General features: G+C 56.9%; 52 protein-coding genes, 1 tRNA gene and 3 pseudogenes (1 of these 56 running past the window's edge). 22 read left to right on the top strand and 34 right to left on the bottom strand.

The window, feature by feature from the left end; all coding sequences use genetic code 11:
• The 11 genes from FJD38_RS20080 to FJD38_RS20020 form a co-directional block, all read right to left on the bottom strand.
• Positions 1–736, bottom strand: partial view of an aldo/keto reductase gene (locus FJD38_RS20080; RefSeq protein WP_146387112.1) — the 5' portion only. 275 nt of this gene lie to the left of the window's left edge; the window shows 736 of its 1,011 coding nt (coding positions 1–736); its start codon is at positions 734–736; the stop codon falls past the left edge of the window.
• Between the two features lie 225 nt (positions 737–961).
• Positions 962–2,170: an acyl-CoA dehydrogenase family protein gene (locus FJD38_RS20075; RefSeq protein WP_146387109.1), complete on the bottom strand. Its 1,209-nt coding sequence runs from the start codon at positions 2,168–2,170 to the stop codon at positions 962–964.
• A 23-nt stretch (positions 2,171–2,193) separates the two neighbouring features.
• Positions 2,194–3,906, bottom strand: coding sequence for a dipeptide ABC transporter ATP-binding protein (locus FJD38_RS20070; protein ID WP_146387107.1), 1,713 nt, complete (start codon positions 3,904–3,906; stop codon positions 2,194–2,196).
• A complete protein-coding gene (locus tag FJD38_RS20065; RefSeq protein WP_146387105.1) occupies positions 3,903–4,766 on the bottom strand; it encodes an ABC transporter permease in 864 nt (287 codons plus the stop codon). Before FJD38_RS20065 ends, FJD38_RS20070 begins: the two co-directional genes overlap by 4 nt.
• Positions 4,763–5,743 (bottom strand): ABC transporter permease, encoded by a 981-nt coding sequence (locus FJD38_RS20060; RefSeq protein WP_146387103.1) that lies wholly within the window; start codon positions 5,741–5,743, stop codon positions 4,763–4,765. The genes FJD38_RS20065 and FJD38_RS20060 overlap by 4 nt, the downstream gene beginning before the upstream one ends.
• Positions 5,744–5,756: 13 nt before the next feature.
• On the bottom strand, positions 5,757–7,391 hold the full coding sequence (locus FJD38_RS20055; RefSeq protein ID WP_146387101.1) for an ABC transporter substrate-binding protein: 1,635 nt from the start codon (positions 7,389–7,391) through the stop codon (positions 5,757–5,759).
• A gap of 270 nt (positions 7,392–7,661) precedes the next feature.
• Positions 7,662–9,059, bottom strand: coding sequence for an LLM class flavin-dependent oxidoreductase (locus FJD38_RS20050; RefSeq protein WP_146387099.1), 1,398 nt, complete (start codon positions 9,057–9,059; stop codon positions 7,662–7,664).
• A gap of 15 nt (positions 9,060–9,074) precedes the next feature.
• On the bottom strand, positions 9,075–10,127 hold the full coding sequence (locus FJD38_RS20045; RefSeq protein ID WP_146387097.1) for an NADP(H)-dependent aldo-keto reductase: 1,053 nt from the start codon (positions 10,125–10,127) through the stop codon (positions 9,075–9,077).
• A 903-nt stretch (positions 10,128–11,030) separates the two neighbouring features.
• Positions 11,031–11,297, bottom strand: a complete 267-nt coding sequence (locus FJD38_RS20035; protein WP_146387096.1) for a short-chain dehydrogenase — start codon at positions 11,295–11,297, stop codon at positions 11,031–11,033.
• A 1,078-nt stretch (positions 11,298–12,375) separates the two neighbouring features.
• Positions 12,376–12,645, bottom strand: a complete 270-nt coding sequence (locus FJD38_RS20025) for a short-chain dehydrogenase (RefSeq protein ID WP_122784901.1) — start codon at positions 12,643–12,645, stop codon at positions 12,376–12,378.
• A gap of 817 nt (positions 12,646–13,462) precedes the next feature.
• Entirely contained in the window at positions 13,463–14,392 is a 930-nt protein-coding gene (locus FJD38_RS20020; protein WP_146387094.1) for a LysR family transcriptional regulator, read from the bottom strand.
• Between the two features lie 127 nt (positions 14,393–14,519).
• Between FJD38_RS20020 and araD1 the strand changes: the two genes are divergently transcribed.
• The 4 genes from araD1 (at position 14,520) to FJD38_RS20000 (ending at position 20,104) form a co-directional block, all read left to right on the top strand.
• The gene (gene araD1 / locus FJD38_RS20015) at positions 14,520–15,518 is read left to right on the top strand and encodes an AraD1 family protein (protein ID WP_122786107.1); all 999 of its coding nucleotides are present in this window, start codon (positions 14,520–14,522) and stop codon (positions 15,516–15,518) included.
• A gap of 67 nt (positions 15,519–15,585) precedes the next feature.
• Positions 15,586–16,905, top strand: a complete 1,320-nt coding sequence (locus tag FJD38_RS20010) for an MFS transporter (RefSeq protein WP_146387092.1) — start codon at positions 15,586–15,588, stop codon at positions 16,903–16,905.
• Positions 16,906–16,933: 28 nt separating this feature from the next.
• On the top strand, positions 16,934–18,490 hold the full coding sequence (locus FJD38_RS20005; RefSeq protein WP_146387090.1) for a UxaA family hydrolase: 1,557 nt from the start codon (positions 16,934–16,936) through the stop codon (positions 18,488–18,490).
• 42 nt (positions 18,491–18,532) lie between these two features.
• Positions 18,533–20,104 carry an aldehyde dehydrogenase (NADP(+)) gene (locus tag FJD38_RS20000; protein ID WP_146387089.1) on the top strand — a complete coding sequence of 524 codons (1,572 nt, stop codon included), beginning with the start codon at positions 18,533–18,535 and terminating at the stop codon, positions 20,102–20,104.
• On the opposite strand, the gene FJD38_RS19995 is transcribed toward FJD38_RS20000, so the two are convergent.
• The 3 genes from FJD38_RS19995 to FJD38_RS19985 all read right to left on the bottom strand — a co-directional run bounded on the left by FJD38_RS19995 (position 20,098) and on the right by FJD38_RS19985 (position 22,642).
• Positions 20,098–20,535, bottom strand: a complete 438-nt coding sequence (locus tag FJD38_RS19995) for a hypothetical protein (protein ID WP_122786111.1) — start codon at positions 20,533–20,535, stop codon at positions 20,098–20,100. The genes FJD38_RS20000 and FJD38_RS19995 overlap by 7 nt on opposite strands.
• Positions 20,536–20,693: 158 nt before the next feature.
• A complete protein-coding gene (locus FJD38_RS19990) occupies positions 20,694–21,962 on the bottom strand; it encodes a HAMP domain-containing sensor histidine kinase (protein ID WP_146387087.1) in 1,269 nt (422 codons plus the stop codon).
• Positions 21,959–22,642, bottom strand: a complete 684-nt coding sequence (locus FJD38_RS19985; RefSeq protein WP_122786113.1) for a response regulator transcription factor — start codon at positions 22,640–22,642, stop codon at positions 21,959–21,961. The genes FJD38_RS19990 and FJD38_RS19985 overlap by 4 nt, the downstream gene beginning before the upstream one ends.
• A 226-nt stretch (positions 22,643–22,868) precedes the next feature.
• On the opposite strand from FJD38_RS19985, the gene bamA reads away from it, so the two are divergent.
• From bamA to FJD38_RS19925, 12 genes and pseudogenes are all read left to right on the top strand, one after another.
• Positions 22,869–25,235: an outer membrane protein assembly factor BamA gene (gene bamA, locus FJD38_RS19980; protein WP_146387085.1), complete on the top strand. Its 2,367-nt coding sequence runs from the start codon at positions 22,869–22,871 to the stop codon at positions 25,233–25,235.
• Between the two features lie 464 nt (positions 25,236–25,699).
• Complete coding sequence (gene wecB, locus FJD38_RS19975; protein WP_122786115.1) at positions 25,700–26,839, top strand: non-hydrolyzing UDP-N-acetylglucosamine 2-epimerase; 1,140 nt, start codon at positions 25,700–25,702, stop codon at positions 26,837–26,839.
• A 467-nt stretch (positions 26,840–27,306) separates the two neighbouring features.
• Complete coding sequence (locus tag FJD38_RS19970) at positions 27,307–29,505, top strand: hypothetical protein (RefSeq protein WP_146387083.1); 2,199 nt, start codon at positions 27,307–27,309, stop codon at positions 29,503–29,505.
• 31 nt (positions 29,506–29,536) lie between these two features.
• Positions 29,537–31,183: pseudogene (locus FJD38_RS19965) on the top strand (glycosyl transferase family protein); the annotation flags it as partial.
• 56 nt (positions 31,184–31,239) lie between these two features.
• Positions 31,240–34,038: an NfrA family protein gene (locus tag FJD38_RS19960; RefSeq protein WP_146387079.1), complete on the top strand. Its 2,799-nt coding sequence runs from the start codon at positions 31,240–31,242 to the stop codon at positions 34,036–34,038.
• Between the two features lie 25 nt (positions 34,039–34,063).
• Positions 34,064–35,059 carry an alginate O-acetyltransferase AlgX-related protein gene (locus tag FJD38_RS19955; protein ID WP_122786119.1) on the top strand — a complete coding sequence of 332 codons (996 nt, stop codon included), beginning with the start codon at positions 34,064–34,066 and terminating at the stop codon, positions 35,057–35,059.
• 3 nt (positions 35,060–35,062) lie between these two features.
• Positions 35,063–36,178 carry an alginate O-acetyltransferase AlgX-related protein gene (locus FJD38_RS19950; RefSeq protein ID WP_199751021.1) on the top strand — a complete coding sequence of 372 codons (1,116 nt, stop codon included), beginning with the start codon at positions 35,063–35,065 and terminating at the stop codon, positions 36,176–36,178.
• A complete protein-coding gene (locus FJD38_RS19945) occupies positions 36,168–37,748 on the top strand; it encodes an MBOAT family O-acyltransferase (protein WP_122786120.1) in 1,581 nt (526 codons plus the stop codon). Before FJD38_RS19950 ends, FJD38_RS19945 begins: the two co-directional genes overlap by 11 nt.
• A 25-nt stretch (positions 37,749–37,773) precedes the next feature.
• A complete protein-coding gene (locus FJD38_RS24685; protein WP_208727532.1) occupies positions 37,774–38,196 on the top strand; it encodes an acyl carrier protein in 423 nt (140 codons plus the stop codon).
• A 36-nt stretch (positions 38,197–38,232) separates the two neighbouring features.
• Positions 38,233–39,705, top strand: a complete 1,473-nt coding sequence (locus FJD38_RS19935) for an AMP-binding protein (RefSeq protein WP_146387077.1) — start codon at positions 38,233–38,235, stop codon at positions 39,703–39,705.
• Positions 39,702–40,364 (top strand): alginate O-acetyltransferase AlgF, encoded by a 663-nt coding sequence (locus FJD38_RS19930; protein WP_146387075.1) that lies wholly within the window; start codon positions 39,702–39,704, stop codon positions 40,362–40,364. The genes FJD38_RS19935 and FJD38_RS19930 overlap by 4 nt, the downstream gene beginning before the upstream one ends.
• 8 nt (positions 40,365–40,372) lie before the next feature.
• On the top strand, positions 40,373–41,500 hold the full coding sequence (locus FJD38_RS19925) for an acyl-CoA dehydrogenase family protein (RefSeq protein WP_146387073.1): 1,128 nt from the start codon (positions 40,373–40,375) through the stop codon (positions 41,498–41,500).
• Between the two features lie 42 nt (positions 41,501–41,542).
• Here FJD38_RS19925 and FJD38_RS19920 read toward each other — a convergent pair whose 3' ends face one another.
• The 3 genes from FJD38_RS19920 to FJD38_RS19910 all read right to left on the bottom strand — a co-directional run bounded on the left by FJD38_RS19920 (position 41,543) and on the right by FJD38_RS19910 (position 44,592).
• Complete coding sequence (locus FJD38_RS19920) at positions 41,543–42,553, bottom strand: DUF4434 domain-containing protein (RefSeq protein ID WP_122786124.1); 1,011 nt, start codon at positions 42,551–42,553, stop codon at positions 41,543–41,545.
• A 119-nt stretch (positions 42,554–42,672) separates the two neighbouring features.
• Positions 42,673–44,019, bottom strand: a complete 1,347-nt coding sequence (locus FJD38_RS19915; RefSeq protein WP_146387189.1) for a glutamine synthetase family protein — start codon at positions 44,017–44,019, stop codon at positions 42,673–42,675.
• 18 nt (positions 44,020–44,037) lie between these two features.
• The gene (locus FJD38_RS19910; protein WP_146387071.1) at positions 44,038–44,592 is read right to left on the bottom strand and encodes a helix-turn-helix domain-containing protein; all 555 of its coding nucleotides are present in this window, start codon (positions 44,590–44,592) and stop codon (positions 44,038–44,040) included.
• Positions 44,593–44,897: 305 nt separating this feature from the next.
• On the opposite strand from FJD38_RS19910, the gene FJD38_RS19905 reads away from it, so the two are divergent.
• Positions 44,898–44,972: transfer RNA gene (locus tag FJD38_RS19905), tRNA-Gln, on the top strand.
• 229 nt (positions 44,973–45,201) lie between these two features.
• Positions 45,202–46,842: a GMC family oxidoreductase gene (locus FJD38_RS19900; RefSeq protein ID WP_146387069.1), complete on the top strand. Its 1,641-nt coding sequence runs from the start codon at positions 45,202–45,204 to the stop codon at positions 46,840–46,842.
• Between the two features lie 101 nt (positions 46,843–46,943).
• Here the strand turns inward: FJD38_RS19900 and FJD38_RS19895 are convergent, their stop codons facing one another.
• Positions 46,944–47,054, bottom strand: coding sequence for a bacteriocin immunity protein (locus tag FJD38_RS19895; protein WP_240891907.1), 111 nt, complete (start codon positions 47,052–47,054; stop codon positions 46,944–46,946).
• A 410-nt stretch (positions 47,055–47,464) separates the two neighbouring features.
• Positions 47,465–48,172 carry a DsbA family oxidoreductase gene (locus FJD38_RS19890; protein WP_146387068.1) on the bottom strand — a complete coding sequence of 236 codons (708 nt, stop codon included), beginning with the start codon at positions 48,170–48,172 and terminating at the stop codon, positions 47,465–47,467.
• Between the two features lie 102 nt (positions 48,173–48,274).
• On the opposite strand from FJD38_RS19890, the gene FJD38_RS19885 reads away from it, so the two are divergent.
• The gene (locus FJD38_RS19885; protein ID WP_146387066.1) at positions 48,275–48,952 is read left to right on the top strand and encodes an alpha/beta hydrolase; all 678 of its coding nucleotides are present in this window, start codon (positions 48,275–48,277) and stop codon (positions 48,950–48,952) included.
• Positions 48,953–49,054: 102 nt separating this feature from the next.
• On the opposite strand, the gene FJD38_RS19880 is transcribed toward FJD38_RS19885, so the two are convergent.
• Positions 49,055–49,483 (bottom strand): LexA family protein, encoded by a 429-nt coding sequence (locus FJD38_RS19880; protein ID WP_146387064.1) that lies wholly within the window; start codon positions 49,481–49,483, stop codon positions 49,055–49,057.
• A gap of 145 nt (positions 49,484–49,628) precedes the next feature.
• Between FJD38_RS19880 and FJD38_RS19875 the strand changes: the two genes are divergently transcribed.
• Positions 49,629–50,318, top strand: coding sequence for an SOS response-associated peptidase family protein (locus FJD38_RS19875; protein WP_146387062.1), 690 nt, complete (start codon positions 49,629–49,631; stop codon positions 50,316–50,318).
• 67 nt (positions 50,319–50,385) lie between these two features.
• On the opposite strand, the gene FJD38_RS19870 is transcribed toward FJD38_RS19875, so the two are convergent.
• The 4 genes and pseudogenes from FJD38_RS19870 to FJD38_RS25185 form a co-directional block, all read right to left on the bottom strand.
• Complete coding sequence (locus tag FJD38_RS19870) at positions 50,386–50,646, bottom strand: hypothetical protein (protein ID WP_167654291.1); 261 nt, start codon at positions 50,644–50,646, stop codon at positions 50,386–50,388.
• A gap of 58 nt (positions 50,647–50,704) precedes the next feature.
• The gene (locus FJD38_RS25070; protein WP_208727531.1) at positions 50,705–51,388 is read right to left on the bottom strand and encodes a tail assembly protein; all 684 of its coding nucleotides are present in this window, start codon (positions 51,386–51,388) and stop codon (positions 50,705–50,707) included.
• 150 nt (positions 51,389–51,538) lie between these two features.
• Positions 51,539–51,799 carry a bacteriocin immunity protein gene (locus FJD38_RS19860; RefSeq protein WP_146387058.1) on the bottom strand — a complete coding sequence of 87 codons (261 nt, stop codon included), beginning with the start codon at positions 51,797–51,799 and terminating at the stop codon, positions 51,539–51,541.
• Positions 51,800–51,801: 2 nt separating this feature from the next.
• A pseudogene (locus tag FJD38_RS25185) lies at positions 51,802–52,179 on the bottom strand (hypothetical protein).
• Positions 52,180–52,715: 536 nt separating this feature from the next.
• Here FJD38_RS25185 and FJD38_RS19845 point away from each other — a divergent pair.
• Positions 52,716–52,958, top strand: coding sequence for a DUF2798 domain-containing protein (locus FJD38_RS19845; protein WP_122786134.1), 243 nt, complete (start codon positions 52,716–52,718; stop codon positions 52,956–52,958).
• Positions 52,959–53,262: 304 nt separating this feature from the next.
• On the opposite strand, the gene FJD38_RS19840 is transcribed toward FJD38_RS19845, so the two are convergent.
• From FJD38_RS19840 to FJD38_RS25030, 9 genes are all read right to left on the bottom strand, one after another.
• Entirely contained in the window at positions 53,263–53,742 is a 480-nt protein-coding gene (locus tag FJD38_RS19840) for a tail assembly protein (protein ID WP_146387054.1), read from the bottom strand.
• 150 nt (positions 53,743–53,892) lie between these two features.
• Entirely contained in the window at positions 53,893–54,153 is a 261-nt protein-coding gene (locus FJD38_RS19835) for a bacteriocin immunity protein (protein ID WP_146387052.1), read from the bottom strand.
• A gap of 2 nt (positions 54,154–54,155) precedes the next feature.
• Positions 54,156–54,545: a hypothetical protein gene (locus FJD38_RS25180; RefSeq protein WP_122786137.1), complete on the bottom strand. Its 390-nt coding sequence runs from the start codon at positions 54,543–54,545 to the stop codon at positions 54,156–54,158.
• Positions 54,490–54,645, bottom strand: a complete 156-nt coding sequence (locus tag FJD38_RS24850) for a hypothetical protein (RefSeq protein ID WP_341874143.1) — start codon at positions 54,643–54,645, stop codon at positions 54,490–54,492. The genes FJD38_RS25180 and FJD38_RS24850 overlap by 56 nt, the downstream gene beginning before the upstream one ends.
• Positions 54,646–54,652: 7 nt before the next feature.
• Positions 54,653–55,024, bottom strand: coding sequence for a tail assembly protein (locus FJD38_RS19825; protein WP_146387050.1), 372 nt, complete (start codon positions 55,022–55,024; stop codon positions 54,653–54,655).
• Between the two features lie 149 nt (positions 55,025–55,173).
• Positions 55,174–55,434 carry a bacteriocin immunity protein gene (locus tag FJD38_RS19820; RefSeq protein WP_146387048.1) on the bottom strand — a complete coding sequence of 87 codons (261 nt, stop codon included), beginning with the start codon at positions 55,432–55,434 and terminating at the stop codon, positions 55,174–55,176.
• 2 nt (positions 55,435–55,436) lie between these two features.
• Positions 55,437–56,270, bottom strand: a complete 834-nt coding sequence (locus tag FJD38_RS24845) for an S-type pyocin domain-containing protein (protein ID WP_244302772.1) — start codon at positions 56,268–56,270, stop codon at positions 55,437–55,439.
• Positions 56,176–56,724, bottom strand: coding sequence for a hypothetical protein (locus FJD38_RS24840; protein WP_244302771.1), 549 nt, complete (start codon positions 56,722–56,724; stop codon positions 56,176–56,178). Before FJD38_RS24840 ends, FJD38_RS24845 begins: the two co-directional genes overlap by 95 nt.
• A gap of 136 nt (positions 56,725–56,860) precedes the next feature.
• Complete coding sequence (locus tag FJD38_RS25030) at positions 56,861–56,992, bottom strand: hypothetical protein (RefSeq protein WP_280116035.1); 132 nt, start codon at positions 56,990–56,992, stop codon at positions 56,861–56,863.
• Between the two features lie 56 nt (positions 56,993–57,048).
• Between FJD38_RS25030 and FJD38_RS19805 the strand changes: the two genes are divergently transcribed.
• Positions 57,049–57,417, top strand: coding sequence for a site-specific integrase (locus FJD38_RS19805; protein ID WP_244302770.1), 369 nt, complete (start codon positions 57,049–57,051; stop codon positions 57,415–57,417).
• Positions 57,418–57,547: 130 nt separating this feature from the next.
• Here the strand turns inward: FJD38_RS19805 and FJD38_RS19800 are convergent.
• Positions 57,548–57,671, bottom strand: a pseudogene (locus FJD38_RS19800) (integrase core domain-containing protein); the annotation flags it as partial.

Here is a 57,671-nt window from a genome sequence, read left to right as displayed (position 1 = left end):
CGCCACCCGCGGTTACGCCAGAGCTGTAAGGGCCACCGACAACGATGCCTACTCCCTGCTCCAGCGCTTGCGGCATGACGCGTTGCAGTGCGCGGTCGTGATCCAGCAGCGAATAACGGCCAGCGAGCAGGAAGCCATCGGGCTGTGGCTCGTCCAGGTCGAGGGTCAGCTCGATCGGTTCGACACGGTTCACACCCAGGCCCCACGCTTTGATCACACCTTCTTCACGAAGGCGGGTAAGGACACGGAAGGCGCCTTTGCGCGCAGTCTCGAAGCGCTCCAGCCACTCGTCACCGTAGAAGTCCTGGGCGATGTCGTGGATCCAGACGATGTCCAGGCGATCGGTCTTCAGCCGGCGCAGGCTGTCTTCGATGGAACGCAGGGTGGCGTCGGCGCTGTAGTCGTTGACGATGCGGTTGCGGTTGCCGTGCTCGAACAAGCCGCTCTTCTCGCCGAACTCACGGCTGGCAGGATCTTCCAGCTCATCGAGGATGACCCGACCGACCTTGGAGCTGAGCACGTATTCGTCACGGGGACGACCGATCAGGGCGTTGCCCAGGCGTGATTCGGAGAGGCCAGCACCATAGAACAGTGCGCTGTCGAAGTAGCGCACGCCGTTGTTCCAGGCGGCGTCGACTGTGGCTTGTACCTCGGCCTCTGGCACGTTGCGGAACATGTTGCCCAGTGGGGCCGAGCCGAAGCCCAGTGGATTGGCGATAAGGGATTTAAGGTTCATCTAATGTTTTCCTGGTAAGGGGAGTCAGTCATGAACTCCGATGGGTGCAATCCTATGCGTCCCCTACCAAGACCGTCCAAGTCATAATTCGACCGACTTGAGACCTTTTAAGCGATGACCTCAAAAGAAGAGTGTCGCTTCTCGATCACCCCAAACCCGTAGCAATTGCCGAGGGCGACGTTCGGCGACACAGTCGTCGCAAAACCTGAGCTTGCGATTAACCTGTTAAAACAATCCCGACGTGGGCGGCGGTGTGCCTTTCAACTGCCAACTGCCCACCGCTGCGGCTTTCCAGTGACGGGGGTTGTGATTGGCCACCGTGCGCGCGTTGCGCCAGTGACGATCCAGGTTGTGCGCCCGCCCGGTCGTCGAAGCACCGCCCACATCAAATACCAGCTCTGCGGCCTTGAGTGCCGACTCGGCGGCAATGTATTGCGCCTGCGCAACGTCCACCGCGGCTTGATCCACGAGCACGGGATCGAGCCCGCCTGCCCAGGCCCGGTCAATCGAGTCGGCGGCATGCAGCACCACCGCTTCAGCGGTAAAAGCACGCGCCGATATATCACCCACACTCAGTTCCACGTAGGGGTCGTCCACCGAGCGTGTGGCAGTACTGTGCTTGATGGGCCGTGCGTGTTCGTTGGCAAAAGCCACTGCATCGTTCAGGGCGTTGCGTGCAATCCCCGCCTGCACTGCCGCCAGAAACAACTGCAAAAAAGGCGTGACGATGGTGCGCTTGCCCTCCTCTACCGTGCGGGTACGAATTTCTTCAGCCAGCACCTGTACGTTGTTCAGGCGGGTCGTGCCGCTGGCCGTGAGGCGCTGGCCCATTGAATCGAAGTCGTCGAGCAACTCCAGGCCCTGGCGCTGGCGCGGCAGAATGAACGACACCGGCTGGTCGTCTTCGTCCAGCGCCACCGCGCTGACCCAATCGGCGTATAAAGAGCCAGTGCTGTAATACTTGTTACCCGTCACCCGATAGTGCTCACCGTCGCGCACAATCCGCGCACTGATCGAACCATTGGCGCCGCCAACTTCCCATCCGGCATTGCCGATGACCGCGCCTTGCAGGTATCGCTCAAACCAGCGGGCGCGCTCGTCTTCGGCGTCGTCAGCTTGCGATGCCAACAACCCCTCGACGAAACCAAAACCGGGACGCAACGCCTGAGCGACGTTGGAATCCACAGACGCGATACGGATCAGTAAGGCGATCACGTCTCTGACCGAGCCACCGCTGCCGCCATGACGCACAGGAATGCGCGTGGTAAACAATCCAGCCTTGGCTATCTGGGCCACCGCCTCGAAGGGCAGCAGGCGATCCCGCTCACGTTGCGCGGCACCCCGGCCAATGTCCGGCAGGAGCCGGTCGGCACGGGCATTCAGTTCGGCCACCGAAGTGACGGGATGTTCAGTGACAGCAAATAATCTGTTCATGGCTGTTCCTTGCGGGTTAGCGCTTAAATGGCGATTTTCCAGAGTTGCGATTCGTCAAACAGCCAGGCGCTGTTTTCCGCTTCCAGCGGCGGCACAATCAAGGGTGTTCCCGCGCCCGGCAGGCGCGGCACAGCTCCCAGCAAGCGGCGTGTGTAGTCATGCTGCGGATGCTCGAACAAGGCTTCGACGGGAGCGCTTTCCACCACCTTGCCGTGACGCATCACCAGCACGTCATCGCTGACGTGGCGGATAACCCCCAGATCGTGGGAGATAAACAGGTAGGCCAGCCCCAGGCTGGCTTGCAGATCCGCCAGCAGATCGAGCACTTGCGCCTGCACCGACACGTCCAGTGCCGACACCGGCTCGTCACAAATAATCACTTTTGGGTTGCTGGCAATGGCCCGAGCGATGGCCACGCGCTGACGCTGACCGCCAGATAGTTGCAAAGGCCGACGCGTGGCCAGCTCAGCCGGCAGGCGCACCTGCTCCAGCAATTGCTGGATGCGTGCCGTCTGTTGCTGGGCCGTCACGCCCGCCACATCCAGCGCATCAGCCAGAATCTGGCCCACGCTCCAGCGCGGATCGAACGAACTCAGCGGGTCCTGATAAATCACACTGATGTCGCGCCGGCGCGCACGTCGCTGCTGTTCATCCACGTGCTGGCTGCCCGCGCCAGACCAATCCTGTCCAAGAAACTCAACGCGACCGGCGTCCGGCTCAAGCAGTCCGAGCACGATACGAGCGACGGTGGTTTTGCCCGAACCGGACTCACCGACGATGCCCAGTGTGCGCCCTGCCCGCAGCTCAAAACTGACACCATCGACCACTTGCCGTGGTTGTTGATCAGGGCCGATATAGCGCTTGCCCAAATCAGTCCCCTTGAGCAAAACGGGCGCGTCAACCGATGGCCGCGGGCGTACTACGGGCGTCCCCTGCTGTGGCGACAAACGCGTGCCCCGGGCATGTTCGGCGGGCACCGCATCGAGCAAGGCGCGGGTATAGGCGTGACGCGGGTTGCGCAGTACCTGTTGCATCGAGCCTTGTTCCACCGCTACCCCGTGACGCAGCACCAGCACCTCATCGGCCAATTGCGCCACCACCGCCAAGTCATGGCTGATGATCAGCAGCGAATCGCCACGGGCCTTGATGGCTTGCAACACCTGAAGAATCTGCGCCTGCACAGTGGCATCCAGCGCGGTGGTAGGTTCATCGGCGATCACCAGACCGGGATCAAGTGCCAGCGCACTGGCAATCAGCGCACGTTGGCGCAGGCCGCCGGACAATTGATCGGGACGTTGCCGGGCACGCAGTTCAGGGTCGGGTACGCCCACTGTGTCGAGCAGCTCGATCACCCGTTCAGCACGGCGGCGACGATCACCCCAGCCATGGGTCTTGAGCACTTCGAGGATTTCCTTGCCGACCGGGCGTAGAGGGTCCAGCGACACCAGCGCATCCTGCAATACAAAGCCGATGCCTTTACCGCGCAGTCCGCGCCAGCCACGCTCGGACAAGCCGAGTAAATCCTGCCCGCCATAACTCAAGGTGCGCGCAGTGACCCGTGCCCCGGCTCCGGCCAGCCCGATCAAGCTGCGGGCAGTCACGCTTTTGCCGGAACCGGACTCCCCCACCAGCGCCAGCGTCTTGCCCGGCGCCAGAGTAAACGACAGGTTATGCACCACGGTCTGGCCGCCAAACTCGATGGACAGGCCTTCAACGATCAAGTGTTTATCGCTCATGAAAGACGACCCTCCAGGTGTTGTTGCAAGTAACGGCCAGCCACGGTGGTCGACAGCGTGGTCAGCACGATGAACAGCCCAGGGAAAAAGGTCAGCCACCAGGCATTGGCGATAAAGTCACGGCCCATCGACAGCATGGTGCCCCACTCGGGCGCGGGCGGACGGGCGCCCAGCCCCAGAAAGCTCAGGGCCGAGGCCCAGACGATGGCCTGACCGACACCCATGGTCAGGGTCACGATCAGCGGGCGCATGGCGTTGGGTAGCAATTGACGCAGGATGATCCGCCGCCGCGAGTGGCCCAGCGCCACTGCCGCTTCGATATAACCAGCATTGCGCACCGCCAGTACCTGACCGCGCACCATGCGCGCATAACCGGGTGCGCCGCCCAGGCCAGTGGCGATGATCAACGGCCCGACGCCGCTGCCAAACACCGCCACAAACAGCAGCGCCAGTACCAGACTCGGGAACGCAAAGAGCACTTCCAGCAACCAGCCGACGCCTCGATCCAGACGCGCGCCGCCCAACCCGCCCAGCAGACCCAGCACAATGGCGATGCTCATGGCCAATGCCGTCGCGGCCAGACCGATAAACAGCGACTGGCGCGTGCCATAGATCACCCGCGAAAAAATATCCCGGCCCGATTGATCAGTGCCGAACCAGTGCGCCCAGCCCGGCGGGTGAAAGGCATCCTGCGGCACAATGGCCAGCGGATCGCTGTGAGCAAATACATTCGGCAGCAGTGCCGCAACGATCAGAAAGCCCAGAAACCCCACGGCCAACCATGGCCCAAGGCGGATCGGGCGCGCAGCACGCTGAACCCGGATCGCGGGCAGCGTCGTTTCAAACGTCAGTGCGCTCATGCGGTTTTCCCCTGTTGGCGAGGGTCGACCCACAGGTACAGCAGGTCGATCAGAATGTTGGCCAGTACGTACACCGCAGCAACCACCAGGCTGATGCCGATGGTCAACGGCAAGTCTTGCGCCTGCACCGCCTGATACAGCTGGCGACCCAGGCCCCTGCGCGAAAAGATCACTTCAATCACCACGGCGCCGCTGATCAATGCGCCGATGGCCCAGCCCGACAATGAAATACCGGGTAACACGGCATGGCGCAGGGCGTGTTTAAAGCGCACTGCCGTGTCACTCAAGCCTCGCGTGCGGGCGGTCAGCACAAAGGGTTGCTCCAGCGTCAGCTCCAGGGATTCACGGGTAACTTGAGCGATAAAGCCCGCCAGCGGAATTGCCAGCGCTACGGCCGGTAACACCAGCGTGCGCCAGCCATCGCTGCCCGCAGGCGGGAACCAGCGCAGGCCGAAAGCGAACACCGACAGCAGCAAAATCCCCAGCCAGAAATGCGGCAAGGCAGCGGCGAAGGTTTCGGCCAGCGAGGCCAGATTGGCCACCCAGCGACGTCGACCTGCCGTCAACACGGTCAGCACCATGACCAGCAGCCAGGCCAGCAGCAGTGAGGTGAAGGTCAGTTGCAAGGTGGCCCACGATTGATCAGCGAGCACGCCAGTCACCGGCATGTGCTGGGAATAAGAAACCCCCAGATCACCCTGCACCAGCCGTCCCAGATACAGCGCGTACTGAACCGCCAGCGGCTTGTCCAGTCCGTATTCACGGGTCGCCTCGGCAATGGTTTCGGCGGTCGGGTTAGCGCTCGGCCCGCCGAGAATCGCCAATACCGGATCACCCGGCATCAGGCGCAAGGCAAAGAACGTCAAGGTCGCCACCGCCCACAGCACCAGCACCCCACCCGCCAGTCGCCAGACCGCGCGCCGCCCCAATTGCGTGAATCGTTCACGTCGTAGATGTGTGACTGTTAATTGGCTCATGCCTTCACCCTTCTCATTTATTAACCCAGGCGTCATACAGGTACGTCACCGCCAGAGACGGCTCCAGTCGCACTCCTTGAGTGGTTTTGTAAATGCCCAGCCGCGAGCTTTGCGGGTAGGTGGTCAGTTGCAGGTATTGGCGCGAAGCGATCTGTTGCGCCTGGTAATACAGAGCGCGGCGCTGATCGGCATTCTGGGTCGCCAGCGCCTGCTGGTTGAGGGCATCAAAGCCCGGATTGGCGAAACCTGCGGTGTTCTGGTGATAGCCGCCGACGCCAGCGGGTTGAACAAACTCGGCACCGAAAATGATCCGCAACACGTCAGCGGTGTTGGTGTTCCAGTAGCCCAGGCGAATGTCGTAATCCCAATCCGCTTGACGTTGGGTGGCCTGAACATCGCTCATCTGCTCTACGATCAATTCAAAACCGGCTTTGCGGGTGGTGGCCTGAACCTGCTCCCACAGGGTGTATTCGGAGGGCGGCGTGCGGTTGCCCATGACCACATGCACTTGCAGCCGCTTGCCGTCACGGGTGCGATAACCCTCGGCATCGCGCCCGGTCCAGCCGCTGTCGTCGAGCAATTGCGCGGCCCGCGTCGGGTCATAGTCCTGTGCATGCTGAAAGTCCGGGCTGTAAAAGCGTGTGGCCGAACTCAGCGGCCCGCCCGCACGGGGGAACTCGTTGAAGTACACGCTTTTCAACGCGCCTTCGACATCTGCGCTGCGCACGAAGGCTTCACGCACCTTGACGTCATCGAACGGCGCGCGGGTGATATTCAGCGTGCCGTTGTTGGGGTTACCCGGTCGCAGGGCGACGATCACATTCAAGTCGGGGTTGCGCCGTGCGGCCTCATGGGACTCGGGCGGCAGCGCCTCGATCACATCCACCTCACCGGCTTGCAGCGAAGCGAAACGCACGGAAGGCTCCTGAATGAACTTCCAAACGATGCGCTCAAGCCAGGCCGGGCCTTGGTGTTTGGCCGTGGGTGGCGCCCAGTTGTAATCCGGGTTGCGCACCAGCTCTACCTGACTTTGGCGGTCCCACTTGACGATTTTGAACGGGCCGCTGCCCACCGGGCTTTCGCAGTTTTCATCACGTGAACGGAGCAAGGCGGTGGGCGATTCGATACCCAGAAAACCCTGCGCCAACACCTCCAGAAAAGCCGCATAAGGTGTGGCCAGATGCACCACGGCCGTCGAGTCATCCAGCACGTCGGTGCTGCGGTATTGGCGGATATAACCGCCCGCCGTACTCGACTGGGTTTTCGGATTGGCCATGTGATCGAGATTGGCTTTGACTGCCGCCGCATTGAAAGGCGTGCCGTCTGTGAAGTGCACGTCCTTGCGCAAATGGAAGGTGTACGCAAGCCCGTCCGGCGAGACTTCCCAACGTTCGGCCAGCCACGGCCCTATTTGCCCCTGCTCGTCCATGGACACCAGTGAATCAAGGTACTGCTGGCCGATAAACACCTGCGGCATATCGCCGGAAACATGGGGGTCGAGACAGGTCGGTTCGCGGTCGGTGGCGTAGATCAGCGTACCGCCGCTGACCGGCTTATCGCTGCGTGCCACGGTTGAGGTGTCCTGGCCGCAGCCACTCAAGACGCCGCACAGCGCGGCAAGACAAATTAAAGGGGAGATTTCACGCATGGGCTTGCTGCCTAAAGTCCGGGAACAAGGCTGTTGCACAAGCCGTGCCGGGTTTTAAAGCCAGTAAATACGGGGGTTACGCGTGAAAGAAGGGTTAAAAACCAACAGTCTGTGCAGGGACTGTTGGTGGGGCAACAGTTGGTTTTATGCCTTACGCATTGCCGTACCCCTGAAGTCGCTGCCGAAGACTGCGAGGGATGGCAGCGTTTTCGAGAATACGGGTTGCTACGCATCCCTTCGCAGCCTTCGGCAGCAACTACAGGAGGGGGTTTACGAGAAACGCAACGGCCGCGCCGGTTGCTGCAACACCGCAGCATCTCGATACCGCGCGCCAAAATGATCAGCCGGCAATCTAGCCTGCCCCGCGCCAAACAGGCGCTCACGCAAGGTTTCACCCGCGGTGTAGTGCTCGCGAAAGCGTCCGCGTCGACGCAGTTCCGGGATCACCAGCTCAATAAAGTCGCGCGCGGTTTCAAACGACAGGTACTGACGCAAGTTGATTCCGTCGATACCATCTTCATCCAGCCATTTTTCGATTTGATCCGCGACCACCGTCGGCGTGCCCGCCACGAAAAAACGCTCCCGGTTGAAACCCGAAAATTGGGCCAGTACGGTACTCACCGTCCACTCCGGTTTATAGCGCTGCAGGCTCTCCCAACCCTTGACCTTAAGCGCGATCAAGTCGCTGATCAGTGCGTCGCCGGGGAAGCGTGTCAGATCGACCGCCGATTGCTGGTGAGCCAAAGACGCTTCAACACTCATCAGCTTGCGATAGCTGTCGAGCTTGCGGCTGACCTCTTCGTCGGTACGGCCCACGATCACCCCGGCCATGACGATAAATTTCAAACCGCCCGGGTCGCGCTCATGGGCGATCGCCTTGTTGCGCATGGCCTGAATATTGGCGCGCACGGCAGCGGTGTCGATACCGCCGGTGAACACCACTTCGGCGTGGCGCCCAGCAAACTCGATGCCCGCAGGCGAGCCGGTGGCCTGAAACAAGACCGGCGTGCGCTGGCGCGACGGCTGGCACAGGTGCGGGCCAGCGACCTTGAAGTGCTCGCCGACGTGGTCGATGTAACGCACTTTGGTGGGGTCGGTATAGACGCGCTGCTCGCGGTCTTGAATCACCGCGTCATCGTCCCAGGAGCCTTCCCATAACTTGTACAGAACGTCCAGGTACTCATCGGCAATCTCGTAACGATGGTCGTGAACCACCTCGGTGGCATGCCCAAAGTTACGTGCTGCATTGGGCAGGTACGACGTGACGATGTTCCAGCCTACCCGGCCCTTGGTCAGGTGATCGAGGGTGCTCATGCGCCGGGCGAAGGCGAACGGAGGTTCGTAGGTGGTGGAAAAAGTCGCGCCAAAGCCCAGGTTTTGGGTCACGGCCGCCATGGCCGGAATCACCAGCAGCGGGTCATTGCTGGGGATTTGCATGGCTTCGCGCAGCGCCGTTTGCGGGCCATCGCGGAAGCTGTCATAGGTGCCGATCACGTCGGCCAGAAACACCCCGTCGAAGGTGCCGTACTCCAGCAGTTGCGCCAGTTCGGTCCAGTAATCGAGATCGTTGAAGCGATGCCGGTTGTTCTCGGGATGAACCCACAGACCATGAACAATATGGCTCACACAGTTCATTTCAAACAAGTTGACGTGCAGTTGTTTGGGCATGGTCAAAACTCCTGCCTAGGGCGCCGGGTTGGGTATGCGCTGATGAATGGCTTCAATTTGCGCCAGTACCTGCGCATCAAGCGTCACCTCAAGGGCACTGAGGTTGTCACGCAACTGCGCGAGGCTGGTCTGGCCGGTCAGAGCGCTGGCCACGAACGGCTTATTGATGACGTACGCCAGGGCCAGTTGCGCCGGGGTCAAATTATGTTCGCGGGCGATCTGCACATACCCGCTGATGGCCGCATCCGCCGAAGGGCTGTCATAGCGATTGAAGGTGCGGTACACCGACGAAAGCCGGGTGCCCTCGGGGCGTGCTCCACCCAGATACTTGCCGGTCAACGAACCGAATGCCAAGGGTGAATAGGCCAGCAGACCGACCCCTTCGCGGTGAGTGAATTCAGACAGCCCACCCTCGAACAGGCGATTAAGCAGGCTATAGGGGTTCTGAATACTGGCAATTTTCGGCAGCCCCAACCGCTCACTTTGCTTGAGAAACTCGGCCACGCCCCACGGGGTTTCGTTGGACACGCCGATATGGCGAATCTTGCCCGCCTTGACCTGATCCGCCAGCACCGAGAGGGTTTCTTCAATGGCTATGCTGTGGGTGTCTTCGGCATAGGGGTAATCGCGCTGGCCAAAAAAGTTGGTGGCGCGGTCTGGCCAATGCAACTGGTACAGATCCAGATAGTCGGTGTTCAAACGCTTGAGGCTGCCGTCCAGTGCTTCGACGATATTGCGCCGGTCATGTCGGGTCAGGCCGTCGCGGATATGCAACTGCCCGTTGGGCTCCCGGGCCGGGCCGGCAATTTTGCTGGCCAGCACCACCTCGGCACGCCGACCACTGCCCGCCAGCCAACTGCCGATATAGCGCTCGGTGGTGCGCCAGGTGTCGGCATGAGTGGGGGTGGGGTACATCTCGGCGGTGTCGATCAGGTTGACGCCTTGCGCCAGCGCCAGCTCAATCTGTTGGTGGGCGTCACGCTCGCTGTTCTGATGACCCCAGGTCATGGTGCCCAGTCCCAATACACTGACCTTGATATCGCTGTTACCCAATTGGCGGTAATGCATGAAAGCTTCCTGAATATGAATGTCAGGAAGGTGCATAGCATCAAACATGCCATGCGCCCATACACCCGTGCTAACTGAGCGCACGGAGTGTTCCGCTGTTCAACGCTGTTGAGGGTCACACACTCTGCACCGACACTGTTGCTGAGCAGACATTTGCGACCACTGCGTGCTCGATCGCAGCCTTCGTTCCTCGTCAGCGGCTACAAGAGCGTAAGCGAGCGTTTGATTTGGCTTTTGATTTGGCTTTTGATCTGCTTGTGACCTGGTTTTTGATCTTGATCTGCCGCCCCTTCGGGAGGCCGAATGGAGGTTTCGCGGAGTGGGTCGACCGGCATGGATGCCGGGAGAGCTGCGATCGGGCCATGGATGGCCCGTCGCAGCGTGCCCACGGAGCGGGACCGGAGTGAGGGACACCTGAGCGAAGCGAGGGTCGTACGCAGGGGCAAGGCCTTTTTGCTTATTTTTGTGGTTGTCCGACACTCGGCTGTTTGCCAAAAGTGAGCCGCCGTAAGGGCGGAACCCGTAGAAAGCCGTGATACACCTAATGGATATGTACGCGGTTTATGTAACATAAGCACTGAGTACATATCCATAGGATGTGTAAATTCTGGTTTCGCCCTTACGGCGAGGTACTTTTGGCAAACGCCGAGTGTCGGACCATCCCAAAAATACCCAAAAGGTCTGCGCCCTACCATACGGCCGAGCTCGCCTAGGCTCGCCCGGTGCCTTCACTCCGGCACTGTTATGGGGGCACGCCGCGACGGGCCATCCTTGGCCCGATCGCGGCTGGCTCGGCGTCCTGCCTCGCCACCCCCATAACAGCACCTGCGTTCAGCCTCCTGTGAGGGGCATTCGCGTCGACCCAAAAATTGCGTGGCAACAGCAAAGGCAACGGCAACGTCTCTATTCAACCCGTAAGCGCCACCCCAACACATCCAGCAAATCACACCCATCACGAAGCAACATCATCGCCACGGTTGCTATCTGCCGTAGATCAACCGTATCGGCTAATTCAAGATCACGATTAGACAGGGTTTCCATCAATTGAGTAGCTGCCCGCACACGGGCGGCAGCATTGGCATGAAGCACATCGACCGGCGCATTGCGGTCGATCAACAGCGCGGGGATCAGGCAGTCGATAGCGGTCAGAGGAATGAACGAATGCTCCATAAACAAAGCTCCTTGTTACAAGTGGAGCCACCTGCTTCGTCGCCAAACAAAATAGGTGACAGCTGTACGCGGGTTGGCGAACCGGTAGAACAAGGAAAACCGGCAGACCCGAAGATCTCCCACGCACAGCCGTCATAAAACAGAGCGATGCAAAATACACGCTATGCCCGTATCACAACAACTGCACGAGTCCATTGTTCAAGTTCCGAGTCGCCAAACCCGGTCGCTTAATGCGAGCGCCGACTATAGGCCCGCTCCCCAGCCATCTCAATCGACAAACCTGTACGAAACCTCCCGAATCCCAGTGAGCGCACACCTACAGTCAAAAGCATTACGACCGCTACGCGCTCGATCGCAGCCTTCGTTCCTCGTCAGCGGCTACAAGAGCAAGAGCGTAAGCGAGCTTTTGATCTGCTTGTGATCTGGCTTTTGATCTGCTTGTGATCTGGTTTTTGATCTTGATCTGCCGCCCCTTCGGGAGGCCGAAAGGAGGTTTCGCGGAGTGGGTCGACCGGCATGGATGCCGGGAGAGCTGCGATCGGGCCAAGGATGGCCCGTCGCAGCGTGCCCACGGAGCGGGACCGGAGTGAGGGACACCTGAGCGAAGCGAGGGCCGTACGCGGGGGCAAGGACCTTTTGCTTACTTTTGGGGCTGTTTGCCTAAAGTGAGCCGCCGTAAGGGCGGAACCCGTAGAAAGCCGTGATACACCTAATGGATATGTACGCGGTTTATTTAACATAAGCACTGAGTACATATCCATTGGATGTGTAATAACTTTCTACGGGTTTCGCCCTTACGGCGCGGTACTTTTGGCAAACGCCGAGTGTCGGACCATCCCAAAAATACCCAAAAGGTCTGCGCCCTACCATACGGCCGAGCTCGCCTAGGCTCGCCCGGTGCCTTCACTCCGGCACTGTTATGGGGGCACGCCGCGACGGGCCATCCTTGGCCCGATCGCGGCTGGCTCGGCGTCCTGCCTCGCCACCCCCATAACAGCACCTGCGTTCAGCCTCCTGTGAGGGGCATTCGCGTCGACCCAAAAATTGCGTGGCAACAGCAAAGGCAACGGCAACGTCTCTATTCAACCCGTAAGCGCCACCCCAACACATCCAGCAAATCACACCCATCACGAAGCAACATCATCGCCACGGTTGCTATCTGCCGTAGATCAACCGTATCGGCTAATTCAAGATCACGATTAGACAGGGTTTCCATCAATTGAGTAGCTGCCCGCACACGGGCGGCAGCATTGGCATGAAGCACATCGACCGGCGCATTGCGGTCGATCATCAGAGCGGGGATAAGGCAGTCGATAGCGGTCAACGGAATGAACGAATCTTGATTCATGGGTTAAAACTCTTGGGCATGGGCTTTAGCCATCCACATTCGTCGCCAAACGAAAACAGGTGGCTGCTGTACGCGGGTTGGCGAACCGGTCATACCCAAGAAACTCCGGCAGATCCTGAGATCTCCCACGTACAGCTGCCATAAAGCCTCGCGATGCAAAATACACGCTTGGCTAGAGATAGCAATTCTTGGCATGTTCCGAGTCGCCAAACCCGGTCGCTTAATGCGAGCGCTGACTATAGGCCCGCGCCCCAGTCATCTCAATCGACAAACCTGTACGAAACCTCCCGAATCCCAGTGAGCGCACACCTACAGTCAAAAGCATTACGACCGCTACGCGCTCGATCGCAGCCTTCGTTCCTCGTCAGCGGCTACAAGAGCGTAAGCGAGCATTTGATCTGCTTGTGATCTGGCTTTTGATCTTGATCTGCCGCCCCTTCGGGAGGCCGAAAGGAGGTTTCGCGGAGTGGGTCGACCGGCATGGATGCCGGGAGAGCTGCGATCGGGCCATGGATGGCCCGTCGCAGCGTGCCCACGGAGCGGGACCGGAGTGAGGGACACCTGAGCGAAGCGAGGGCCGTACGCAGGGGCAAGGCCTTTTTGGGTACTTTTGTGGCTGTTTGACAAAAGTGCCTCGCCGTAAGGGCGAAACCCGTAGAAAGATTTAATACATCAAATGGATATGCACGCTGGCCAATTAAAAGCTTCGAGCACATATCCATTTCATGCTTTTTACTGGAATAAAGGTTTCGCCCTACCATACGGCCGAGCTCGCCTAGGCTCGCCCGGTGCCAGAACGAAGGCACTGTTATGAGCCTCAAGACACTACACGCACACTCATCTCATCAATCAGCAACTGCGTCGGCGCAGTCAACGCAACCCCTTGACGGGTGACAATCTCATAAGGCTCGCTGCGCGACTTCAGCACCAGCGGCAAACGCACCAACATGCCGTGCGTCACGGCCATCTGCGCAACATCAACCGGCATCACGGCCACCAAATGCGGGTCTTGCAGCAGCAACGACAGCGTGGTGAAGGTCGATGAGGTTTCTATCGGATACGTCGGAAAGTTAAGCCCCGCCTCCCGGAACTCACGTTCCAGAGTCAAACGCATGGGCATGTTAACCGGGAACACGACCCACGGGGCGTCAGCCAGTTCGCTCAGCGCCAGCGACGCGCGGCCGGCAAATTGATGTTGGGTATTCGCAACCACAATCAGGGGTTCCTGATCACGCAGGCGGCAATCGTAAGCACCAGGATGCTTGCTGACGCTGGTGCGACAGATCGCCAGATCCAACCGCCCCTCGTCGAGCAAGGCCAGCAAGCGTGCACTGGTGTCTTCGACAATTTCGACTGACAGTTGCGGCTGTTTTGCCCGTAGACGCGCCAGGCACTCCACCAGAACCGGCACCGCTCCCATGATTACGCCCACCGACAGCCGACCACCGTGGCCTTGCATGATGCCGAGCATTTCTTCGCGCAGGTGCGCGACGTCGGTATGGATCAACCGCGCATAGCGGATCACGCAACGTCCCAGGTCATTGGGGACCAGGCCTTTGGGTGTACGCTCGAACAGGGTCGAGCCCAGGGTCGATTCGATTTCGTGCAGTGCCTTGGTGGCCCCCGGCTGGGTAATGGCGACGGAGTCCGCCGCCTTGTGCAAGGAGCCGAATTCGTCCAGCGCAATCAACAAGCGCAGTTGCTTGAGGCGCAAGCGGGAAATGATCGTGGTCAAGGATGGCAGCATGGGGATGACCATTAGTTATCGCTCAATCAGCAGTCGTCATTAGGCAGCATCCCCGACAAAAATTAAAGTGAGCCACAGAAGGGCCTCAAAGGCCCGCCAGAACAATAATCTGCAAAGGCCTCACTCCATGCGTCTGATTCAATTTCAAACGGTTCAAGGTCAACGTCATGTTGCGGTCGTTGAAGGCGATACGCTGCTCGTCGTCAATGGCGCTGCAAGCACCCGCGAGCTCGCTCTGGACGCCATTCGCAAGGGGCATGGCCTGGCTGAAGAAGTATGCGCCAGAGGGACTCAGCCCAGCCCTTCGAGCTACCGCCAGACCTTGCAGGACGGACGCGTGCTGGCGCCTCTTGACCATGAAGATCCGGCCCACTGCCTGATCAGCGGTACGGGCCTGACCCACCTGGGTAGCGCCTCGACCCGCGATAAAATGCATCAGCAAAACATCGGCGATCAGGCCGCCCTCACCGACACCGCGCGCATCTTCCAATGGGGCATCGAAGGCGGCCGACCACCGGCTGGCACCGCCGGTGTGCAACCAGAATGGTTCTATAAGGGCGACGGATCAATTGTCGTGCGTCCCGGCGCTGCCTTTGAGAAACCGGCCTTTGCCGAAGATGCCGGTGAAGAACCTGAATTGACCGGGCTGTATGTGGTGGGTGACGACAGCAAACCCTACCGAGTGGGTTTTGCTTTGGGCAACGAGTTTTCCGACCATGTGATGGAGCGCCGCAACTATCTTTATCTGGCCCATTCCAAACTGCGCAATTGCAGTTATGGCCCTGAATTGCGGGTGGGTGAGTTACCGCGCAATCTGAGCGGCATGAGCCGCATCCTGCGCGGCGATGAAGTGGTCTGGGAAAAAGAGTTTCTCAGCGGTGAGGACAACATGTGCCACAGCCTGGAAAACCTTGAATACCATCACTTCAAGTACGCTCAGTTCTTGCGTCCCGGCGATGTGCATGTGCACTTTTTCGGCACTGCCACCCTGTCCGTGGCAGACAACATTCAAACCCGCGAAGGCGACCGCTTCGAAATCAGCATGGAAGCGTTTGGCGAGCCGCTGATCAATGGCATCAAGGCCGGGGCAGCTGAACTTCCCGCCGGGCAGGTCGCTACCTTGTAAACCCTTTGGCGGGCCTGTCAAAAGGCTCGCACCGCTTGATAAAAATCATAAAAAAGCGAGAACCCCCATGAACACTAAAACTGCTGCGGTCGTGCCTGCTCAGGTGATTGATGCCGCGGGCGCCGAACGCCCCACCACCGTGCGCTGGCGCATTTTCCTGATTTTGCTACTGTTGTCGGCCATCAACTACATCGATCGTGCGTCGTTGTCGGTGGCCCTGCCGTTGATTTCTACCGAGTTTGAAATGACCCCGGCGCTGGAAGGCTTGATGCTCAGCGCATTTTTCTGGTCATACGCACTGATGCAGATTCCCGGCGGGATGCTGCTGGATCGCTTTCAAGTGCGCAATATTGTCGGCGTGGCCACGGTGGGCTGGGGCTTTTTTCAAGCCATTGCAGGTGGCGCTCAAACCTGGATGATGCTGTTGGCCACGCGTATTGGTCTGGGTGTGGCGGAGTCGCCGATCATGCCCGCAGGCGCCAAACTCAACGGCGCCTGGCTAACCCCCAACGAGCGCGGGCGTGGCGCCACACTGGTGGATGGCGGCGCGCCGCTGGGGACCGCATTCGGTGCCATCATCATTGCCGGTTTGATCACGTGGTTTGATTCCTGGCGTATTGCCTTTGTGATTGCCGGCGTCGGCACCATGATCGTCGGCGTCTGGGCCTGGTGGTATATCCGCAATAACCCGGCCGAACACCCCAAGGTCAATGCCGCGGAACTGGCCTACATCACGGACGCCAACGCCGAGGCCGCCAAGACCCACGGCGAACGCAAGGCAATACTCAAGGATTTGCTCAAAAGCCGCTCGGTTCTGGCCATGTTCGCCGGGTACGCCTGCTACAACAGCGTGTTCTACGGGTTGCTCACGTGGATGCCGAGCTACCTGCACAAGGCTCACAACCTTGATATCAAGGCGATGGGCGGGGCCACGTTTCTGATCTTTATGTGCGGCTTTATCGGTGAAATTTTCGGCGGCTGGCTGGCCGATAAATGGAAGGACGCCGGCGGCGCGCCGAACAAGGTGATGCGCACCATGTTCGGTGGCTCTGCGGCGATTGCAGCGCTGTGCATCCTGCTGGTGGCGTACAGCAAGGACGCTGTCACCGTTATTTCGCTGCTCTGCGTCGCCCTGTTTTTTATCCGTTGGTGCGGTATGTACTGGTGCTTGCCGGCCATTCTGGGCGGTAAATCCAAAGCCGGGGTGCTGGGCGGCAGCATGAACTTCTGCGGCAATATGGTCGGCGTCATCGTGCCGATCCTGATTGGCCTGATCGTTCAGTTCACCGGCTCGTACTTTCTGGCGCTGATCTTTTTTGTGGTCATGGCATTCGGTCTGATGCTGTTTTCTTCACTTATCGACTACCGCGAACGTGGCCTGGCCTGAGCCTTGGCGCTCCCTTGAGGTAACTGTGATGCAACTTATAACTAAAACAGGCAGTGAGAATGCTGCCAACGCCGTGATCCGACTCAACGCGCTGGACGATGTGCTGATCGCACGCCAGCCCATTCCCCAGGGGCTGGTGCTGGAGGCCGAAGGGCTGATAGCCCTTGATCCAATTCCATCGGGCCACAAGATTGCCACCCGCGCCATTGAGACCGGTCAGCCGCTGAGGCGCTACGGCCAGATCATTGGTTTCGCCAGCCAACCGATCAAGGCAGGCGAGCATGTGCATGTGCACAATCTGGCGATGGGCGACTTCTCTCGCGACTACGCCTTTGGCGTCGACGCACGCGGTAGCGGCACTCAGACCCGTGACACGTTTATGGGCATCGTGCGCGCCGATGGCCGGGTGGCCACGCGCAATTACATTGGCATCCTGACCTCGGTGAACTGTTCCGCGACGGTGGCCAAGGCCATTGCTGATCATTTTCGTCGAGACATTAACCCGCAAGCCCTGATGGATTATCCCAACGTTGACGGTGTTGTCGCCCTGACCCACAGCTTTGGCTGTGCGGTTGACCCCGGTGGCGAGGCGCTGGCCATGCTGCGCCGCACGTTGGGTGGTTATGCCGTGCACCCCAACTTTGCAGCTGTGCTGATGATCGGCCTGGGTTGCGAAACCAATCAGATTGCTGACTTGCTGGCGGCTCAAGGCCTGGAAAAAGGCGAGTTTCTACGCGCGTTCACCATTCAGGGCACGGGTGGCACCTCTAAATCCATCGCCAGCGGCATCGCTCAGGTCAACTCACTGCTGGCCGAAGCCAACCGTGTGGAGCGCCAGCCCGTCAACGCCAAACACTTGATTATTGGCCTGCAGTGCGGTGGTTCGGATGGCTATTCAGGGATCACCGCCAACCCTGCGCTGGGCAACGCGGTTGACCGGCTGGTCGCCGCCGGCGGTACCGCCATTTTGTCGGAGACCCCTGAAGTCTATGGCGCCGAGCATTTGTTGACGCGGCGCGCCGTCAGTCGTGAAGTGGGCGAGAAACTGATCAAGCGTATCCACTGGTGGGAGGACTATTGCAAACGCATGAACGCTGAACTGAACAACAACCCCTCAGCCGGTAACAAGGCCGGCGGCTTGACCACCATTCTTGAAAAGTCCCTGGGCGCGGTGGCCAAAGCCGGCTCAAGCGACCTGGTCGATGTGTATGAATACGCCGAAACAGTACGCGCCCACGGTTTGGTGTTCATGGACACACCGGGCTATGACCCGATTTCTGCCACAGGCCAGGTTGCCGGAGGTGCCAACCTGATTGCCTTTACCACTGGCCGTGGCTCAGCGTATGGCTGTGCGCCCTCGCCTTCGATCAAGCTGGCAACCAATACCCGCTTGTGGGAAACCCAGGAAGAAGACATGGATGTGAACTGCGGCGGCATTGCCGATGGCAGCATGACCATTGAGGAACGCGGCGAGCACATCTACCGGATGATCCTGCGCATTGCCTCCGGAGAACGAAGCAAGAGTGAACAGCACGGATATGGCCAGAACGAATTTGTGCCGTGGCAGATTGGCGCCATCACCTGAATGCTGGTTTGTACACCAGCAACCTTCTTCAAGGAGACAGCAATGATACACATCACCGGCCACAACTTTATCGGCGGTCAACGCAGCGCCAGCGGCACCGTTGTTCTGCACAGCGTGGATGCCAGTACCGGCGAAACCTTGCCTTATGGGTTTTTCCAGGCCACTGATGCTGAAGTCGACGCCGCCGCTCTGGCGGCCAGCACCGCCTTCGTGGCCTATCGCAGCATGCCCGCCACACGCAGAGCCGCGTTTCTCGACGCCATTGCCGAAGAAATTGACGCCTTGGGTGACGACTTCATCGCTACGGTCAGCCGCGAGACCGCCTTGGCTGCCGCCCGCATTCAAGGTGAGCGAGCTCGCACCAGCGGGCAAATGCGCCTGTTCGCCGAAGTACTGCGCCGCGGTGATTTTTACGGCGCACGCATCGATCATGCATTACCTGATCGCACCCCCATGCCCCGTGCGGACCTGCGCCAGTACCGCATCGGTGTAGGCCCGGTGGCCGTGTTTGGCGCCAGCAACTTCCCCCTGGCCTTCTCCACCGCCGGGGGCGACACCGCCTCTGCCCTCGCGGCAGGCTGCCCGGTGGTGTTCAAGGCACATGGCGGGCATATGGCAACTGCCGAATGGGTCGCTCAGGCCATTGTGCGAGCGGCTGAGCGCACCGAAATGCCAGCCGGGGTGTTCAATATGATCCATGGCGCCAGTGTCGGCGCCGCACTGGTCAAGCACCCCGCCATTCAGGCGGTAGGCTTCACAGGTTCGCTAAGGGGTGGCCGTGCGTTGTGCGATATGGCCGCCGCAAGGCCGCAACCCATCCCGGTGTTTGCCGAGATGTCGAGCATCAATCCGGTGCTCGTCTTGCCTCAGGCGCTGGGCCTGCGCGGTGACCTAATCGCTCAAGAGTTGGGCGGCTCGGTGATGCAGGGTGCGGGCCAGTTTTGTACCAGTCCGGGGCTGGTACTGGGGATACGCTCACCCGAGTTCAGTGGGTTTGTGAAAAGCCTTGGCGAGTTTTTCAACGCGCAACCTGCACAAACGCTGCTCAATGCCGCCGGTTTGGTCAATTACTGCCAAGGCCTACAGCGACTGGCCGATATAGAAGGCATTGAACACCTCGCCGGTGCCCCGCAGCAGGGCAATCAGGCGTACCCACAGTTGTTTGGAGCCGATGTCGAGCTGTTGATCAATGGGGCCGAGGTGGTGCAGGAAGAAGTATTCGGGCCCACCACGCTGGTGATTGAAGTGGCCGACAAAGCGCAATTGCTACGTGCGCTGCACAGTCTGCAGGGCCAACTGACCGCGACCTTGATTGCCGAGCCGGGTGACTTGCACACCTTTGCCGAGGTGGTACCCGTGCTGGAACACAAGGCCGGGCGCCTGCTGCTCAACGGTTACCCGACCGGCGTTGAAGTGTGTGACGCGATGGTGCATGGCGGGCCATATCCGGCGACCTCCGATGCCCGTGGAACGTCGGTGGGCACGCTGGCCATCGACCGTTTCCTGCGCCCGGTGTGCTTCCAGAACTACCCCGACAGCCTGCTGCCGGATGCCTTGAAAGACGCCAACCCGCTGGGCATTCAGCGCTTGGTCAATGGCATCCATCGTTACTGATCAGCCGCGTAAATCACGGTCTGGGCACTCAGATCTGCCGCAGGCTTGAGGGTGAAGTAAGTGTCACCCTCATCGGTCAGAATCTCGTACGCGGCCTTGTTTGGAGGGCTGACGTGCTTGATGATTTTCAAGACGCGCTGAAACTTCACCGACCGGGTGCCATTGTGCGCAGGCCCGGTCATCACACTCACGCTCTGAAACCAACCGTCATTCTTCCGGTTGGCGACCAGCGTGTGGCTCAGTGCCTCAAAGCGCTCAAGGCGGGTGAAGCCCCACAAAGTCTGCTCTTCAACGTGTTTGCCCGCGGCCCCTGCGCCGGTAAAAACAAACAGATTGATGGCGGGGTTGTCTTCACAAAAAAAGTCGTAAGGCACCAGTCCATCGACCATTTTCTTGCCGGCCACAAAGCCTTTTTTATGAACCAGAAACATGCCCACTTCCACTTAAAGATGAGCGCAAAGTCTACGGGGGCGTGGCGTACAGGGCCGTCAAGGCCGTGTAATTTTGTGTAAAGTTCACCACCTGTAGTCGCTTGATGCGGCCGCCCCCGCATGTGCAGACGGTTGTGTCATGAGTATCAAGACGGTATCTACACGGTGTGCCGCGGAAGGTTGATTTCTACGGTCAGACCGCCGCAAGGCTGATTACTCGCACTGATGCTGCCTCCATGCAGGGCTACCGCCCTGGAGGCAATGGCCAAACCCAGGCCAAAACCATTGCCGGGCTCGTTTACCCCACGCTCAAACGGCTCAAAAATGCTCAACAAACGCTCCGCCTCAACCCCTGGCCCCTGATCAGTAATGCGCACCCGCAGGTTGCGGTCATCCAGACTGATCTGAGCCACCACCCGCACATCGGTGTCCGTCCCGGTATAGCGCAGGGCATTGCGAATGACGTTCTCGAAGCAGCGATACAGCAACTCACCGCTGACCCGGCAGACAAAGGGCGCACCCGCTTGCAAACTGACCCTGCAGTTTTTGATCCCCGCTTCAAACTGCGCGTCTTCGACGATATGCGCCAGCAACTCGGTTATATCCACCGCTTCACGCTCAATGCTTTCAGGCCGTCCCTGAACGCGGGCCAACGTCAGCAGCGCTTCAATCAGGGTGTCCATGCGCACCGATTCACGCTCGATGCGCCCGACCATGTCTGCCCGTGACGAGTCCTGATGCAACAAGCCGATGGCGGCCTGCATGCGCGTCAACGGTGAGCGCAGTTCGTGGGAAATGTCGTGCAACAGATGCTGCTGAGCTTCTACCAGCAATCTCAATTGATTGGCCATGCGGTCGCAGTCTTCGGCCAGGTCAACAATTTCATCGCGCCGTCGCCCCATGATCGGCTTGACCCGGGTTTCGAAACGCCCCTGTGCCACATCGCTCATCGCCCGGCGCAGGTAAGCCAATGGCCAGGCCAGATAAAACGCCATATAGCCGCTGAACAAGGCACTCATCACCGTGCCGATCAGCAGCGGCATCAAGCCGGGCCCGCCCTCTCCACCCCCGCCGTTACCGGGCGCACGGGTTGACCTCAGAGACAGGCTCAAGCCCTCGTTGCTGATGACTATTTGCTCATAAGCCGGGTGCTCAATGGGCAATCCGGCCAGCAACTGGCCGCTGCTGTCGTACACGGCAATGGCTTCGTCGTCAGGGTGATGCCACACGTCCAGCAGTTGTTTGCCCGCCTCGACACCGTAGTGGCGCAACAGCTGGGCTTCGCTTTCCAGAATGGTGTCCAGATGAGGGTTGCCAGGCCCCAATCGACTCAATGTCATAACGCCTATACCGACAAAAAACGTCAGGCTGGTGGCCAGCCAAAAAGCCAGGAACAGCTTCCAGAACAACCGACTGGGTTTCATCATTCTGCGATCAACAAATAACCGAGCCCGCGAACGCTCTGAATCCAGGCTTTGGCATCAGGGCGTGGGCCGAGTTTTTGCCGAATGCTGCTGATATGCACATCAATGCGCCGGTCGTAGCGTGTCAGTGGGCAGCCCAGGGCATTAAGCGACAAGTCCTGTTTGCTGACCACTTGCCCGGCGCTGCGGGCCAGCTCTTCGAGCAGGCTGAATTCAGTGCTGGTCACACCCAGCTCGTTGCCTTGCCACGTGGCTTCACGCTTGCCCGGCCATAACACCAGAGCGCCCGTGCGGATGACCTCAGTGATCGGCTGCGTGGCCGGTTGTACCCGGCGCATGATGGCCCGCAAGCGCGCCACCAACTCGCCCGGTGAGCTGGGTTTGGGCACATAGTCATCAGCGCCCAGTTCCAGCCCGGTGATGCGGTCGATGTTATCGCCTCGGGCCGTCAGCAGTACCACCGGCACCTGGCTGCGTGCGCGAATGCGCCTGAGCACTTCAATGCCTGACAGGCGGGGCAACATAACGTCCAGCACGACAATGCTGAAGCGTCCGGAAAGTGCCTGCACCTCTCCTTCTTCTCCGGTGTGAACCGCTGTCGCTTCAAAACCTTCACGCACCAGGTATTCACTGAGCAATCCAGTCAATTCCTGGTCATCGTCGACGAGCAATACACGAATCATGGCGAACTCTTGAAGGGGTGGGTGAGGCATTATCGGCCTTGCGTCGCCCAGCGTCATCGGCCCGCAGCAACCTTTACTTAACTTGACACAGGGTTAACCGCACCATACGCCCCGAACTTTTATGCTTGACCTTCACCAGCCTGCTTGCATGGCCGCCTGCCGCCTTTTAAGGGCTGCCGACGCCCGCTTGCGCTGCTTGTCGATGTGTCCTGGATAAACGATCTAAATGAATTTTCCGCGCCTGCTCTGCTCGGTTGCACTGTTGCTCAATGCCACCCTTGCCCACGCTCAAGTCTTCAAGATTGCCGATATTCGCATCAACGGCCTGCAGCGGGTGTCTGCGGGCAGTGTGTTCGGTGCCTTGCCGCTGAACGTTGGTGAACAAGCCGATGATCAGCGTCTGGTGGAGTCCACGCGTGCCTTGTTCAAGACGGGCTTCTTTCAGGACATTCAATTGGGGCGCGACGGCGACGTACTGGTGATTACGGTGGTCGAACGCCCCTCTGTGGCCAGTATCGACATTGAGGGCAACAAGGCCATATCCACCGAAGACTTGATGAAGGGCCTCAAGCAGTCGGGCCTGGCCGAAGGCGAAGTGTTCCAGCAGGCCACGCTCGAAGGTGTACGCAATGAACTGCTGCGCCAATATGTGGCTCAGGGGCGTTACAGCGCTTCGGTGGACACGCAAGTGGTGGCTCAGCCGCGTAACCGTGTCGGGCTGAAGATAAAGATCGACGAAGGAGAAGTGGCGGCCATCAAGCACATCAACGTGGTTGGCAATACGGTCTTTGATCAGTCCGAACTGGATGATCAATTCACCCTTAAAACCACTAACTGGCTGTCTTTCTTCAAAAACGACGACAAGTACGCCCGTGAAAAACTCTCCGGTGATCTGGAACGGCTGCGCTCCTACTACCTGGATCGTGGCTATATCAATATGGAAATCGTCTCGACGCAGGTCTCGATCACGCCGGACAAGAAACAGGTGTATATCACCGTCAATATTAATGAAGGCGATAAATACACGGTGGGTAAGGTGTCACTGCGTGGCGATCTGAAAGTACCGGAAGAACAGATCAACGCTTTGTTGCTGGTGAAAGAAGGCCAGGTGTTTTCGCGCAAGTTGATGACCACTACGTCCGAATTGATCACCCGTCGGCTGGGTAACGAGGGCTATACCTTTGCCAACGTCAACGCGGTGCCGACCGCCAATGACAAGGATCATACCGTCGATATGGTGTTTGTCGTCGACCCGGCCAAACGGGCCTATACCAACCGCATCAACTTTCGCGGCAACACCAAGACCGAAGACCAGGTGCTGCGCCGTGAGATGCGTCAAATGGAAGGCGGCTGGGCGTCGACGTATTTAATCGACCAATCCAAGACACGTCTCGAACGCCTGGGCTACTTCAAAGAGGTCAATGTTGAAACGCCGGCCGTAGCCGGTGTGGACGACCAGGTGGATGTGAACTACAGCGTCGAAGAACAGGCCTCAGGATCGATCACCGCCAGTGTCGGTTTTGCCCAAAGCGCCGGTTTGATACTCGGCGGCTCTATTACCCAGAACAACTTTCTGGGGACGGGCGACACCGCCAGCCTTGGCCTGACGCGCTCGGAATATCAAAGCAAATACAACATCGGTTTTACCGACCCCTACTTCACCAAAGATGGCGTGAGCCTGGGGTACAACGCGTTCTATAACAAAACTGATTACAACGACTATTACGATGATGGCGTGTCGTACTACTCGATCAACAGCTATGGCGCCGGTGCCACAGTGGGTTACCCGATCAATGAAACTTCACGGCTGAGTTTCGGCCTGACTGTGCAGCACGATACGATCGAACCCGGCACTTACAGCGCCGATGAGATCTATGACTTTATCGAACGTCAGGGTGAGCAATTCACCAACTTCAAAGCCAACCTCGGCTGGTCTGAGTCGACCCTGAACAAAGGCATTTTGGCGACTCGCGGGCACTCACAAAACCTCAATCTGATGGTGACACTGCCGGGCAGCGATCTGAGTTTTTACAAGATCGACTACAGCGCACAGACCTTTTTGCCGGTCAGTGCCTCGACCTCGCTGCGCCTGCACACCAAGCTGGGGTACGGCAACAGCTACGGTTCGACGGACGGTTTGCCTTTTTATGAAAACTACACGGCCGGCGGTGAAGGCTCTGTGCGCGGCTTTGAAAGCGGCACCCTTGGCCCACGCAATACGCCGGCCACCGGCACTTACTCAAGCGCGGGTCAGGAATACTACTCCGACCGCGACACAGAAGCGCTGGGCGGTAACATCATGATTACCGGCGGCGTGGAATACCTGTTTCCGATGCCCTTTATCAAGGACAACAAAGCCCTGCGTACCTCGCTGTTCTGGGACGTGGGCAGTGTGTATTCGAGCAAGTGCTACCTGAGTACCACGACCGGATGTGATGGCATTGACCTCAGCCAGATGGCCAGTTCGGTGGGTGTCGGCGTGACCTGGTACAGCCCGATGGGACCACTGAGCGTGAACCTGGCGCTGCCGGTGAAAAAACCAGAGGATGCTGAAACCCAAGTGTTCCAGTTTTCGTTGGGACAAACGTTCTAAGTCGACCCTGCAGACGCTGCATGCCCGCTTTGCCCTGCGGGACTGCGCCTGTGTGGCAGGCTTGCCGTGAATGATCGGGCGTTTAATACAGCACCGTTTATCAAAACTTTCCTGACCTTTTATAACAATTTCCATCGTATTGAATGGTGTCGAAACCTTAAAAACCGTAGCCGCCGAGTCCGGCCACGGGGGTAATGCGTGGCGAAAAAAAACTCACTCCCGCGACAACATCCGTAAAAACCCTTATGAATCTTATGCCTACGCACTAGTCTGAATAGAATGCAGTTAAGTCACAAGAGACAGGAACACTCTTTGCACACTATAAAAATTAACTTTGATCGCTCAATCAATTAACTCAACTGAATGGTTTTACCAAGATTCATATTCAGTCAAAGGGCTAGCGCCTCATCAGGAACGTATCATAATGTGTGTAAAAGCCATGAATCAGTCAGGAATACTGAGATATGAGAGTTTTGTCGTTGTTTGGTACTCGCCCTGAAGGCATTAAAATGGCTCCCCTCGTGCATGCACTTGCGCGGGTCGAGGGTATTGAAAGCATTGTCTGCACGACCGGCCAACATCGGCACATGCTCGACCAAGTGTTACAACTCTTTGATATCAATGCTGATCACGACCTAGACGTGATGCTGCCGGGGCAAACATTGAATGGCTTGTTTGCACGGCTTATGACCCGCGTCGATGCTTTGCTCGAAGAGGTAAAACCAGACTGCGTACTGGTTCACGGTGACACCTCGACAGCCACCGCCTGCAGCCTGGCTGCATTCCATCGCCGTATCGCAATCGGCCACGTAGAAGCGGGCTTGCGTACCGGTGACCTGACTCAGCCGTTTCCCGAAGAAATGAACCGACGCGTCGTCGATGTCATGGGTAAATGGCTCTTCGCCCCAACGCTCACTTCTCGAGCAAATTTGCTGCAAGAGAATCTTCACGGGCAAATCTACGTCACCGGTAACACCGTCATCGACTCGCTTGAAATGACCTTGAGCAAAATCGATCACACGCCCGAACTCAAAGCCACACTTGCCGCTCGTTATTCATGGATAGACCCGACGCGTCGCCTGATTTTGGTCACAGGCCATCGCCGCGAGAATTTTGGCGACGGCTTTTTGCAAATTTGCGAAGCGCTGGCCATGATCGGCCGGCGTGAAGATGTACAGATCGTCTACCCCGTGCACTTGAATCCTCAGGTGCGCGACGTGGTATTACCCCGCCTCTCGGATATGGCCAATATCCACCTCATTGAACCCGTGGATTATCTGGACTTTGTGTGGCTCATGCGCAGCAGTTACCTGATTCTCACCGACTCGGGCGGTGTTCAGGAAGAAGCCCCGCACTTGGGTAAACCTGTGCTGGTGATGCGCGAAACCACTGAACGGCCGGAAGCATTGATGGCTGGCACGGTCACATTGGTGGGCACACAACCATTGCGCATCGTCAGCGCCGTGAAGGCTTTTCTGGATGATCCCGATCATTATCAACGGGTGGCACGCAGTGTTAACCCGTATGGCGACGGGCATGCCAGCGAACGAATCATTGCCGCGCTGACCGGGCGTGAATTCCACGCATTCAACCCGCCCTGCTAAATGCCACTCCTGCACCTTAAATACGTATGAATATTTGCGCGGTAGCGTAGTCAGACGCATTGAACAGTGTCTGCTGGAGCTAAAAAACTTAGTCAGCCATTGACTCGGAATTTTAGCGTCAAAAAAAAGGCTAACGGCTCATGCCTGATACATAAATATAAATTCTATTCAGAATATTGACAGCTAAGATTGAGACACCACACTCTCATAACACCTTTACAGGATGGATCCAAAGCGTAAACAAGGAGACTCACTAGGTGATTACCAGACAGACAGTAACGTCCTTTTTTGTTTGAACTCATGTCGGGTCAAGTCAATGACTTTTCGGTCAGCCTTTACCTGAAACTGGGTACCGTCAATGAGTTCTTGTATGGCGACTGTGCTCTGTTATTGCCCTGGCACTCTTTAGTCAGGACTTCTCGGCGCAGTTGTAACTTCTAACTTTTAGATGTGGCCGAAAAATACGCATGAATAATTTCAAGAAATCCCGGCAATACTTGACTGTAATCACCCAGGTTGTGCTTGTCACACCTTTGGCCATTCCTCTTTACGCCATGGCCTCGCCTGGCAGCGAAGCCCTGCATGCCCTGACACAAAATGATTGGGTCGAGCGAAGCATTTCTCTGGCGGATGTCGGCATCACCAACCCGGTCGTGCTGCAAAATGCCGATAACGTGCAGTCTTTCTATTTGCCTGTGCCCAAGGGTGTGATGCTGGACAAAGCATCGATCAACATACAGGGCGACTTTATCAAGGGTGAAGAGCCGCCTGCGGCCCTGACTATATCGGTGGATAGCCGCCCGGTGTATGCCCAGAAAAAGACTGAGCACGAAGGGACACTCAATGAGGTGCTGCCCGTTGAGGCGCGCCGTCGAGACGAGGGTTGGGTCGATTTCACCCTTAACTGGAGTTCACCTACCGGCCAGAAAATCTGCGATCCGACTCAACAGAGCGCAAACATTCTTACGGTGTTGCCCGAAACCGCTCTGACGTATCGCTATTCACTCAAATCGCTGACCTCTCTGGCTGATGCCTGGCGCACCCTGCCGGCAAAACCGGTGATCATGATTGCATCGGGCAAGCTCGATCAGCAGAGCTTCGACAGTGCGTGGCGCTTGGGCGTCAACCTTGAGCGTGCAGCTAAACGTGCGCAGATTCACACCTTTCCGGCCGTGGGTGATGTGGTTTCACTGGACGCCGTGAACGTGCCTGGCGCACTGGCCAATGTGGCACCGTTCTCAGCCCTCACGGGCAAAGGTCAACATACCCTGGGCAATGCCGCTGAAATAGGCGCATTGCTGGTGCTCGGTGCGCCGGCAACCCAAGCTGATCTGGCAATCGCTGACACGGCGTTGGTCGGACAAATAAATGCCGCACTGGATGCACTGCAAGCACAACTGCAAACCGACAGCGATGCCGCTAAAGAGCTGCAGCAATGGCGCGCCAGCCACGCCACGCTCAGCCAGAAAGTGCCGGGCAGCCAGCAAATCCAGCTCGCCAATCTGGGCTACAAGAATGTCATCAGCGTGGCACCGGATGCCGGTGCCAAGGCGGGCGGTCTGTTCGAGTCGCAATGGCGTGAAGTGCTGGTCTCCCCTCAAGCCACCATCACTCAACTGTCCGACCACAGCATGGGGCCTAATCAAACCGTACGTATCGCCAGACTGGGTGGCTCGACCAGCGCGTTTGATGTGGTCAGTCGTGGCGACTGGACAGCCGTGTTCCCGCTGAGTGCCGTCGCCGTTGATGGCCGGATGCCTGGCGAAGTGGTCATTGACGTGTCGGCGGCTCCGGGTGCCTCAAGCACTCGCCCTGTCGCCACCGTACTGTGGAACGATACGCTGTTGGGCGCCAAGCAATTGAACGCCGATGGTGAGCCTGAACAAATAGTCGCACGTGTACCTGGCTATGCCCTGGGTGTCACAAACGTCCTGAAAGTTCGCTTCCAGCGTCAGCCGGTATCACCGAACTGCTTCGAAATCCCTCAGGGTTACCCGGTCAACGTGCTGCCGACGAGCTTTTTACGCACCTCCAATGCCGAGCCTGATGGCACTTTCGTAGGGCTGTTGCCGCTGCTGGCCGGTCCGGCTCAGGTCATCGCACCTAAAGACGCGCTGGATCACCCTGCCGAGTCTTTGCGCCAGATCATTCGTTTGTCCAGCGCTGCCTCGATTTCGCCCCTGAACGCCGAGCTGGTATTGGCCGACAGCGGCCAGTCGTTCAAACCCACCAAACCGTTCCTGTCCGTGGGTGTTCCTTTAGACGGCGCCAAACCGCTGATCGAAGTCAAAGACGGCAAAAGCCTGCAAGCCACCAATGGCGACACGACTACGCTCGATCTGACAGGCCCGCAACCTCTGAGCGCAGCTTCGGTGGCGCAATCCAACAATCAGCAAGGTGTGATCTGGTACCCGCTGGGCGACGCTGCATTGACCACACCCGGCCCGTTTGTGCTCAATCGTGGCAACGCTGTGGTGCTGGGCAAAGAAGGTCCGCTCACCTGGGTTGACACTTCCGATCCTGAGTTGAGCCAGGCTCTGCGCCTCAATGAGTCGCCGATGCACCAGTGGCGTAAATATCTGTCATGGGGGCTGCCGCTCCTGGGTGGGTTTCTGGTCTTGATGGTCGTCCTGGCAATGCTGGCACGTCGTCACAAAAAGAACTAAATCCATTACCTTATAAAAGCGGGAGCAGTCCATGTCGTCGCTCTACTGGCCCTATCTGTTGGCTGACTACTATCACTACCTAGAGATTGCGACAGTGGTGGTCGGCATCCTGATCATGCTGTCCAGCATTGATGACCTGTTCATCGATGCCTGGTATTGGGTACGACGTGTCTACCGTGCGCTTACGATCAATAAGCGCTTCAAAGGCAAAAAACTCACGGCAGAGCAACTGCGGGCCAAACCTGAGCAACCCCTGGCGATCATGATTCCGGCGTGGCTGGAATATGACGTGATTGCCCCCATGCTCGAAAACATGGTCGGCACACTGGAGTACCAAAATTACTCCATCTTCGTCGGCACTTACTGCAACGACGCACGAACCATTGATGAAGTGGAGCGTATGCGTCGGCGCTATAAACAACTGATTCGCGTTGAAGTGCCCCACGATGGCCCCACCTGCAAGGCAGACTGCCTGAACTGGATTATCCAAGCCATTTTCAAACACGATGAACACCAGCCTGTTCCCTATGCCGGTGTCATCCTGCACGACAGTGAAGATGTGCTCCATCAACTGGAACTGCACTACTTCAACTACCTGCTGCCGCGCATCGACTTTATTCAGCTGCCGGTCTCCTCCCTTGAGCGCGAGTGGTATGAGCTGGTCGCCGGGACCTACATGGATGAGTTTGCCGAATGGCATACCAAGGATCTGGTCGTGCGCGAAAGCTTGTCCAGCCAAGTGCCGTCCGCGGGGGTAGGTACCTGTTTCTCCCGTCGCTCCTTGCTGGAGCTGTCAGCAGAAACCAATAACCAACCGTTCAACACCGACACCCTGACCGAAGACTACGACATCGGTGCGCGGTTGGCCCGACGGGGCATGAAGCAGATTTTCGGCACCTTCCCAGTCGACTACATCGCTAAACGCAATTCCTGGTTCGGGTTAGGCCCGGTGAAAATGGTGCCGGTGCGCATGCCGTTGGGCATACGCGAGTATTTCCCTGACACGTTTCGCACCGCCTACCGTCAGAAAGCCCGGTGGACGCTGGGCATCGGCTTGCAAGGCTGGAGCCAGGTGGGCTGGGCCGGTTCGCTGATCGACAAATACTTGCTCTATCGAGACCGTAAAGGACTGGTGACGTCGTTTATCGCCATCATTGCTTATGTGCTGCTGGCTCAGTTTTTACTGATCATCCTGATCACCTCGATGGGTTGGTGGACCACCTACTTCCCGTCGGCACTGAGCCCCAGCAGCGGACTGCTTCAACTAATGTGGATCAACAGCATCCTTCTGGGCTTGCGGGTTGTGCAACGAGTGTACTTCGTCGGCAACCTCTATGGCTGGGAACACGCTGTGCTGTCAGTTCCCCGAATGATCATCGGCAATCTCATCAATGCCATGGCCGCCGCACGGGCCTGGCGCCAGTATCTGGGCTACCTGATCACCGGCAAGCGTCTGGTGTGGGATAAGACCATGCATGACTTCCCGTCTGGCGATCAGCTCATCCAGCAACGTCAGCGCCTGGGTGATCTGTTGGTGTCATGGCGTGCTATCGACTCCACCAAACTGGAGCATGCGCTGACGCTGCAAGAGAAAGAACATCGCCCCTTGGGTGAAATCCTGCTGGAGCTTGGCTATCTCGATCAGGACACCCTGGATGAAGCGATCTCGTTCCAGAACACTAACAATGACGACTCCCAGGCCTCGGGCCCCACTGCGCAAAAAGTTGAGCTGACATGATCCCTCATTCCCGTTTGCTATTACTCACCGCAGCTTTGTTCTGTGGCACTGGCCTACTGGCACCGACAGTAATGGCGGCGGCTAATGAAGCGCCGCTCGAAGGCGCCGCCTGGCAGCAGGCGGACATGGCCTACAAGAGCTATCAGTCAGGTCGCTACCGTGATGCGCTAAAGCAGGTCAACGTCGCCTTGCAACTACGGCCTGATGTGGTGCGTCTTAACTTGCTGAAAATCTATACCCTGCAAAAGTTGGGGCGTCTTGGCGAGGCGCGCCAATTCGGAGAAGCGGCCATCAAACGCGGAGTTAATGACCCGGCGTTGCGCAACACCGTGAAGAACTTGCAACAACCGGCCAATGCAGGCGGCGCGGGCAAAGGGACTTCAGCGGCCTACAACAAAGGTTTCCCGTTGGCCACCAAAGGCTATACCGCCTACAACGCCGGGGACATGCCTGCCGCCGAACAATACGGTGAGCAAGCCTTCCGGGCCGACACCAGCCAAGGGCCTTGGGCGTTGCTCTGGCTTGATGCGCTCCAGGCTCAGGAAAAATGGCCCGAAGCCGTTCAGGCGGCCGACCAGATCATTGCCTTGAACCCACCGAACAAGTCCGATGTTGAAGCGCGTCGCGCCACGCTCAAGCGCAGCTTGGCGGTACGGCCGACTCAGCAGGCCTATCAAGCCCTGATTACCAATAAACCCGCCGAAGCGGCCAAATTGGCTCGTGAAGCCGTGGATCTGGCTCCGGACGTCACCAGCCAGCGTCTGTTGCTGGTAACCGCCCTGCTGCAAAGCAATCAGTACGCCGAAGCAGAGCAGGCGGCTGACGAGGGCCTGCAACTGAACGACGAAAACACCGTGATGCTGGTGATGCGCGCCTACGTCCGGCAACTTCAAGGTAAAACCGATGCCGCCCGTGGTGACTTTGACACCGCCATCGCTCAGGACTGGCTCGACGATGATCAACGCCGCAACGTGCGCCTGATCGCGATTGATGGCGCGCTGGCAGCGGGCGACACCGCCCGTGCCGAACAACTGCTGGCGGCGCTGGATGCCACTGATGAAGCGACCATCAAGCGCCGCAACCAGCTTGAGGAAGGCAAAAAGCCGCCTGCTCGATTGACCACCGCGCTGTACCCGGCACCCGCGCAGTCCTGCACCGACACCCCCTATGGCACCCAGTGCGAACTCCTGCCGTCTGACTCAGTGACCGGCCCGCAAGGCCCTGCCACTGAAGCCTACGCGGCGTATGGTCGCCAGGATTACCAGGAAGCGATCAAGCAATCGCGACTGGCCATCGAGCAAGACCCCAACAATGCCGATTACCAGCGCTTGCTGACCACCTCGCTGGCCTCGGGCAATGCGGCGCAGACTGCCGAGGCTGAACAGCGACTGTCGCGTCAGCTGGCGGTGACGCCAAACGATGCTGACCTGTTGATCCAGCGCGGTTATGTGCGCCAAATGAGCCGTCAGCCCGCCCTCGCCCTGCAAGACTTTCGTGCAGCGCAAGCCACTGGCAATGCCCCGCCCACGGTCATCCTCAATCAGGCCTACGCTCAAGCGGCGCTCGGTGACAGTCCGGGGGCGGTCAAGCAGCTCAAAAAAGCTATCGACATGGCGGATGCCCACCAGCTCGAAATGGATGATGAACAACGCTACAACACCCGCGGTGCAATTGCCGGGCTCGACCGTGAGTGGGGCGCAACATCCTCGCTGGGCTTTCGCGGCGCGCAACCGACTACCAACACTACCGGCGCGGGGTTGAGCACCGCGGGCGACTCGGTGTTCAGCACTAATGAACTGTACTGGCGGCCGACGCAATTCAATGATCAGAACGGCATGCTTGAAGTCTACGGCCGCCTGACCAACACCTTGTATGACGAAGGCAGCAAGTTCCGCTCCGATGGTTTTATCGATCCGTGCAGCGGTGCCAGCAACCCCGTCAATGGTAACGATACCAACAGCTCAAGTTCGGTCACCGGTTTCCCAAGCACCATTGGATCCTTAGGTGTTCGCTACATGTTGGCCAACACCGGGCTGACCTTTGGTCTGGAGCGCAGGTTCTTCCTGGGCTCGGCGACCCGTCAAGGCAACGCCTACCCGGCAGACAGTAATGACCAGTGCGCCATACAAAATGCCGTAAGCGACCCTTACGCCAGCCGCCAAGGCGTCAGAGGCATGATGACCCGCTATCAACTAGACAGCGATGCGGGGGGCTGGCTGTCCTACATCACGTACGGTTTTTACAAAGGCACCGAGCTGCGCCGAAACGAAAACAGCTGGTTCACCATGGATGGCTATGCCCAGTTGGGTTACGCCTGGGAAGACAACGACGCCACTTTTACCGCATATGACACGGATGCGGCTGGCAACCGGTCACGGGAACTGGCCAAGACTGATGGGCAACTCAAGCGTAAGCAGCTGTTCGCCAGCTCCGAAGTGCGTGTCGGCCGCAGTTATATCTTCGATGCGTTAGGCCCCAATGTGGTGGTCTTTCCGCATTTAGTCGGCGCCGTTGACTGGATCTGGCAGAAAGATCAGGCGACTGGCCTGGACTTTGGCAATAACCCATTAATCAATTTGAGCAACGTCAGCAGCAACTGGAACCTGACCAACGACTCAACCTCGTGGTCAATGGGCGTCGGCCCCGGTATTGCCGTGCGCTATTGGTTCCGCGAAGACCATTACAACGCTCCGCGCTCGTCCTTGAACTGGTCGATGCAGTACCGCTACCCCATTGGCGGCGGCGCAACCGAACGGGCCAAAGGTCTATTCATGAACCTCACTTTTTCTTATTAACCCAGCCAGCAAAGGATGCTAACCCATGTCACTCTCATCTCGGCTAACCCATACATTCAAGCGCTTGGGCACACCGCTGCTGGGCGCCACTCTGGTGCTGTCAATGAGCGCCGCTCAGGCTGATGATTCAACATTGGTCATTCGCGGCAGCGATGGCTGGCTATTCCCCGGCTGGGGCAGTCTGACGGAGGTGGATGCCAAAGGTATCGACAACTCAACAGCGTTGATCAAAGAAGCCCGTGACGCGTTGAACGCAAAAAATATCAAGCTGCAAGTGATCGTGCTGCCTGACAAGACCTTGTTCTATCAGGACAAGCTGCCGGCCGATAAAAAACTCAGCGCAGACGTCAAACAGCGTTACCAATTGATCATGAGCAAACTCAAAGGCGCAGGCATCTCAACGTTTGATGACTTCGCACTGCTCAATCAATTGAGAAACTCGGGCACAGACGTGTTTTACCGTACCGATCAGCACTGGACCCAGCCTGCGGCAGATGCCACCGCCGTGGCCAGTGCCGAATTGATCAAACGTGAAGTGCCTAACCTCGCAGGCAGCCCGGGCACCGGTATGGTGTTGGGCAAAGAGCTGAAGGAACGTCGCTTTGGCGACCTCGCCGAACGCTTTTTGACACCTGATCAGCAAAAGCAAACGGGTCGCGACACCTTTGTGGTCCGTCGCCAGGAAGCCGCTGCGGGCCTTCTTGACTCAACACCGGCACCGGTTCACGTGACCGGTCATAGCATGGTCCAACCTTACTTTGGCTTTCCGCAAAAGCTGTCCAATAGCCTTGACCGGCCTGTGTCAGTGAACTGGAAACCGGGCAACGTGGGCCCGTGGATCATGTTGCTGGAGTATCTGGAATCTGCCGACTTCAAGAAAAACCCGCCTCAAGTGCTGGTCTGGCAGATGTTTGAACCCAGCTACTCCTATGGCCCGCAAGCTACCGGTTTCTGGGACAACGCCTCAAACATGAGCGACAGCGCCTGGCGTCAACGCTTGCATGGCGCACTGGGACGTTAATCGATGGCCAATGAGCAGTTACCGGTCTCGCATCGCCGAAGTGGCGTCGCACTCATCGCCCTGCTGACAGTCGGGTTTGGAGTCGGCGTCTGGATGCTGTACCACGCCAAATTGGAGCCGGGGCAACTCAAACCTTCGGCCTGGGTCGATGGTTCGGCAGGCCAGGTATTGGGCCGCGTCATGAAATTTCCGCTGCAGGACGAGGCCGATACCATCACCTCCGCCGTACGCTATCGAGTGCTGGGCGACTTGGGCAGCCAAGTGGTTCAAGGGTGCCCGCAATGGCTGTATTACCGCGACGGCTTGCGCCCGCAAGCGGGTGTCACCGACGCGTATGAAGCACGTGTTCGGCTCATGCGGCACTGGATCAGCGACTTGAACCGTCAAGGCCTCAAAGTGCTGGTGGTGACCGTGCCCGACAAGTCGCGCATCCAGACCGAAGGCCTGTGCGGGCTGGAGCAAAGCCCGGTGATGCAAGCGCGCCTGCAACAGTGGCAGGACCTTCTGCAACAAGACGGCGTGCCCTATGCCGACCTGTATCCCGCGCTGGCGCAAGGCGAAGAACCGCGTTTTTTCCACACTGACGTGCATATGACAGCCGTCGGGGCGCAAGCCGCAGCCGAAGTGGTGGCCAAACAGGCGCTGCCCTTGCTGGGCAGCAAGGGCACCCAGACGTTTAAGGTATCCCCGCCAAGCCCTGCCGTTCCACGCATGGGTGACCTGATCACCCTGGCGGGCCTTGAGCATGCGGCGCCTGATTGGCGCCCACCCCTGGACAATGCCAGCCCGGTCAGCATCGAACCGGTGCGCAGCGGTGGCCTTCTGGACGAAACACCCGAAGTGCAAGTGCTGCTGGTGGGCAGCTCAAACGGGCGACGCAGTGAGTTTGGCGAACGTCTGAGCCAGCAGCTGGGCCAGCAAATCTGGAACCAAAGCATGGACGGCGGCCAATTCAGCGGCGCGTTACTGGCCTCCCTCAAAAAACGAGAGGCCTGGCCTGCCAGCCTTAAGCTGGTCATTTGGGAGTTTTCCGAAATGGCCCTTTCCCTGCCGCTAAGCGCCGAAGAACGCGCCGTGCTGGCCACTCTGCCAGCGCAACGGGACGACCATGCTCTTTAACTCATATCTGTTTTTATTCCTCTTTCTACCCGTCACGCTGACCGCCCACTACCTGTTCAGCGCCATCAGCCCGCGCCTGGCTGCTGTGTGGTTGTGCATCACCTCGCTGGTGTTCTATGGCTGGTGGAACCCGCAATTCGTGATGTTGCTGATGGGGTCGATCGCCTTCAACTACATCGTCAGCCTGTGCATTCTCAGCAGCGCAAACCGGCCGCGACTGCAACTGGGGGTTACCACCTTTGGCGTGGCCACCAACATCGCATTGCTCTTCCACTACAAATACTTCGTAACCCTGGTGAACTTCGCCGGTGAGTTGGGCTTTGGCAGCGGGCGCATGGACGACATCATCCTGCCGCTGGGCATTTCATTTTTCACCTTTACTCAGATCGGCTTCTTGCTGGACTGCCGGGGCGGCATCGTCAAGGAGCGCAGCCTGCTCAGCTATGTGCTGTTCGTGACGTTTTTCCCGCACTTGATTGCCGGCCCCATCCTTCATCACAAAGAGATGATGCCGCAGTTCGCCAAGCGTGAAACGTACCGCTTCCGCTTCGAGAACCTCAGCATTGGCGGCATGCTGTTTGTGATCGGCCTGGCCAAGAAGGTGCTGCTGGCCGACCCCATTGCGGGCTACGCTGACGCAGGCTTCGCGCAACCAGGCGAGTTGCAGTTCTGGTCAGCCTGGGGCACTGGGCTGGCCTATGCGCTGCAACTGTACTTCGACTTCTCCGGCTACTCGGACATGGCGCTGGGGCTGGCCAAGATGTTCGGCATCCGCTTCCCGCTCAACTTCAACTCGCCTTACAAGGCCAGCAGCATCATTGATTTCTGGGCGCGCTGGCACATGACACTCACTCGCTACCTGACGGCCTATCTGTACTATCCAATGGCCATGATGGTGTCGCGTTTTCGCAGCAAGCACAATTTGCCGGTGGGCATAGAAGGCGTCTCAACATTAGGCGGCTTTTTCTCGACCATTGTGTGGCCTACCGCTTTCACCATGGGACTGGCTGGCATCTGGCATGGCGCAGGACTGCAATATGTGATTTTCGGGATGCTCCATGCCTTCTATCTGTCAGTCAATCATGCCTGGCGAATCTATGTGATCGGTCGTACTCCAGTAGCCGAACGCACGAGCAACTGGTTCAAAAAAGCGGGTTATGTGCTACTGACGTTTGCCATGGTCATCATCGCCCAAGCCTTCTTCCGCGCTGAAAATACGCAAGAGGCTGTGCACCTGGTTCAAGGTATGCTCGGGGTCCGCGGCTTCGACAGTTTGCCCCTTGTGCAGTACCCGGCAAATGTTGAGTGGGCGGACGCATGGCGTCTGTTTATAGGCCGTCATCTGGAAGCGTTTCATGTGCTGGCCTTGCTCTTCATCGTCTGGTGCTTACCCAACTCTCATCAAATCATGGGCACCTATTCACCGGCACTCTATAAACCGCATCCAGCCAGTCTGGCATTCCTGCGCTGGCAACCTACATTCAAATGGCTCGTGATTATGGCGCTGCTGCTAGTGCTTTGCCTGATGAATCTGCATAAAGAAGCGCGCTTCCTGTACTTCCAGTTTTAACCACTTACCAACGGAGCAACACGTCATGGCTAATAAAGGATTCTTTGAAAAATTACGCGAGATTTTTTTCGGCCAACCGAGCAAACCCGTCGCGCCACCGAAGCCTGTTGAGGCGGTAAAACCCACGCCAAAACCGCAAGAAGAGATCAAGCCAGTACCTGGTAAGCCAGTGGAAACTGCGCCCGTCACTCAAACCGAGACACCCCTCATTAAGGAACTGGAACAGATTACCTTCAACGTTATCCAGAAACATGTAGAACCAGGCGATTTACTGGTTGAGTCCGGGCTCGTCGACTCCTTGAACGCAGTGGACATCGTGCTGGCCGTGCAACATAAATATGGCTGCAAAATTCCACCGACTGAAATCGAAGAGCATCTCGAATCGCTTGAAAGCTTGGCCGACTTTGTCAATAAGAACCGGACAAAAAACGTTACCGCTACCGCTTAACAGCTACGGCGTTTTGTACACATTGGGGGGCTCTGTATGTACTTTGACTTTGATCGTTGTGAATTTGCCGACCTGGATCACTTCGTTGACAGGCCTGCCTTGAGCGGTGCCGAGCGCCAAATCAGCTGGGCTCAACTTTCCGAGGCAACGCAGACCTGGCAGACGCGGGCCACAGCGGCTGGGGTAAAACCCGGATATGCGCTGGTGATCTCGGGGCATAAACAGATCGAATTCGTAGTCGCCATGCTCGGCTGCTTGCGCATGGGCGTGACCTACGTGCCCGTCGACAGTATCAACCCGCCGGAGCGCCTCAAGCGCATCATCGACCGTGTGGCGGCTGTGAAATGCTACAACGCAGCCCTGAACCGCTTCGAAGACGGGGCCGCTGAACCCTTGCCATTGGCAGAGCCGGGGCTGGCGTACATCATGTTCACCTCGGGCAGCACCGGCGAACCCAAGGGCGTGCAAATCGGCCGTGACAGCGTCGCGCTATTTGCCGGCTGGATCCGCGAGTGCCTGGCACTGGGCCCGCATCCGGTGTTTATGAACCAGATGCTGTTCAGCTTCGACTTTTCACTGTTCGACCTGTGTGGCGCGCTGGCCTTGGGCGGGTCATGCGTCCTTTGCCCGCGGGAAACCATTGCCGATCCTGTGGCCTTCGTGCGTTATCTGGCCGATAACGGTGTGCAAGTGTGGGCCTCAACACCGGCCTTTGTACGTCAACAGTTCCTCAACGACGACTTCAATGAGGCCCATTTGCCTCAATTGAAGGCGTTTGTATTTGGTGCCGAGTCACTGTCACCGGCTATGGCCGAGCAACTGTGGGCACGCTTCCCAAGCGCGCGAATCATCAACTCATACGGCCCGACTGAAGCCACCTGCTCCACCACGTGGGTGGAAATTGAAAGGCCTCTCTCGGGCGCGCGCAACCCTTTGCCCATCGGCCGCGCCAAACCCTATGCCGAGGTGTTTCTCAACGACGGTGAGATCTGTGTCGCCGGCGATCACGTCATGCGTGGCTACTTTGGCCGCCCTGACCTGACCGAGCAAAGCCTGTTCCTGCACAACGGCAAACGTGCCTACCGCACGGGTGATATGGGTGAAATCGATGACCACGGGCTGGTCTACTTTCATGGCCGTCGGGATGATCAGATCAAACTCAATGGCTACCGGATTGAGCTGGGTGAAGTGGACGCTGCGCTGACAGGGCTCAATGGCGTTCATGCAGCCGCCACTGTCGCTCTGCGTCGTCCCGATGGCACGCTGATACGCATGATTGGGTTCGTTTCCACACCCAAGACGCTCGAACCCGGGGTCATTGGACCATTGCCGCAATCATTGAGCGACTGGAAAGAGCAATTGGGCGCACGACTGCCGCCTTATATGATTCCGTCCGAACTGGTGGCGTGCGGACAATTCCCCACCAGCGTGTCCGACAAAGTTGATCGCAAACGGCTTGAAGCCCTGTATCGAGAAGCCAATATGCGCCCCATCAAGGAGAAATCATGAAACCCCTCGCGCTGCGCGTCACCCTTGTGCTGGGCGCCTGCCTGGCTGGCCCGGCAATGGCTGCCGAAGGCGTATTGGCGCAGCTCTATGCGCCCAGCCCGCCCGCAGGCTCGGCCTTTGTGCGGGTGGTCAATCCGTCAGCCGACACTGTCAAGGTGCAAGTCAGCAATGGCACGGAACAAGCCATCGGGCCAGCACAACTGGCCAGCAACTACACCGTGGTCAAGGGCGATCAGAGCTTTGCCGTCAGCCTCAACGGCAAGCCGGCGGGCCAATTGAAAGTCGCACCCGACAGCTTCAACACGCTGGTACAACACAACGGCGAGTTCCAGATTCTGGATGACAGCAACGGTAACGAGGACGCCCTGAAAGCCGAACTGCGCTTTTATAATCTGGCCAGTGACTGCCCCAAAGGCAGCCTGAATGTGGCCGATGGCGGCCCCGTCTTGTTTGCCGATGTTGCCCCCCTGGCCACTGTTGCTCGCGGTATCAACCCAGTCAGTGCATCATTGAGTGCGGGCTGCGGTAACGTCACCTCCGAAAAACTACCGTTGCCTGCCCTCAAGCCCGGCGACCACTACAGCTTATTTTTGACCGGCAGCGCAGCAGCTCCTGTACTGCGCGGCCAACTCGCCATCACCGAAGGTTACGGAAAGTAGGACAACCGATGCGCACGATTTTTCGCGACGACCATTTAATGTTTCGCGAGCAGGTTCAACGCTTTATCAGTGAGCGCATCTTGCCGCGTTACCAACAATGGGAAAAAGACGGAATCACTCCGCGCTCGCTCTGGCAAGAAGCAGGCGAACACGGCTTGCTCAACTGTTCACTGCCCGAGCCTTACGGTGCAGGCGGTGACTTTGGCCACGCTGTGGTTGTGATAGAAGAGCTGGCGCGAGCCAATTGTCTGGGTATCGGCTTCTCGATCCATTCAGACATGGTCGCGCCTTATCTGGAGCGACTCGGCACCCAGGCCCAGAAAGACCGCTGGCTCCCTTCCATGGCCCGAGGCGAGGTGATCGGCGCTATCGCCATGACCGAGCCCGACGCCGGCAGCGACGTCAAGGCCATTCGCACCCGCGCCATTCGCGACGGCGATGAATTCATCATCAGTGGGCAAAAAACCTGGATCACCAATGGCGTCAATGCAGGGCTGGTGATTGTGCTCGCCAGCACCGATCCCGACTTGGGTGCCCGCGGGTTGTCGTTCTTTTGCGTGGAAGAAGGCCTGGCCGGTTTCAGCAAAGGCCCGGCCATGCTCAAGATTGGCCAGCATGCGCAAGACACCTGTGAACTGTTCTTCGATCAGGTGCGCGTACCGGCAGACTGCCTGCTGGGCGAACTTAATGCCGGTTTCGAATACATGGGCCATGAAATGGCCCGCGAACGCCTGGCCATCGCCTTGCGCGCAGCGGCATCGGCCGAAGGCATGCTCGAAGAGACGAAGCGCTACACCCGTGAGCGCAAAGTGTTCGGTAAGCGGGTGATTGACTACCAGAACAATCGCTTTGTGCTGTCCGACGCCAAATCGCGCCTGACCATGCTGCGCGTGTTTCTCGATGACTGCGCACTGCAACTGATACAAGGCACCCTCGATCCGGTGACGGCCGCAATGGCCAAGCTCAACGCGACCGAGATTCAGGGCCAGATTCTTGATGACCTGTTGCAGCTGCATGGCGGCTACGGCTACAGCGCCGAGTACGGCATTGGCCGTGCCTGGGCAGATGCACGGGCGCTGCGAATTCTGGGAGGAAGCAGCGAAATCATGCGCGAAATTATTGGCCGCTCGTTGTAAACATCAGGCGTGTGGCCCGTCAGTCCGGGCCGCACGTCAGGCTCAGAACCAGCCGTTGAGAAGCTTGTCCTTCAGGGCTTTGGCGTACTCATCGTCTGCCGTCACCCATGGCTCGATAGCAAAAGCCACGATGCTCTGTGCCCCGGTGCCCTTGGCCCACGCAAACTGACGCTTGACCCGAGAATAATCGGCCGAACGCGCTGTAAATTCGGAGAATTTGCTGCGCTCGGAAGGTAATTGCTCGAACAACTCGACGATCACATCAAACGGCACGTGCTGCTCACGCAAATAAGCGATCAGCGGATTCACCCCGTCGAGGTTGTCCCAACCTGCCACGCCTACCCCGTCCTGCACCATGACGCGCAATTTGGTGCGCTTGAGCAGGGAATGCCATAGCTGCAACAAGGAGCCCTCGGTTTCCAACACGCTGAAGTACGTAGAAATGGACGGCACACCCTGACAGGCCTTTTGCGAGACCTGCGACAGTGCCATCAACCAGTTGCCCAGCAACTCCTGGCGCGCCGGGCTGACCCAGCTGTATTGCTCGATCTCATAGGGAATGTACCAACCGCTGAATTGCGGATGCATGGGCCACGGCGAGTCGCGCATGTAAGCACTGGCGGCCTGGAGCGAGTTATTGAACCAGGTCGGCAGCGCCTGCTCATCGCCTGAGGCCATGGCCGCCCACCAGCCATTGTCATAAGGCAGGCCTATGCGCACGTGCAAGCCATATTCTGCACACGCATCCAGCAGGGCCCGCATGCTGGCGTCAGACAGCATCCAGTCGCCACCTTCAACCCCGGAGCCGGTCTGGCCAACCCATTGCAAGACCAATTCGGAACATCCGACTTCCTTGAGGAACGCCATGCGCTGGCGCCACTCTTCGGGGGGCAGATCCAGATGGCTTTTCCAGAGCTGGAGGAATGTCGATCGAAATTCCGGCTTGGGCGAGCAGCCGGCCAAAGGCCCCAAAAGCGCCAGAACCGGCGCTGAGATGGCCAGCTTCAGCAGCAGACGCCTTTGACTACAGGGGGCTTGCGGTAAATTTCGCATTGCACGCTCATCACTAAGGCCAGTTCGACCTCTCACAACGTATAAGAGGGCCAATTTTCGAAGCGTAGCGCAGAAATTCAAGGCTGCCTGAAAAATGCATATAAATATTCAGACCAATCTCACAAAAACCAACGATATTCCCTGACACTGATGTCCTGCATGAACGCCAGATGATCCTGTCGCTTGTTCTCGCAGTACACCTCGACAAACTCTGCACCCAAGCCTTCTCGCAACGCCGGCTGAGCTTGCATGGCGCGCACCCCTTCGAGCATTTCAAGGGGAAAGGCAATGCCGCTGCTGCGATCCTCATTGAGTGAGGCAATTGGCTCCTGGCCTGCCGCCAGGCCCTGTTCAAGCCCCACCAAAATCGCTGCCAGCACCAGATAAGGATTGGCATCGGCGCCCGCCAGACGGTGCTCGATGCGCAGGTTTTTGTCATCCGACTCTGGAATCCGCAGGCAGGCATCGCGATCTTCATAGCCCCAACTGGCCTGATTGGCAACATTGGTGTTACCACCAAAACGGCGCAAGGCATTCAGATTAGGCGCGAATATCGGCATGCACGCGGGCAGCAGTTGCAGGCACCCCGCCACTGCATGGCGCAGGGGACGATGCTGATCTGACGCCAACAGGTTGTTGCCCGCCTTGTCGTACAGACTGACATGAACATGCATGCCACTACCCGGATACTGCATATAAGGCTTGGCCATGAAACTGGCGCGTAAACCGTGCTTGAGAGCAACGCCCCGCGTGCTGCGGCAAAACAGCGCCGCCCAATCTGCGGCACGTAAACCATCGTCGAGATGTCCGAAATTGATTTCAAACTGACCCGGCCCCAACTCTGCCGTGATCACAGTGGCATCAACACCTTGAGCCCGCGCCGCGCTCACCATGTCATCGAGCACCGGTGAAAAGCGCGACAACCGTTCGATGTGCATGTTCGGTTGATCGTCGGCGTCTCCGGTCAGAGCGTCTCGCGGGAACTGTGGCAAGCCATCACGCAACTGTTTATCGAACAGATAGAACTCAAGCTCGAACGCCACCACCGGGTGAATGCCTTTACTCGCCAACCGATCAAGCACTCGGGCCAACACCTCGCGCGGCTCAAACTCAATAGGTTTTTCGGTGCCGTCGGAGGTAATCAGCATCTGGCCCAAGGGCTGCGCCTCCCACGTCACCGGCTTGAGCGTGCCGGGCACCAGACGCCGAACCGCGTCGGGGTCACCATCGTTAAAACAGTAATCGCCAATATTGAACAACCCGCCCTGCGTGCCCAGCAGCACGCAATTCTGCGGCAGTTTGAGAACGCTGCCCGCAGCCACTTTTTCGAGCATGTCCACCGGGTAACGCTTGCCGTAAAAATGCCCCGGAATATCCAGGCAAATAAGATCGACATAACGAACATCGGGGTAATGCTGGCGAAAAGCACGCACCTCGGCCAGCAGATCAGAGCACGCAGCATCCATCATGGTTGTTTCTTCCTGTCAGGTGTAAACCCAAAGCACGCGTGTCACATGCTCGGTCAGATTGGCGTAACGGCAGCGGGTATGACTGTCGAATTGAAAACTGTCCCCGATGTTCAACGTGACCGGATCACCCTCGTCCAGCCACAGCGTTAGTTGACCCTCGATGACGTAACCGCCCTGCTCCGAACTGTCCGTCATCGGTCGCTCACCACTGTTGGCTCCAGCTTGCAGAATGCTTTCGAGCATGGAGAACGCGGCGCCCATTTTCGGCGACACCAAAATGTCAGTAATGCCGTTGGCGAAAAACAGCGTGCGGCGCTCATCGGGGCGCGTCACCCAAGGCAACTGTTTGGGCTTTGGTTGGCGATAAAAATAGGTGGTTGGCACACCCAGGGTTTCACTGATAGCCGTCAGGTCAGCCACCGTCGGCTGCGACAAACCACGCTCAACTTGCGACAAAAACCCCACCGACCGGCCCATTTTGTCTGCCAACTGCTTGAGCGTGAATTTCTTGTGTTTACGCAAGTCGTGGATAAGGATCGCCAGCGCAGCGATTTCCTCATGCTCGCTCATGACGGCTCCCGGGGGATTTCTGGGCAAATGAAAGACACTTGAGCAAACGCATGAAATTACTACCGCTAAATTTCATGAAAATTTACATCCTAATTTTCACGGCAGCAAGCGTCCTTTTCGGGGAAATGGACTTCAATACCCGGGCATTTAGACTAAGCAGCTGTTTTTATGAGATTTTTTTCAAAAAAAGCTTTGCAGAATCGTAAAACGTTGGTAAATTGCCGCCCACTCTTAGAGAGAGCCAAACAAGCCTTCTCAAGAGCGCAACATGTCACTCGAGTGCCAGCACTCACTGCAACAGATACAGGGGCGTCGCCAAGCGGTAAGGCAGCAGGTTTTGATCCTGCCATGCGTTGGTTCAAATCCAGCCGCCCCTGCCATTTTCCAGAAACATCCTCGCATCCCCCAAGACCCGCACTTGAATCTTCAACGATTCTGCATGCGGGCTTTCGTGTGTCCGCCTATTACCTCCCTCCTTCGTCCTCCACCCTTGCTCAAGCCCAAATAGTCCGTACGAGGTAAGTCGCGAGCCGGCACCTGTGAAAGGATCAAAAGATTCGCGCCTCGCTCACACAGGCCCGCCTCTCAACACACGCAAGGGAATTACCGTTGACCGACACCTTTGACTACATCGTGGTGGGCTCCGGCTCGGCGGGAGGCACTTTGGCCGCACGCCTGAGCGAAGACGGACGCTACCGCATACTGGTGCTGGAAGCAGGCGGCAGTCATAAGCGCTTTCTAGTCAATATGCCCGCGGGATGGGGAGCGATGACCTACAGCCCAACGTTTTCCTGGATGCACACCACCGAACCGGAACAATACGCGGGCGGGCGCCGCATGATGATGCCCAGAGGCAAAGTGGTCGGCGGCTCTTCATCCATCAACGGCATGATCTATATCCGCGGGCACGCGCAGGATTACGAAGACTGGGTGACCGCAGGCGCCACTGGCTGGAGCTGGCCAGAACTGCTGCCCCATTTTGTGCGCACCGAAGATCAACAGCACATCCGCAACGCCTGGCATGGACAAGGCGGCCCGCTGGCGGCCAGCGATCCGCCGCACGTGCACCCGGTATCACACGCCATGCTTGCAGCGGCAGTACAAGCAGGCCTGCAACCGGTAAACGACTTCAACGACGGCAAAGCCCAAGGCGCGGGCTTCTTTCAAGTCAATTTACGCGAGGGTCGACGCTCCTCCATTGCCAGCAACGCCATCGAACCCGCCTTGCGCCGCGCCAATTTAAAGCTGGTGACCCGGGCGATGGTGCAACGCATTGTGTTTGAGGGCCGTCGCGCCACTGGCGTGGAATACACCCTGCCCGACGGCAGCCTGCAACAGGTCAAGGCGAGCCGCGAAGTGCTGCTGTGCGCCGGAGCGTTACAGTCCCCACAATTGTTGATGGTGTCGGGCATCGGCCCCGCTTCACAGCTGGAAGCACTGGGCATTGAAGTCATCGCGGATATGCCCGGCGTGGGTGAAAACCTCCAAGACCACGTCAGCGCCCCTCTGTGCTGGAAGCTCAAAACAGGCGTGCGAGGCATGAACCATACCTTTCGCGGCCTTCACCTGGCCGCATCGGTATTTCAGTACCTGACCCGCAGAACGGGCCCCATGATGAGTGCGCCCGCGCAATTTGGCTGCTACCTCAAAAGCACCCCAGACCTGGCCTATAACGATATTCAAGTGTTCGGACTGCCCATGACCGGAGAACCCGACACTGACAGCAAAAAGCCGCCACAGCCTGACACCTTCGACGGCATGACCCTGGGCCCCTTGCAAGGCCGCCCCTTCTCACGCGGCCACGTCCGGCTCAAAAGCCGTGACATGAACCAGCACCCGGCAATCACCATGAACTACCTGCACGACGCACGGGATCGCAGCGCACTGCTCTGGTCGTTTCGCTGGTTACGAGACATGGCGCAACAGCCGGCGATGGCAGACATCATCGATGCCGAAGTAAGACCCGGTCCTCAGGTACAAAGCGACGAGCAATGGCTGACCTGGATGCAACCGCTGCTTACAACCGCTTACCACCCGGTGGGCACCTGCCGCATGGGCCGCGCCGACGACCCTATGGCCGTCTGCACGCCAGACCTGCGTGTTCGCGGGATTGAAGGCTTGCGCGTGATCGACGCGTCCGTCATGCCCAACCTGATCTGTGGCAACACCAATGCCACCACCGTGGTCATCGGCGACAAGGGCGCCGACCTTGTACTGGGCCGTAGCCCGTTGGCACCGTTGCACCTCTGAAAAGCGTTTACTTCCGCCCACGGGGTTGCTTGCCCCAGTTTGAAAAAATTTGAGCACGCAACGAAGTGGGATTAATGGGAAAGCGTTGGCTTTGGAAATATTTAAATCTGTGATTTGAAACCGGGCAAGCCTGTGGATTCGCCCCACTTCTTGACTGTTGCAGTCACTCCTTGCGTCGAGGTATCGACGCCAGGTTCAGGGTGGTAAACCAAATGTGTTCCACCCAGCAACAAAAAAGGGCCCGCCTATCGGTGAGCCCTTCAATACCGCCCAGCAGAGCGGATTTTGTTTGGTAGGCGCGATTGGACTCGAACCAACGACCTCCACGATGTCAAGGCGATCATGTGCGTTCGCTAAGCATATGATTTATATAGGTTTTTTTTGATTAGATCACTGCCTGAAATCGCTGAATCAGTCTATATAAATCAATAATTTAGAGTTGTATTTTCATACAGTAGCCAGGCTCAAACTCTGGGGTATCACAACTGCCGGCCAGAGGCAGATTTGCAGTCAGACCGGTAAATCTAAGGAGGCCGGGGTTTGCCTTTCTTCCGATCTGAGGATCTAACAACTCACCCTTTATTTTTAGAAAAACGATCAGTGGACGGCCACCCCAACAGTATCAGGATGAGGGGGGTCGACAACCGTCAATGTCGCACACGATCCCATCTACTGAAGACACCTGTTCGCGGGCTTGCTGTTCAGCCCAGATCTCTCTAATAGCCGTGAGTAGATTGCTCTTTGGCTGTGCACCCACAAAATTGTGCTGACCATCAATTACCATGTGTGGCACAGATCTAATTCCCATCTCGTGGGCGCGATGCTCATCCGCTCGAACATCCTCTGCAAAGCTATCCGATGCCAGCATTGCTTGCGTCTCTGCACGATCCAGTCCCATTTCAGTGGCAATCTCAATCAATACACCATGGTCCGCAAGGGGAAGATTCTGGGTAAAGTAGGCGTTAAACAGCCTTTCGTTCATCTCCAAACCCTTACCATGCCGGGACGCGAATTTGGTCAGTCGGTGAGCATCAAAGGTATTGGTGTATCGAACACTGTCATAACGCATATCCAAATCGACACGCGCTCCCATTGCAACGATATGGTCGATCATTTCCTGCGCTTGGCCCCTGCTTTTTCCATACTTATGCTCGATTCGACCTAACGTAGTCGTTGTAGCCTCTTTGGCGGCGCTGGGGTCCAATTCGAAAGCTCTGTAAACGACTTCCAAGCTATCAGCGTGCTCGAACTCTTTTAAGGCCTGCTCAAGGTAACGCTTGCCTATGTAGCAGTAAGGGCAGGCGTAATCAGACCAAATTTCGATTTTCATAATTGCCTCCAAATGTGAATAGCCACACATCCTTGACTTATCAAGAATTACTCCTAGCATCGATATTTTGTCAAAGGGTACTTTTTCAAGTGGGGTGACTGGATGTATTACGAGAATGTTCGTGCGCCGCTTGAATTTGTGACGGGGCTGCGTCCTGAAGCTGCAATTATTCTGTTGCACGGCATGGGCGGAAGTGGACGTGTATTTGAGCCAATCATCCGTCACCTAGACCTGCAGAATTTGGGTGCTGTCCGAGTGGTTTTGCCCAATGCTCCAATACAGCCGGTACTCTGGGCTGGCGGCGAGCGTTTACCGGCTTGGTATGACTTGCGCAGCGCAAACTTTGTTGAGCAGGAAGATGAAGCAGGTCTGAGAGCAGGACTGCGCTATTACGAAAGCCTGATACGAAGAGAAATAGATCGTGGAATCAGCCCGCATCGGATAGTGATTGGAGGCTTTTCTCAGGGCGGCGCGTTATCGTTAATGACAGGTATACGCTTCGAGAAACGCTTGGGGGGAGTTTTCGTTTTGTCTGGATACCTACCGCTAGCGCCCACGACTAAACGTGAGCAGAGCGAGGCTAATCGACACACCCCTATTTTTTTAGCTCACGGCCAAGAAGACACTATTATTTTGCCAGGACTGGCGATTGCCGCAGGTAACCTGCTGCAAAAACAAGGTCATGAGGTGTCATGGCATAGCTATTTTATGGGGCATACGATTTGCGCTGCTGAGCTTGAGGACTTGAGTAATTGGTTAAAACAGATTCTCAACTCGTAATTGGTTAGGGCTTCATGGTATTCGTCAGGAAAATTCGACGGGACTTTGTGCTAAACCAGCGCAATATAACTGGAACGACAAATCGCCTCCCCCCCCAAACTTTCATCGTAAATGGCTTCGCACCGTATACGTGATCACACCCCAAACTGAGAATTCATCCCCTTCCAAAATGTACCTGTCGGGAAACTTGGAATTCTCTGACCTCAGGACTATGGACCTATCCCGGATAACCAGCCGCTTGCACAGTGGGTCGTTATTCAATATTCCTACCACGACATGGCCATGAACGGGTTCAATCGCACGATCCACCACAGCCAGATCGCCTGCAAATATGCCGGCACCCTGCATGCTGTCGCCATCAATCTTGACCAGGTACACGCTCGGCGCACGAATACTCAGAAGCTCGTCGAGAGAAATTTGCTTCTCAATGTGATCCGCCGCCGGGGACGGGAAGCCTGCGGGCACTTTGAAAGAACACAGGGGCAGGCGCACGCCGCCTTCGGCTATTGGACCCAGAGAAGTGAAGCTCATGACGCACGCCTTTTGTTTAACTGTATGTACATACAGTTAACTGCGTAGGAGATTTCCGGTCAATTCTTCTGTCAGAGATTTCGACGAAGGGATGCTGATGCGGGCTAAGCTTCGAGCAGTGCTCTGTCGCCAAGAGGTCATCACAATGTGCGGGAGATTTGTACAGTACCAGGGCGTTGCGGATTATTTGAAGGTGCTGGGCACCGACAGATTGGTCGTCAGCGGTTATGACAATCAACCCATCGCCCGCTACAACGTCGCGCCCAGTACTCGAGTGAATATCCTCCATAACCAACAGGACGACTTACGGATTGATCCAGTGCGTTGGGGCTGGGCGCCCTTCTGGGCCAAAGGCAAAAGACCAGATCCGATCAATGCACGAGTCGAGACTGTCACGACCGGCAAGTTCTTCAAACAGCTTTGGCCAAACAACCGCGCTTTAGTCATGGCAGACGGTTGGTATGAGTGGGTCAAGGATCCTGACGACCCGAAAATGAAGCAACCGTACTTCATTCGTCTCAAGAGCCAAGCGCCCATGTTCTTTGCGGCATTGGCCGAGGTGCACCCCGGCTTAGAGCCGCATGAGGGTGATGGCTTCGTGATTATCACTGCTGCCAGTGATCAAGGGATGGTTGATATTCATGATCGCCGGCCCGTGGTTCTGGCAACCGAGCATGCCCGCGAATGGCTTGATCAGTCGCTTGAGCGTGAACGAGCTGAAGAGTTGGCGCTGGAATTCAGCCAACCTACAGAAGACTTTGAATGGTACCCGGTGGGTAAAGCCGTGGGAAATGTCAAAAACCAAGGCCCAGAGCTAATTCATCCAGTGAAATAAAACCGCTCAGAAGTTTGATGAGACTAGAGCGCTTATTAGTTTGGCTCACTCCCAAGATCGTTCCGACTTACTTCCCTAGCTGAACACGGCAGTTCACATAAGCATCACTACCCGGGGTCGCACCGTATGAACGGCATTTAGCATCATCCATATAATCTTTCTCAGCCTTGGCCTCAGACAAATTCTTCAAGCTTTGCTGGCGTATTTCATAACCTTTAGTTCCAGGAAGGCAGTCATCCCAAGCAATTAAACCAGTTGCACAATCCAGTGGATGGTTTGCGCATCCAGCAATCAAGATCAGCATCAAAGACCATAAGACTGTTTTCATAATATGCCCTCCCCGGCCTGCGGGCATATTGCCATCTTACGGCAGAAAGCGCGCTGCATCATTGGCTGACTGTCCTTGCATAAGCTTGGCACGCACTCAACGCGATCAGTCCTTGATTAGCTTCACTGGTGATTCCGATAATTCGTTGAGCATGCGCTGGGGCAAGTTGGGCTCTCGTGGCTCCATGAACCACGCAGCCGGTGCCGGAGGCGGTTTGCATTCCGTCACTACCATGTGTGGCGGGGGTATCGAGTAGGACTGACAACCGCAGGTCAGCAGTAACAAGGCGATCACGCAACGGGCTTGATTGGTTTTTGCAGCGCTGAGCACTCGGTAATGGGCTTTGTCGCTGGCTGCCAGCCATTGCTCCAGTGCAAAGCGTTTGTTCTGCTCCGCAAGGATCAGCGCCCGTAACAGGCTTTGTTGCCTGAGTCTTCTTGCCCAAGTAGGCCTGCGGGAGATGGAGAACGCAGAGTCGCCACCCCACCAATCGCCAAGCCTGCACCCGCTGCGACGAGGTAGTACTGCTGGTGATAGCGCCCACCACGATCAACGCAATGCCGGCGATGGTTTGAAACAGTCCGGCTTTACGGCCCATGACGATGGGCGCAATGCTGATAGGTTCGGCGCAGGAATGCACCGCCAGCCGGTGTTCCCGGCCAAAACGAGCGTCCAGCACTCCGTACAGAATGATATGAACGACTAAAGGCTGGCGGCCGATGAATACTGTTCGAGCTGGCATTAACCCTCCTCAGGCACAGGCAGAAAACTAAATGCATTGATCATGTGATTAGCTTTTCTATTGACCGCAGCGTTGCCTGTCCAAGTCTAAAATCAACTTGAACAAGCAGCACTGAAGGATTTGCGGGGGGATTATTGGATAGGTAGATTCTTAGAATCGTGGTTTAAAACCGGGCAAACCGTTGGCTTCGCACCACTTTTTGACTGTTTCGGTAACTCCTTGCGCCGATGTATCGGCTCCGAGTTCAGGGTAGAAAATCAAATCTGTCCCACCAAGCTCTCCTACAAGAGAATCAAAATGAAACATCAACTCATCTTGATATGTCACAGTACCAATATCGTCTTTCATCTCTTGAACAAAATTTTTAAATTCAAACTCGCTGTAATCGCTCAGCGTTTTTTTAAACTCCATACTCACTCTCCTTCATGAAGCTTCACGTGATTTTTAGGGGTATTTACACGAAGATTGTCGGCGTCGTAAACCGCCCCCCCTTCGACTATTCGAGTTAAATGATGTAATTCAAAACGAGATCTTTTCCCTGCCTTTTAGGAAAGAGTTACAGCTGGAGCGTTCTCTTTTTGTGCCTTCACAAGGCTATCATCTGTAAACTGATCTGCAAGTTCAGGAACCCTCAAAACCTCCCTCCAACACGCACGCCTGAATGAATCAAACCTGCTGTATGTCCTGCCCCTAAGCACATCCACCACTGCCGTAGGAAGAGGTGCACCCATGCCGCTGCTGGCATGATCAAGCCACACCCCCCAAAGATCCTCGCCCGTTCCTGATACCACACCCGGTGCATAGCGCAGGTTCAGTGAAAGATAGATCGGAGCTATCTGCGGGTGGGTCGGAAACTAGATGATAAAATCCTGATATTCCGGTGGATGCTCTGGATTATCCAGAATCCTGTCAGCTTGCTCGGTCGCCGGAAATACCCATGCACCAGGCTTTAGTGCGTAATTGCATGGACTTGACCACCAATTTGCATTCGACTTGACCAGTCGTTTGCATCGAATTTGACCAGCACACTGGGTGGCCTTGACCGGCAAAAAACGGCCAGAAGTGGCATTTCGAGTTATCTACGTAAGAGTGGATTCAAATTGGTCGACTTGGCAACCGGTAACGCTACCCTTGACCTGCTGCGGGGTGGCACTTACGATCCTCACGTCGAAAAATTATTGGACGGTGTGGTTATTCCGTCCCTCGTATCCTACGAGAAAGTCTGACTTCAGAACCCACGGCATCTCCCTAGCAAATTTGGGGGTGATGCTGTGGGTGGTGATTTTTGCTGCCCATGCTCACCCCGTTCTAATAAAGGAACATCTGCATGCATAGCAAGAAAGTAATAATCACCGCACAGGTTTTCATCTCCGGGATGATGGCCTTCCTAATGACCGGATTTTTCGCCATGCTTCATCTCGGTCTGACGACCGCAATGGTGGACGCTTGGATCAGCTCGTTAGTGATTGCCTGGCCCGTAGCTTTCAGCTTTTCCATGGTAGTGTCGCCGATAGCGTTCATGTTGGCCGGTCGACTGGTAGGCAACCGTGCTCCAGCAGCAGTTAAGTGAGTTGCGCCTAGTTTTATAAGCGCAGCCTACGTCCGCATAGACCAAAGCGCTGGCCGATTTTACGTTGCAACGTAAACGTGAAAACAGTGCAGGCGTTTTCACACAGCCTGAGTCGAAATCAGCCAGGACATGGACGCGAGCCGAAATAGGCGCAGTCATTCCTGGCGAGATTTACCATAAACGCCGTTATCACTAACCTCGTCGCTTACCTTGACTCGGCTTCTCAGTCGGACATCATCGACTGCGGGATCGAATCAATGTGACATAACCCCCCTCAACTGATCTCTGGGTGAGTGTCTGCCGGCTACGACCGGCCCGTATGGGTCGACTTCTGCCAGTCAGGGCCACCCAGTGTGCTGGTCAAATTCGATGCAAACGACTGGTAAAGTCGAATGCAAATGAGTGGGGAAGTGCAATGCAAATGGGTGGTCAGGTGGAGTGCAATTACCCATTTAGTGGCGGCGATGGTTTGAAACAGTCCGGCTTTACGGCCCATGACGATGGGCGCAATGCGGATAGGTTCTGCACGCCCTGAACGCATGTCCATTTCATCTACGGACAGGTTCTGTTTGCCCCGGAACACAGCAAAGGTCAGGCCGCGTTCTTCCGACAGGTGCAGGAAGCGTTTAAAGCCGGGGATCGAGACGCACAGTGCATGAATGGCTTCGGCACATGAATGCACTGCCAGCCGGTGTTCACGACCAAAACGGGCGCCCAACACACCGTACAGAATGATCTGAACGACTAAGGGCTGGCAGCCGATGAATACTGTTCGAGCTGGCATTAACCCTCCTCAGGTACAGGCCGAAAACTAAATGCATTGATCATGTGATTAGCTTTTCTATTGACCGCAGCGTTGCCTGTCCAAGTCTAAAATCAACTTGAAAAAGCAGCACCGTAGGATGGGCGGGGAAAATATAGGGTAGGTTGATTTTCAGAATCGTGGTTTAAAACCGGGCAAACCGTTGGCTTCGCACCATTCACTAACGGTTTTGATAATGCCTTCTGCTGAGCAGTCAGCACCTTTCTTAGGGTAGAAAATCAGATCTGTTCCACCAGCATCTCCAGCCAGCATGTTGAAGTGATATAACAGTTCATTTTGATATTGCTCAGAACCATTAACATCAATTATTTCTTGAGCTAACCTCTTGAACTCAAACTCGGTGTAATCTGAGAGCGATCCTTTAAGTTCCATAGTTATTTTCCTTCGTGCAACTTGATGTGATTCTTTGGAGTGTTGAGGCGCAAGTTGTCTACATCGTAAACCCCTCCACCATCGACTATCCGTATGAGGTGATATAGATCAAAGCGAGATCTTTTACCTGACCACTCTGCTATTAGGGGTATTGGTGCGTTCCCTTTCTGTGTATTTTTAAGGTTACTCTCTACAAGTTGATCTGCAAGTTCAGGCACCCTCGAAACCTCCCTCCAAGACGCACGCCTGAAAGAATCAAACCTGCTGTATGTCCTGCCCCTAAGCACTTCCACCACTGCCGTAGGAAGAGGTGCACCCATGCCGCTGCTGGCATGATCAAGCCACACCCCCCCAAAGATCCTCGCCCGTTCCTGATACCACACCCGGTGCATAGCGCAGGTTCAGTGAAAGATAGATCGGAGCTATCTGCGGGTGGGTCGGAAACCAGATGATAAAATCCTGATATTCCGGTGGATGCTCTGGATTCTCCAGAATCCTGTCAGCTTGCTCGGTCGCCGGAAATACCCATGCACCAGGCTTTAGTGCCGGCGATGGTTTGAAACAGTCCGGCTTTACGGCCCATAACGATGGGCGCGATGCGGATCGGTTCGGCGCGTCCTGAGCGCATGTCCATTTCATCCACGGACAGGTTCTGTTTGCCCCGGAACACAGCAAAGGTCAGGCCGCGTTCTTCCGACAGGTGCAGGAAGCGATTAAAGCCGGGGATCGAGACGCACAGTGCATGAATGGCTTCGGCACATGAATGCACTGCCAGCCGGTGTTCACGACCAAAACGGGCGCCCAGCACACCGTACAGAATGATCTGAACGACTAAGGGCTGGCAGCCGATGACTACTGTTCGAGCTGGCATTAACCCTCCTCAGGTACAGGCAGAAAACTAAATGCATTGATCATGTGATAGCTTTTCTATTGACCGCAGCGCTGTCTGTCCATGTCTAAAATCAACTTGAACAAGCAGCACTGTAGGTTTTGCGGGGGAAATATTGGGTAGGTAGGTTCTTAGAATCGTGGTTTAAAACCGGGTAAACCGTTGGCTTCGCACCAGATTTTTATAGTTTTTGTGATGCCTTGTGCTGAGTCATCCGCACCGGGCTTAGAATAAAAAATCAAATCTGTCCCACCTATATCACCTACAAGAAAATCAAAGTGAGACATCAATTCATCTTGATAGTTATCGGTACCAATATCGTCAATTATTTCCTGAACAAACTGTTCGAACTGACGCTCAGTGTAGTCGCTCAACGCTTTTTTAAGTTCCATGATTACTCTTGCTCATGAAGCGCTATGTGATTTTTAGGGGTATTTACACGAATATTATCGACGTCATAAACGCCCCCACCATCGACTATTCGCGTTAAATGATGAAGCTCATAACGATGTCTTTTCCCCGCTTTGTCGGAAAATTTTACCGTTGGAGCCTTGCCTTTCTGTGCCTTCTCAAGAACGCGAACAGTGAACTGATCTGCAAGTTCAGGAACCCTCGAAACCTCCCTCCAAAACGCACGCCTGAATGAATCAAACCTGCTGTACGTCTTGCCCCTAAGCACATCGACCACTGCCTTAGGAAGAGGTGCACCCATGCCGCTGCTGGCATGATCAAGCCACCCCCCCCAAAGATCCTCGCCCGTTCCTGATACCACACCCGGTGCATAGCGCAGGCTCAGTGACAGATAGATCGCAGCTATCTGCGGGTGAGTCGGAAACCAGATTATAAAATCCTGATATTCCGGTGGATGCTCTGGATTCTCCAGAATCCTGTCAGCTTGCGCGTTCGCCGGAAATACCCATGCACCAGGCTTTAGTGACGCCGCCTCTAACGCAGGAATACCCAGTACTTCATTCGTGTCGACGGCTGGAGTCCAAATAATTTCCAAACCGTTGCCGACATCGACAACCAGTTGCTCACCACGGGGGGTCGCCGCTACAACCGGGACTTGTCTCCAGTCCGGTTGATTGCCTGTGTAGAACCCGTAAACACTGACCGCTCCATCGTCCAGATATTTAAGGTTGATACGAACCTGCGTGTTGCCTTTGGTGAGCTGGGCGTAGTGCTCTGATTTGTAAAAGGCGCTGTCTGCCGAAGTGGTATTGGGCATCAATAGCGCTTACACCGCCGGCCATAAAAGGCGCGGCTACACCCACTCCTGAACCAGTCGTACTTAGCGCCAGGCTGCCACCCAAACGCCTGGCCAGTGAAACAGCAGTTCCAGAGCCGCCGATCCAGTCCAGCGCGGTGCCTTCAGTGGTGATCGCCCCCACTGTGCCCAATACCGCATACGCACCGTACTCTGCCAATGTTTCAACGGGTACAAAACCATTCGGATTTTTATGGTCGATCACCCCATTGGGCAGCGTGCATGACTTCGCAAACACACAGCCATTGGTCGGCGGTTCAAGTTTTGGAGGAGGCGCAGGTTTGGGTGGCGGTCGTGGCGGCGCGGGGGTGTAAGGCACTTCTCTGCTTTTAAGCTCTTTCTCCCAGGCTCTGGCTTTCAATACCCGGGCGTAACAAGCAGGACAGCAGTAATCGCTCCAAGGCTCTTGAGCCATACGGTTATCAACCTGATGAATGACCGGGCGATTCTATGGAGAGGGATTGGAGAATTGATGCCAGCGCTTTCCGATTCGACTGTACGAAGTTAAACCAAAAGTATTACGCCTTTTCTGCTATGCGGGCGCTGATGTGTTAATGCACCTTCTGGTGCCGCAATATCAGCACGGTGTAATCGGCCCACATGCCGCCGTACACGTCGCGGCTGGATTTCTTGTTGTAGCGATGGTGCAGAAGGGCACGCGGCGCGGCGTGCAGGTCGGGCACGCTGGTCAGCAGGCCTGCAGCGGCATGACGATATCGTTTCGTGGCTCAAGTCTTCGGTGGACCTTGAGAACAACACGATCAAGGTTTCGCCCGGCAAGACCCAGGGCTATGACAACCCGATTCACTTGCAGATAAAAATGGGCAAAGCCCTACGAGAGGTTGTGAGCGAATGTTTGCGCTCCCCCGTGGCTTCGCCCTACCTGATCCATTACCGGCCCAAGGCGCGAAAGCGCGAGCAGATAGCCGCCAAGGTTCACTGGACCTCAGTCACCCCGAACTATCTGAGCAACGAGTTCAGCAAGGCCCGGGACGCGGCGCATGCGTATGACCATATTCCGGCCACCGAACGACCCACCTTTCACGAAATCCGCGCTTTGGGTGCTTGGCTATATGAGCAGCAGAACTTCCCGCAGGAATACATTTAGGCGCTGATGGCCATGCAGACGCGAAGATGACCAAACACTATCAAGATGGGCACACAGAGAAAGGTATCGAGTACCTGGAGGTGGGTGCTGATTTGGCGTTCTGAGGTGGGGGTTTTGCAAATCGCAGTGTCTAGTCCTGAAATAGGTTTACACCTGTTTCACCCCAACGCCCGATGCATTGCATCGGGCGTTTTGTATTTCAAAGACTGGTGCGGACGCTCGCTGTTGTAGATCGATATCGACTCACTCACCAT

Origin of the sequence: Pseudomonas saxonica (genome assembly GCF_007858365.1) — a bacterium.
In the GTDB taxonomy this organism is placed as follows: Bacteria; Pseudomonadota; Gammaproteobacteria; order Pseudomonadales; family Pseudomonadaceae; genus Aquipseudomonas; species Aquipseudomonas saxonica.
Note: the sequence above shows the minus strand (reverse complement) of the source record. Positions and strands in the feature narration are given on the sequence as shown.

Bases quoted from the DNA above. Each gene is read 5' to 3' on its own strand.
- FJD38_RS24845 (WP_244302772.1), bottom strand. From the start codon at position 56,270: ATGCCCAATACCACTTCGGCAGACAGCGCCTTTTACAAATCAGAGCAC.
- FJD38_RS19880 (WP_146387064.1), bottom strand. From the start codon at position 49,483: ATGAGCTTCACTTCTCTGGGTCCAATAGCCGAAGGCGGCGTGCGCCTG.
- FJD38_RS25070 (WP_208727531.1), bottom strand. From the start codon at position 51,388: ATGCCAGCTCGAACAGTATTCATCGGCCGCCAGCCTTTAGTCGTTCAT.
- araD1 (WP_122786107.1), top strand. From the start codon at position 14,520: ATGCGTCTGATTCAATTTCAAACGGTTCAAGGTCAACGTCATGTTGCG.
- FJD38_RS19870 (WP_167654291.1), bottom strand. From the start codon at position 50,646: ATGAAAACAGTCTTATGGTCTTTGATGCTGATCTTGATTGCTGGATGC.
- FJD38_RS19840 (WP_146387054.1), bottom strand. From the start codon at position 53,742: ATGCCAGCTCGAACAGTATTCATCGGCTGCCAGCCCTTAGTCGTTCAG.
- FJD38_RS20075 (WP_146387109.1), bottom strand. From the start codon at position 2,170: ATGAACAGATTATTTGCTGTCACTGAACATCCCGTCACTTCGGTGGCC.
- FJD38_RS19935 (WP_146387077.1), top strand. From the start codon at position 38,233: ATGTACTTTGACTTTGATCGTTGTGAATTTGCCGACCTGGATCACTTC.
- FJD38_RS20045 (WP_146387097.1), bottom strand. From the start codon at position 10,127: ATGCATTACCGCCAATTGGGTAACAGCGATATCAAGGTCAGTGTATTG.
- wecB (WP_122786115.1), top strand. From the start codon at position 25,700: ATGAGAGTTTTGTCGTTGTTTGGTACTCGCCCTGAAGGCATTAAAATG.
- FJD38_RS20005 (WP_146387090.1), top strand. From the start codon at position 16,934: ATGCAACTTATAACTAAAACAGGCAGTGAGAATGCTGCCAACGCCGTG.
- FJD38_RS19955 (WP_122786119.1), top strand. From the start codon at position 34,064: ATGTCACTCTCATCTCGGCTAACCCATACATTCAAGCGCTTGGGCACA.
- FJD38_RS20065 (WP_146387105.1), bottom strand. From the start codon at position 4,766: ATGAGCGCACTGACGTTTGAAACGACGCTGCCCGCGATCCGGGTTCAG.
- FJD38_RS20000 (WP_146387089.1), top strand. From the start codon at position 18,533: ATGATACACATCACCGGCCACAACTTTATCGGCGGTCAACGCAGCGCC.
- FJD38_RS19885 (WP_146387066.1), top strand. From the start codon at position 48,275: ATGTATTACGAGAATGTTCGTGCGCCGCTTGAATTTGTGACGGGGCTG.
- bamA (WP_146387085.1), top strand. From the start codon at position 22,869: ATGAATTTTCCGCGCCTGCTCTGCTCGGTTGCACTGTTGCTCAATGCC.
- FJD38_RS20070 (WP_146387107.1), bottom strand. From the start codon at position 3,906: ATGAGCGATAAACACTTGATCGTTGAAGGCCTGTCCATCGAGTTTGGC.
- FJD38_RS19825 (WP_146387050.1), bottom strand. From the start codon at position 55,024: ATGCCAGCTCGAACAGTAGTCATCGGCTGCCAGCCCTTAGTCGTTCAG.
- FJD38_RS19945 (WP_122786120.1), top strand. From the start codon at position 36,168: ATGCTCTTTAACTCATATCTGTTTTTATTCCTCTTTCTACCCGTCACG.
- FJD38_RS19875 (WP_146387062.1), top strand. From the start codon at position 49,629: ATGTGCGGGAGATTTGTACAGTACCAGGGCGTTGCGGATTATTTGAAG.
- FJD38_RS20050 (WP_146387099.1), bottom strand. From the start codon at position 9,059: ATGCCCAAACAACTGCACGTCAACTTGTTTGAAATGAACTGTGTGAGC.
- FJD38_RS19845 (WP_122786134.1), top strand. From the start codon at position 52,716: ATGCATAGCAAGAAAGTAATAATCACCGCACAGGTTTTCATCTCCGGG.
- FJD38_RS24685 (WP_208727532.1), top strand. From the start codon at position 37,774: ATGGCTAATAAAGGATTCTTTGAAAAATTACGCGAGATTTTTTTCGGC.
- FJD38_RS19985 (WP_122786113.1), bottom strand. From the start codon at position 22,642: ATGATTCGTGTATTGCTCGTCGACGATGACCAGGAATTGACTGGATTG.
- FJD38_RS19930 (WP_146387075.1), top strand. From the start codon at position 39,702: ATGAAACCCCTCGCGCTGCGCGTCACCCTTGTGCTGGGCGCCTGCCTG.
- FJD38_RS19860 (WP_146387058.1), bottom strand. From the start codon at position 51,799: ATGGAGTTTAAAAAAACGCTGAGCGATTACAGCGAGTTTGAATTTAAA.
- FJD38_RS19990 (WP_146387087.1), bottom strand. From the start codon at position 21,962: ATGATGAAACCCAGTCGGTTGTTCTGGAAGCTGTTCCTGGCTTTTTGG.
- FJD38_RS20010 (WP_146387092.1), top strand. From the start codon at position 15,586: ATGAACACTAAAACTGCTGCGGTCGTGCCTGCTCAGGTGATTGATGCC.
- FJD38_RS19920 (WP_122786124.1), bottom strand. From the start codon at position 42,553: ATGCGAAATTTACCGCAAGCCCCCTGTAGTCAAAGGCGTCTGCTGCTG.
- FJD38_RS19995 (WP_122786111.1), bottom strand. From the start codon at position 20,535: ATGTTTCTGGTTCATAAAAAAGGCTTTGTGGCCGGCAAGAAAATGGTC.
- FJD38_RS20035 (WP_146387096.1), bottom strand. From the start codon at position 11,297: ATGGAGCATTCGTTCATTCCTCTGACCGCTATCGACTGCCTGATCCCC.
- FJD38_RS19950 (WP_199751021.1), top strand. From the start codon at position 35,063: ATGGCCAATGAGCAGTTACCGGTCTCGCATCGCCGAAGTGGCGTCGCA.
- FJD38_RS19820 (WP_146387048.1), bottom strand. From the start codon at position 55,434: ATGGAACTTAAAAAAGCGTTGAGCGACTACACTGAGCGTCAGTTCGAA.
- FJD38_RS19960 (WP_146387079.1), top strand. From the start codon at position 31,240: ATGATCCCTCATTCCCGTTTGCTATTACTCACCGCAGCTTTGTTCTGT.
- FJD38_RS19910 (WP_146387071.1), bottom strand. From the start codon at position 44,592: ATGAGCGAGCATGAGGAAATCGCTGCGCTGGCGATCCTTATCCACGAC.
- FJD38_RS19915 (WP_146387189.1), bottom strand. From the start codon at position 44,019: ATGGATGCTGCGTGCTCTGATCTGCTGGCCGAGGTGCGTGCTTTTCGC.
- FJD38_RS19925 (WP_146387073.1), top strand. From the start codon at position 40,373: ATGCGCACGATTTTTCGCGACGACCATTTAATGTTTCGCGAGCAGGTT.
- FJD38_RS20025 (WP_122784901.1), bottom strand. From the start codon at position 12,645: ATGAATCAAGATTCGTTCATTCCGTTGACCGCTATCGACTGCCTTATC.
- FJD38_RS19835 (WP_146387052.1), bottom strand. From the start codon at position 54,153: ATGGAACTTAAAGGATCGCTCTCAGATTACACCGAGTTTGAGTTCAAG.
- FJD38_RS19970 (WP_146387083.1), top strand. From the start codon at position 27,307: ATGAATAATTTCAAGAAATCCCGGCAATACTTGACTGTAATCACCCAG.
- FJD38_RS19890 (WP_146387068.1), bottom strand. From the start codon at position 48,172: ATGAAAATCGAAATTTGGTCTGATTACGCCTGCCCTTACTGCTACATA.
- FJD38_RS20020 (WP_146387094.1), bottom strand. From the start codon at position 14,392: ATGCTGCCATCCTTGACCACGATCATTTCCCGCTTGCGCCTCAAGCAA.
- FJD38_RS20055 (WP_146387101.1), bottom strand. From the start codon at position 7,391: ATGCGTGAAATCTCCCCTTTAATTTGTCTTGCCGCGCTGTGCGGCGTC.
- FJD38_RS24840 (WP_244302771.1), bottom strand. From the start codon at position 56,724: ATGGCTCAAGAGCCTTGGAGCGATTACTGCTGTCCTGCTTGTTACGCC.
- FJD38_RS25180 (WP_122786137.1), bottom strand. From the start codon at position 54,545: ATGCACCGGGTGTGGTATCAGGAACGGGCGAGGATCTTTGGGGGGGTG.
- FJD38_RS20060 (WP_146387103.1), bottom strand. From the start codon at position 5,743: ATGAGCCAATTAACAGTCACACATCTACGACGTGAACGATTCACGCAA.